The sequence below is a fragment of the Legionella qingyii genome, assembly GCF_003184185.1.
In genome coordinates this window covers 17657-75327 of the sequence record NZ_QHJG01000016.1, presented here as the reverse complement: position 1 = coordinate 75327, position 57671 = coordinate 17657, and the positions used below count along the sequence as shown (strand labels likewise).

The window sequence follows — 57671 nt, the reverse complement described above, 5'->3', positions numbered from 1 at the left end:
TTCAGTTGTTTTTACACAAATATTTGCATATTGGATTGGAGAAAAAATTTCTTCGCTACAATGGTTAGGAGCGCTGCTTGTTACTTTAGGAATATGCTTGTTATATCCCCATTAAAAATTATTTAAAGAGCGTAACGGAAAATAATCTAGCATTGAATTTTTAAAGTATACAAAAGCTTTACAGACTATAAACAGACTTATCCACAGAAAATGTGAATAACTCAATGAAATAATATGCATTAAAAATTGGAAAAAGGCTGATGCAGCAAAGGGTATGTTAAATTGATTGAATTCGAATTGACATTAAATTGAATAAATATCCACAGGATTTTCTTGGTAAAAAAGAAATTGGTCGTTGCTATCTTAACAAATAAAAAGTAAAAAAACAGTCTTGACTCAAATTATTTTTCTTCTTAATTAGAGTCTGTTGACACTTCATTTGATTCCGCCCATTTTCCGCTCTTTATGCGCGTAGTTTGTACGGAATCTAATGAGGAAATTGTCAACATAGCTATATTTCTCTCATTGATGAAATTGTTCCCTAAAAAAATATGTTGGGAAGAAGGAGCATCGACCTGCAGTTACATTTGTGGTAAAATTATAAACAGTTTTTATAATTTCAGACAGCTCGATTCGTATTTAAACTATGCCTACATTAACGACAATCAGTATTTATATTTATTGTACATTCTTTTTAGCAAGCGCCATTATTGAATCGATTTCATTTTATGCACTTGCCCCGTCAGGACAAGTAATTGTATCCAGTCGAAAAAAACTTCCTTTTATGACTGATTTAAACAGTATTATTAAGGTATTTTTATTTACATTCGTCATTATCTATATCACTCCATGGGAAATGCAATACAAAACCTATTTATATAGTAATACCCAGGAACTGATTTTTATTTATCACGTACTCATGATTTTTTTTGTTGTCGCATTTGTACCCATCATAAAATACTTACAAAGCGATATAAGAAATGAACGTTTACCCAAATGGTATCTCAAAAATATATTAATTGGTGATTACATCCATCTATGGGGTATTTTATTGGCATGTTATGCATCCATTCCTAATTTTCAATGAATCTTACGAAGCATAACCCGGGATTAAATTGATATTTAGCTCCAGGATTACGGCTTTACCTTCACTCAGACTACAACTACACTCGGCTATGAGACAGAGAAAAAGAGGCAAGCTCCATTTTCTTATCTTTGGCAACAGGAGGGTCAGGAAAAAAATTAATGCTATGAACACTGTGTTCAGCATAAGGTGATGAGGCCTCTCGTAATTCCAATTGCTTTCGAGGTTTAATTTTTAGCAACCCCATCCCACCATTTCTTTGTAATGGTGTCTCATAATTAAAGCGTAACTCCAGATGCTCTTCTGCCGTAAGTTCAAATTTATAGGTAGCAAGCATACGAAATAAAGCCATTATTTCTGTCATTGCAATTCGAAGCCCAGGACAACGGCGCGCCCCTGTTTTAAATGGTAATAATTGCCCTTCTTTTTCCATTGTCTTTGGTACATAAGATGAAGGAGTTTCAGCAAAATAATGGGCATTATAAAAGTTGCCAGTACCGTTTTTAGGCCCCCACCGCTCGGGAAAAATATCGTTAGCGCTTATTGTTTTTTTGCCAAAAACGCTTTGCCCTTCACTGGAAAGCTTAATATCTGGAAAATAGTGTGCATGTGTATGTACTCCTTGCATAGGAATGAATACAAGTGCTCCTGCAGGCAAAGTAAGTGAGGCCCCCTCCACATCAAGTTCGATTATTTCGTGAACTATTTCTGGCACAATAGGCGCTGGTGGTGCTAATCGTAACGCTTCCAATAGAACAGCTTCGGCATAGGATACACCCTTTTCAATTTGGGCATCCCAAGGAGAATGTAATTCGAAAGACTCCCCTGCTGAAATTTTTTGCTGAATTTCCTGTTTTATTATGGTGTAAATACGTTTATCTTGAAGCGCAATTCTCAAGGCGGTAATTAATGCAGTGGCAGTAGCATCAAAACCTAATAATGGAATGAATAAACTTTCATTAACAACATCCCGCACCAGGGTAGACAGTAATGTAGTGTCCACGTGTTCTACTGAATACTTTATTAATAACTCACATTGTACTGCCGTTAATTCTTGCTCTGAATTTATCCCGAGTTGTTCCAATTGACTTTTTATATCCGAATTAGTTAATACTCGGACTCTAAGTAAATAATTAAGCCAACTCTGCTGTTCCATTAATTGTTTTGTAATTTCATCCGATGAGAAAATAACTTGGCAACCTAGCTTAAATGTTTTATCCCTTAAAAATTGAAGATTTTTTTTCTCATCATCCTGAATAGGATCCAGACTAAAAAGACAAGCGATTAACTCTTTTGTTAAACTTGGATGATAAAACTTTTCGAATGGCTTTATAATTGCTGCCCCAAAATAAGTTGTGAGTAAAACTCTTCTGGACAGTTTATCCATAACTTCACTGAGCGAACTTCCATGCTGACCTTGCTCCAACTCATATTCCTTAAAAAAATCAGCAACCATGTTTGCCACATGTGGTCTATTTGATTCATTACGCGAAAGAATTGATTGGCGAATTCTAGAATGAGTATCCGAACCTAGAATCGAAGACATGAGATTACCAGAACCGAGTATCACGGCCAGACGTTGAAAAAACGGTCTTTGTCCAAATTTCTTTTCATTCGTTTTCGAGTAAAGTTGTTGAATTGCTGAGTTATTTGACAATATAAACACGGGAGTCAAATCAGGCAATTTAAAATAGGCGATACCTGAACCTTGCTCATCAAGTGAGCGAGAACCCAGTTCTGCTATAAACGTCATAAACCGTGTTTGTAATTGTGTTTTTGCAGAAGGATTGGCTCTTAAGAGAGTAATATCCTTTATTAATGAAAGATAACTGATCGCTGAAGGATAGGTAATTCTTGCAGATGTACCATTTTGGTGTAGTTGATAAACTTTCAGGACCAAACCAACGCCTATAATAAATAAAACATAAAAAAGCATAGAGCCCCGCTTCTAGAGTTAAATTATATTCATTTGATGAATTTTTGAACTTTTCTATTATACAGGAACTCCTGGATGCCAGCCTTGCTTTTTATCCAGGGGGTTTTGGAAAAAATGAAATTTTAATTGACGTGCTAAATCACTAGAGGAACAATTTTATAAGGAACCAATTCACAGTATTTTTTCCAATCATGACCATACTTGGAAGAACATCGCTTATCATCACGAAATGCTCTATCAAATAACAGAACAGTTAGAAAGCAAAGATAAAAGTACGGTGCAAAATTATCAAATAAAGCGGGTACAGACCAAAAAAATGTACCTGCAAGCTCTGGGATATAATGGAAATGTCTCGCTATGCCCCACCATCCCGAAGCAAGTAATATGGTTTGTTTTTTATCACCTTCAGTAGTCTCATAACGTGCCAACACCGTAACAGGTTTTTTCCCCCAAATTTTACATTCACCTTGCGTAGCTCGCGCAATCAGCCTTTGTTTGTCAGCAAGATAATTAATAATAATACTCGCTAAGCCCAAGCCTAAAATGAGGGTTGCCCATACAAAAGATAAATGAATCGGATGGAGCACAAGATACATACTTGGAGAAGTATAAACGCACGGAACCCATACCATGCAACCCCAACAAATATAAAAACCGGCTCGATCATGCATGATATCTAAAGAGCGTAAATACCCTTTTTCCCACATATAAAATTTACTCAGATAAACGAATTGTAATATCACAGAAATTAACATTGAATTGGATAAACCGCCTAATTCCGCTTGCTTGGCGCAATAAGAAATTAGGAAGAGGCCCCAACTCATCATACCAAAACGGCATGTAATAAATTTTTTAATACTCCATCCAAGGACTTGAGGATAAAGCTCTGTTCCCCAATAGTAATCAAACAAAATATTATCGGTTATACCTGAATCTGTAGATGAAGGAAAAAATCGTCCTTTAAGATACAAAAATACACACAAGATAAGGCTAAACAAATTCAATGCGCCAAACAGAGCTCCGAGATTGTCATAAAGAATAGAGGCTGAGAATAAATTCAAGCCAAACGATGCAATGCAAAAGCTTGTCATTGTTACAATAAATGCCAAAACACCATTATCTTTATAAACAGGGATATTCCCTTTGGGAGTAATAGGGCCTTCAAATTTTTTTCCTGGCAAAATACGCATCAAAGCCAGCTCAAATACTGTAAAAATTAAAATAATTTTCCAGGCAATGGAAGACCCCCAAAAGTAAGGTTTCCATATGGTAGATACAGTTTGATAAAAACCATTTTGAATTATTAAATCCCACAGAGCAGACAAGGATCCCTGAAGTTGAGTATTGGTATACCACATCAACATCACGAAAACGGGACATGAAAGAATGAGAAATAAGGGGCCTAAGGTATTCCTGATATTGAAATTCATAATGCTTCCTTACATATTTAAAAGACTAACGAGGATCATAATACAGGAATTTTTAGTATTTAGTATCACTTTAATTTAGTGACAAAGAGAAAATTAAAACGATGAAATAGTATTTATAATTTATCCAATAAAAATAGAAACCTATCTATTTGCTTTAGTTACTACTTTAATATTTAATTTAATATATACCCTTTCATAGAGGTAACATCATGCCTCAATATCATATTGAACGAATGACACGCGAAGAGGTTGCAATTGCTATAGAATGGGCGCAAAAAGAAGGATGGAACCCAGGATTAAATGATGCAGAATGTTTTTATCAAACTGACCCACAGGGTTTTTTTGCTGGCAAATTAAATGGTCAAATTATTGCAGTTGGTTCAGCTGTAGTTTATGACGAGCATTTTGCTTTTTGTGGACTTTATATCGTAGATAAAAGATACCGAACTCAGGGCTATGGGATGGAGTTAACATCTGCCCGTCTTGCATATGTGGATGGTCGCAATGCGGGTATTGATGGGGTGCTTGATATGGTCAATAACTATGCTCATATTGGTTATCAGTTTGCGCACAGCAATGCCCGGTATTCTCTGGAGCATATCCGCTTAACCCCTCAACATGATCCTCATTTGGTTGATCTAAAAACTGTACCTTTTGAGCAGTTGATTCAATATGACAATCATTTTTTTCCTGCCCCAAGACCAAAATTTCTTTCAGCATGGATTAAACAAAATACTGCTTTAGCACTCGGTTTTGTTCAAGATAAACAATTAAAGGGTTATGGAGTAATCAGAAAATGTGTTGAGGGTTATAAAATTGGTCCGCTATTCGCAAACACACCTACTATTGCTGAAAAGCTGTTTGAACAATTAGTCGAATATGCTCAAGGAGAAACTGTCTTTTTGGATATTCCCGAGAATAATCCCTTTGCGGTTAATTTGGTTAACAAATATAAGATGGTCAAAGTGTTTGCAACAGCAAGAATGTATTTAAAAGGAATACCTAAACTGTCTAACGAAGGTATTTATGGTATTACTACGTTCGAACTAGGATAAACATGCGTGATTTATTAGGTTATGGCCCTGAAGAAACAAGTCTTTCTTGGCCTAATAAAGCAAAAATTGCCATCAACTTTGTAATTAATTACGAAGAAGGAGCGGAATTAAGCCCTGTAAATGGCGATGCGCAAGCAGAAACTAGTGGTGCAGATTTCCCTTTTATGCCCAAAGCCAAAGGACAACGAAATCTGAGTATGGAATCGTTTTATGAATATGGTAGTCGTGTAGGTATATGGCGCTTACTGCGTTTATTTGATCATTATAAAATCCCCCTTACTTTTTTTGTTACTGGACAAGCATTAATACTTAACCCTTCATTTGCCGATTATCTGGCAAGACAGAATCATGAAGTGGCAGGACATGGATGGCGCTGGATAAATTACACTAATGTCCCAAGAAGAATTGAAAAAAAACATATTCTTTTATGTATTGAAACACTAGAAAAACTAACTGGGCACCAACCCAAAGGATGGTACACTGGGCGGCGAAGTGAAAATACTCGAGAATTATTACTTGAGCACGGAGGGTTTCTCTATGACTCGGACAGCTATGCCGATGAATTACCTTATTATATTGAACAGCATTTGGTAATTCCCTACTCACTTGATTGCAATGATTTCAGATTTACCATAACACCAGGTTTTTCAGAGGCTGATCAATTTTACGCACGATTAATAAATACATTTCATTATCTTTATCAGGAAAAACGCCTGGCAATTTTGACTGTAGGCTTACATCCCCGCCTGAGTGGAAAGCCGGATCGTTGTCTTATGCTAAAACAATTTTTAGATCATGTAACCCAATATCAAGATGTTTGGATAGCTAGACGAATTGATATCGCTCAATATTGGCTGAACGCCTCCCCTGTAAATAACTAGTTCAAATTTATCTTGTATGTTTTTCAGTCAGGTTAAAGCGAAGACGCAACCCGGGAATGATTAATTATGGTTTCCGGGGTTTCTCGAAACACTCGAGCTATAATTTTAACTTAAATAAAATTGAAAATAGATAATCCCTGAATCAGCACAAAACTTTGCTGTGCAACTTCTAAATTGTACAATTCCTGTTTGAACTCCGTTGCAGCAGCTAAAGGGTCTACTTCTTGCAAGCGCTTTAAAATAATTTTACTTTGCTCAATTAAATCAGAGTTTGCTGTTTCAGCATGTTCTAGCTGATTTAAACGTGATCCGAGATTTGCTCGGGCATCCAAGATAGTACTCAAAGCGCTATCTATTTGTGCCAATATTTGATTATTCACAGTCGTAGCGGCTGCCTTTTCTGTGGCTGTTGAGTAAGGTTGATTTAAGTTATCAATCATGTCTTGTATGGTAGCAAATACTGATTCATTTTGAGATGGTGAAATTAAAAACGCATCACCGGCATTCGGCATTCCTGAAATAGCCATTTCCATTCCATTAAAACTAACAGTCATCCCTTCTTGGTATAAAGGTGCGTCATCAGGTAACCCTGTAGGAGGAATTACATTACCACTTGATGCCCCACTTACCATAACGACCAAATTTCCCTGTGAGTTCAATGCAAAACTCATTGTGTAATTATCAGGTACATAAGCTGAAGGAGTAGATACTGAACCAGTATTTATTGAAGCAGTTCCTGTATTAGGTGTTCCTGTTTGCTTTATTGAAAAACTGCCATTTCCATTGGGTATACGCATAAAAAGATCGTCCCCAGGGTCATTAATAGCAATTTGCAGGCTGCTTGCAACAAGCTGATAGCGTTGAGTACTATCACCATTGTATACATATTGCCCTGAAGCATTGATTGAAAAAGGCGCAGTAGAAGTCTGTCCGCCGCTGAACATATAATCGCCATTAATATCTTTTGTATTGGCATAATCAAGCAATTCTTTCAAAATGATATTTGCCTCAATTGCCAATGCTTTACGATCCTGCTCAGATAATGTCGCATTACCGGCTTTAACCTGAATTTCTCGCAACCGTTGTAAGCTAATGGTGCAATCATTTAAGATAGATTCTTCCATGCTCAGCGCACTATCAGCGCTTTCACGGTTTTTTTGCAAAAGTTCTGTAGTACTTATCCGTTGATTCATTAGCTCAATCTGTGCGAACGCAATAGGATCGTCAGATGAATAACGAACCTTTAAAAAATTTTCGTCCAGTTGCTGTTGAAGCTTCGCTACTCGCTCTTGTTTAAGCAATAAACTGTTCAAACTGTTCTGATAAATTTGATTCGTCGAAATACGCATTTATCACCTCATTATTTGAAAAAGTAGTTCCATCATTTGATTGGCAATTTCCATTAGCTTTCCTGCCGCTTCGTAAGCCTGTTTGAATTGCAGTAAATTTTCCGCCTCTTCATCCAGATTGACTCCACTGATACTTTCTTGATAATCCACAGATTGTTTATATAAAACCTGAAACGCATCAGCACGATTTTTAGCCTCATTGGTTTGGCTTCCTGTATCAGAAAGTAAATCAGAATAAACATCAAAAATCGTTTCATTGCCATTAGAAAAAATATTTTGTTGCTGAACTCCAGCTAAAAGTAAACCGTTCCGATTATCACCATACCCGCCTTGATTGAACTGAGCAGTAAACTGATCGCCAGCATTTGGAGCACCTGATAATTTAATAGAGTAAGACGGATTGACGCTATCAGGAATCTGAATCACATTGTCTGTATTAGGCACGAACGCGATTGGGCCAGTTGTAATCCCGTCTGTAACGTTAATCAAATTGAATTGCGTTGGGGAAATAAAATCTATGGTATATTGTTTTGTGACCTCATTAGTATTTATAACGGAGCCTAAATCAATTTTTCCTTGCCCTGTATTGTTTATAGAGGCACTGGTTTGTACCGGTGCTGCAAGCGCTAATTGACGGGGATCACTCATCAATAAAGAAAAATTCTCGGCAGCCCCACGTGTTGGCATAATTGTAAACGTATCGTTATCTACCAAATTAGCAATATTATCGACGGTAATGGTCATGCCATCGACGACGATTTGTCCTGCAGGGGGAGCTGGTGGGTTACTGCTCCAATTTAATGTTACTGCTGAACCATCAGAATCACGAATAAGTGCTATCTGATTTGTTGCTGCATCAGTGACAACCAATTGGTAATCACTTATTTTGGTTTGTGAGATATCAGTAATATTCACTGATAATACTCCGGATCCAGCATTTGTTGCGGCAGGAACCGAACGATTTAATTGCAAAGCCTGGCTGTTGTAGTCCGTAAAAATATTCTGTCCCAATTGATTATTCAAATCCATACCCAAGCGATTTTGAGCATTGAATGTCTGTGCCAATCCAATCGCCATTTGCCCTATTATTTGACTGGACTTAGATAAGATATTTCGTTCATAATTCAATAAGCCACCTAATGTCCCACTGACCAATTGATTTGTAATATCTGTTTTTCCTGCACCTGAATCCAACGAGATATGAGTCCCTTGCGCTGTGAGTTGGTCATAACTCACAGACAAAGCTCTTTGAGTCGTTCCGATCACCAACATTTGGCCACTACCAATACCCACATTCACCATCCCACTATCCTGTTCAATTACAGTTAAATCGGAAAACCCAGATAATTCTTTAAGTAATTCATCTCTTTGATCTAACAATTCGGGTGAATTGGGTGAGTTCATTATTTGTTCATTTACTGCCGCAAGGTTGGCGGTTAGTTGATTGATTTTACCTGCTATTTCCTTGATCTGTGCTGTAGAGCTTTCTTGATATTGATCAATATTTTGTTGTAAAAACAAAAACTGGCTTGCTAACAATTGGCTTTGACTCATGGCAACATTGCGTGAAGCCACACTGTCTGGTGCATTATTTAATTGACCTAACGAGTCAAAAAAAGACTGTAAAGATGAAGATAGGCTGCTGCCATCTTGAGAAAACAATTTATTAATTTGCAGGGCTTGCTGATAAAAAGTATCGTATTGGGATTTAATGCTTAATGTACTTCTTACTTGAGCATTAGCAAATTGATCGACATTGCGATAAACGTTATTAACAGCTACCCCTGTACCAATAAATGAGCCCGCAAAACTCCGTGATGGGGTTGGAGTAAATTGAATACTTTGTCTTGAATAACCCCGAGTTTTGACATTTGCAATATTATTCCCAGTAACGCTCAATGCGTTTTGAAAAGCATTCATTCCTGAATAAGCAATACTTAGTATTGACATGGTTACTCACTCCCTCACTGCTATTAAGTTAAGGAAAAAACTGTCGTTCCCGCGAAGGCGGAAACCCATTTCTAGTAGAGCGTGGCGCCAATTTAAGGATAGATTCCCGCCTTCGCGGGAATGACAAAATTCCTTAACTTCATGGCCTTGACTCACTCCCTGACCAATATTCAAATGTCTTACAAATTAATCATCATCTCTGTCAGCAACAATGTTTTTTCAAACTTGTTCCGATAATTCACAGCGCTGGATCGCCTGGTTTAATTCTTCACCATGATAAATTGATAAAATCTTCTCACCATACTTAGGATCAGTGGCATACCCTGCTTTATGTAATTCATGGACGTAAAGCTCCGGGTTTCCAGTACTGGCCAACGCATTTTGATATCGCTCATTGTCTTTGATTAAAGAAATATAGTCATTAAAACTATGTTCAGTTGATGAATATTTCCTAAATGATGCGTTTACCTTAATTGGAGTATCTGCAATATATTCTGTGGTTTTAACATTCACAGAATCAAGTTCATCATTACCCGACTTAATGTTAAATAAATTGTTACTGCTGCTGCCATCAATATCCTTAGTAACAAATTTTCCCCATCCTGTTTCCAATGCCGCTTGTGCCATTAAAACTTTAGGATCTAAACCAATAAGCGATGCGGCTTGCTTGGCTTGGGGCCAAATTGATTTGACGAACTCATCAATTGTAGTTGTTGGTCTATCCTGCTGTTTTTGATTGGCTGGAGTAACAGGTAACGAAGTAGAGTTCACCGTTTTAGCCGGTGTCAATTTTGCTGGTTGCTCCGTTTCAGGCAAATTATGCTCCATTTGTCTTGCCAGCATGTCAGCCAAACCAATACTCTTAGAATTTGCAATAGTACTCGCATATTGAGCATCCAACATATCCTGAAAGGTTTCCCGATCTTTACCTCTAAATGGACTAGATTCTTCAAGAAAATGCTGTCCCATCCGCATGCTTTTCAACATAGACTGTAAAAATATTCCTTCAAATTGCTTCGCTGCCTCAGGTAACGCTTCTTTTGCATTATTTTGCGCTTGCACTTTGAGTTCATTTAATGCATTAAAATCACTGGTTGCAATTCCATGTACAGTCATATTTATCCTTTATCTTGATGAGCAGATTCTTCGTCTTCAGGACTTAAGAACAGACCAAACTCTTGCATAAGCCCTGAAATGTCCCACTCTTATATCACGATTATAGTAGCATTTAACGCACCGGCTTGTTGTAGTGCTTCAAGTATCGCAATCACATCAGATGGTGTTGCGCCTACAGCATTTATACCTCTTACAATATCCTTTAATGTCACACCTGGTGGCAAGACAAAAGCATGATTATTTTTCTGCTCAATAGATACTTGTGATTGTTGTGTTGAAACTGTTCGTCCATTTGCAAAAGCATTGGGTTGGCTTATCACTGGAGTTTCCGTCACACTAACCACCAAATTACCATGTGACACTGCGGCAGATTTCACAATGACATTAGACGAAATAACTACCGTTCCTGTACGTGCATTAATAATAATTTTAGCGATTGCCTCAGCAGGTTTGAATTCTATATTCTCCAGCACTGAAACATAATCTACACGTTGGGACATTTTTTTAGGTGCTGTAACCACTATTGATGCAGCATCCAACGCTCTGGCAGTCCCTGGTCCCATCATTTCATTAATGGCATCGCTCATACGTTTTGCAGTTGTAAAATCAGGGGAATGTAAATTAAAGGTCAATTCTTTTGTAAAATAAAAAGGATTAGGAATATCCGCCTCAATTGTTGCACCATTAGGAATTCGTCCCCCGCTGGGAACATTTACAGTAACACTTGTACCATCACTACCTGCGGCACTAACACCAGAAACAATCACATTTCCCTGAGCTACTGCATAAACTCGTCCATCGGCCCCTTTTAATGGGGTCATTAACAAAGTTCCACCTAATAAACTTTTCGAGTCACCAATCGACGAAATATTGACATCCATAGCTTGTCCCTTTTTCATAAAAGAAGACAAGCTCGCGGTCACCATGACTGCTGCCATATTTTTTGAGTTAAGTTTGGTTCCTGCTTGTATGTTGACACCTAATTGGGTAAGCATGTTGGCAAACGTATCTTCAGTATATCGAGTCCCGGTTTTATCTCCTGTACCATTTAAGCCAACAACCAAACCATAACCGATCAACTGGTTTGTGCGAACACCGGCAAGGGTTGCAATATCTTTAATACGTTCTGCATAAACGTGATTTGATATCAGATTTATTATCAACATCCATGTAATTATCAGCAATCGCCGCATTACAATTCCTTAAATTAAGCACTCTTATAAATGCAAATCCTATCTTCTTTTTTAATCTAACCGGGTAAAACAAGGTTGATCATCTGAAGATTTTCATTCTGAACTTCAACTCATTCAGATGACCAACTAGATTAGGTTGGGAACAATGGTCCCCACATAATTCGTGCCAGCCATCCTTGGGCATTAGTATTATTTACTTGTCCTGTACCTCCGTACGCAATACGAGCATTGGCCAAACGATCTGAAGTGATGGAATTGTCAGCACGGACATCCTGAGGTCGAATAATTCCGGATACACGTACATATTCTTCACCTTGATCGATTTTAACCCATTTTTCACCTTGAACTACCATATTACCATTTGCCAACACTTCTGATACGGTAACAGAAATGCTTCCAGCCAACTTATTATTCTGTACAGCTTGCGCAGAACCATTGAATTGTCGCTGATTGTTTAGATCAAAGTCCATACTGTAGCCATTACCAAAAGAGATTGGCTTTCCTAAAAAGAGTTTATTTTTAATTACGTTTGTATCAGTTTTCATTTGTTGCAATGTCGCATTTTTTGATGCATTAGTACTTTCAACCAAGAATACTGTAATGATATCGCCAGGATGTCTCGCTCTTGGTGTTTCAAAAAGAGGTAAAGCTGTTTCAGCACTATAAATGGCACCCGATTCTTTCCTCAACTCCTTTGGATCAGGAGTTGTAGGATATGTAGGTGCATACTCAGGGTCTTTCCCTCGTTGGGGTGGATTTAAAAGTTCGCACCCACTCAAAAGAATGGCAACTGAGCTTACAACAAGCAAATTAAATAATTTCATCAATGAAATCTTCTTAAACAGTTTGATTTAAGTATTGCAGCATGTTATCCACTGTCTGAATACCCTTTGCTGTAATTTCATAGCTTCTTTGAGCTTGAATCATATTGACTAGCTCTTCAACTACATTCACATTAGATGCTTCCAGAGAACCTTGCAATAAGGTACCAACCCCTGATGTTCCAGGATTATTCAGTGTTGCTGCGCCACTTGAGGCTGTTTCGATAAAAAGGTTTTGTCCTATAGGTTGAAGTCCAGTCGGGTTGGTAAAATTAGCTAATTGGATGTTTCCAAGTACTGTTGGCGTGTTGCTTCCAACCACTGTAGCGCTCACCACGCCGTCAGCACTAATGGTAACTCCTAATGTTTGGTTAGGAATATTTATCGCAGGTTGCAGCGGATATCCATTCATATCAACAAGTTGACCCGTGCTATCCACTGTAAAAGTGCCATCACGAGTGTACGCTTGTGTACCATCTGGCATTAAAATCGTAAAAAATCCTTGCCCTTGAATCATCAAATCATAAGGGTTATGCGTATTTTGCACACTTCCTTGCTCGAATATTTTTTCTGTGGCTGCTAAATGAACCCCGGAACCTGAATTTATTCCTGTAGGAATTAAAGAGTTCTCCGAAGATTGAGCCCCAGCTTGACTTGAGTTTTGATAAAGTAAATCTTGAAATATTGCCCTATCTTTCTTAAATCCAGTAGTGTTGACGTTTGCTAAATTGTTAGCAATCGTAGCAATATTTTTTTCTTGTGCTTCCAAGCCTGATTTACTGACCCATAATGCTGGTTCCATGGAGATCCCTCCGCAATTATTCTTATTTATCGACTAAAATGGTAATCATACCTGCAATACTTGTGCCAATTTCTGGAGATTATCTTCAACTGTAGATATCACTTTCATATGAGAATCATACTCACGCCCAGAAGAAATCATTTCTACCATTTGGTCAATGGCATTAACATTTGAGCCTTCAATAGCCCCGCTTTTAACTTTTACACTCCCATTAGCAGCTGTTGGAGCACCACCATTTTTTAATTGGAATAAGCCTTCTGAGTTTTTAATAATATTATTTTTATCCAGTGTTACTAACTTAATCCTATCTAATATGACGGCACTTCTAGGATCGCCACCAAGCGGCACAACGGTAATCGTCCCATCCGTTCCAATATTGATTGATTGGGCTGGAGGAATAGAAATGGGACCGCCATTACCCAAAACAGGATGCCCAGATGCCGTAGTCAATAAACCATTAACATCCAAGCGTAAGTTTCCTGCTTTAGTATATGCCTCTTTACCTTGACCATTGCCAACTGCAAACCAGCCATTGCCTTCAATCGCTACATCTAAATTACGCCCTGTTGTCATAATCTCACCAGGGCTTAAATCAACTGCACTCGGATTTTGTATTGCAAAGGCTGGTCCATCATTAGATCCATTCATATTTGCATACAAAGTTTGTGCTTGATACATATCGGCTTTAAAACCAGGAGTATTCACATTCGCCAAATTATTGGCGATTATCTCCTGACGTTTGAAACCGATTCGTCCACCACCTGCAGCATTATATAAGATAGGATCCATGAGTTATCTCCTAACGTATATTAATAATTGTTTGGGTTATTGTATCACCCGCACGAATTGACTGTGCATTAGCCTGGAAATCACGTTGAGCACTTATTAAATCAACCAGTTCACTGGTTAAATCCACATTAGATTGCTCCAACATGCCTGATCTAATCTGCCCTAGTCCTCCAGTTGTAGCAACACCAATTAAAGGCTGACCTGAAGTTGAAGTTTCACCCCAACATACATTTCCCATATTTTGCAGACCCGTAGGATCAGCAAAATTAGCTAATTGAATTTGTCCCATCGCCATGGACTGACCGTTGGTATAAATTCCTAAAATAAGTCCTGTATCGTCAATACTTAGGCTAGCCAAACTTCCTGTTGTATAACCATTTGGGGCGCTTGATTGAACCGAAAATGGGCTGCCGAACTGTGTGCTGTCTGATAAATCAATATTTAAACTTAAAGGATTGGCACCATTATTCAAGTTCAGTGATAACGGAATCAGGTTGTTACCAATAGGCACACCCCCTGGGCTAGCGACTCCAGCAAAAGATCCATCTGAATTAAAATTCACCTCGTACAAGTTCGTTGTATTATCTGTTCCTGCATTAGTTGGAACATTTTGGTTATCAATTTGAAAAGCAACATACCATTGATTCTCTGTACCCGCAGGAGTTGAAGCATTAGGTTGCCCCGCTGCTGCTGCCGAATCTGCTTTGATAAAAAACATACTGAGCACATGAGAATTCCCCAAACTATCATATATAGTCATTGCGGTGGGGTTATTATAAGAACTGCTAAGCGGTGAAGCGCCACCAACCCAATCAATAGCAGGAGGAGTACTTTGTGAGTTTAAATTAACACCAGTCGTCACCATAGTTGTGGCCTGTGGAGTTATATTCTCTGTACTTATTTGTAAATTCCCTGATGTTCCAGTAATATTTCCTTGGCCATCAGCAAGTAGCCCGGTAAGATATTGTCCATTGGCATTGGTAATATAATTTTGGTTATCCAATTTAAACTGACCGGCACGGGTATATAGAGCTCCGCCGCCAGGATTGTTTAAAATAAAAAATCCGGAGCCATTTACTGCAAGATCTAAACTATTTGTGCTATTCGTTAAATTTCCTGATGCAAATGATTGCTGAACTTCAGTCAACATTACGCCACCACCGATGGAAGTGCTACCGGAACCAAAGCTCCCATAACCACCAAAAGCATAAATATCACCAAAATTAGCACGAGAACCTTTAAATCCTATAGTTGAAGAGTTTGCAATATTATTACCTATAACATCCAAGTTACTGGTTGCTGCCTGAAGTCCACTTAGTGCTGCGTCAAAAGTCATTTTAGCCTCCTGCTTTTAAACTGAAATTTGTCTTACTTGATCCAATGATATTGGTCCAATTCCTGCTACATTTAATTTTAATCCTTCTCCATTTTGACCAAGGCTTACACTATCAACATTTGCAGAGGTCATGGTTTTTAATGATACTTCTTGCCCTCCATAAACTGCATGTACCTCAATTTTATATTTACCTTCTTTGACTCGATTATTGTCGCTTCCTGTACCATCCCAATTGAACTGAAAAAATCCTGGTGCAGGTTGGCCTAAAGGAATCGTTTTTATAAGCTCACCCGACTCTGAATAAATAGATGCATTCAAATTACTGAGACCCGGTGGAATATCAACTGCAGCCTTTGAATCTCCTTCCGCCCCCAGTTGGAGCGCGTTACTATTTACCAAAACTTTACGACCAACTAAAGCGGAAGCTTGTAAAGCCTGATTTGATTGTAAAGAAGTTGCCATTTGTTGCAGCGATTCTTGCATTTTAGCAACTCCATCATTCGTACTAAACTGAGCTAATTGTGAGAGAAACTCACCATTTACCTGCGGTTGCATGGGATCCTGATTTTGAATTTGAGCCACCATTAAACGCAAGAAATCCTGTTGTCCCAGGCTTTGTTTTGCTGTCGCATCAATTTGATTAAATGATGCATTAGATGCGTTAGTTCCATTAACTGAATTTGTTGACATTCCCTTTCCTCCCTTACTCACCTAGCCTTAAGGTCCTTTGTAATAGTTGTTTTGTTGTATTGAGCAATTCAATATCCATTTGATATGACCTTGATGCAGAAATCACGTTCGCCATTTCTTCAACATAATTCACATTCGGTGTATAAACAAATCCATTTTGATCTGCTTGAGGGTTATCAGGTGCATAATGCTTTATAGGATCTAAATTGCTTTCATAAGTTCCTTTAAGTTGAACTCCCCCAGATATTTGTTCTCCCATCCATTGATTTGCATGTTCTTGTACTGCTTTGAATATAGGATATTTCGCTTTATACACTTCGTCAGCACTACCCGTTTCTACGTTAGCATTACTCATATTCTCAGCACTCGTTGTCAAACGAGCTGTTTCAGCTGTCAACGCCGAACCTGCAATATTAAAAATTGCACTTAATGTCATTGCTATTCTCCTTTCAGCGCAAGCATCATGGATTTGATTTTACTATCAAGAAAACTCAAACTGGCTTGATAATTAAGCGAATTCCGTGCAAATTCGGTGGTTTCCAAATCTTTATCCACGGTATTTCCATCTAGAGACATTTGAGAAGTAACCCGATATTTCAAACTCGCTGAAAAATCCGCATTTGTATCGATATGATTCGGAGAAGTAACCTCCATCTTTTGCGCACCGCCAGCCATACTGGCTGCCAAAAATTCATTGAAATCGACATCTTGAGCTTTATAATTGGGTGTATTAACGTTGGCTAAGTTATTCGCCAACTGCGAGGCTCTATGATCGCGTGCGACTAAAGCTTTAGCATGTATTCCAAAATATGAATCCAAATCTAACGCCATATGTCCTCCTTTTAAAGTCAGTACAACAAGAAATGCAAACATTGTGCCAATTTCAAATAAGTGAGAAAATAAGCGAGTTATAACTTGGTAAGGCTTAACCATGTCAAAAAACCATTCTCTTCCTGAAAACGCTATAGAACAAGTAAAACATTATCTGTTACAGTTACAAAATACAATTTGTTCACGACTTGAAAATCTTGATGGTCAAGCCCAATTTATCGAAGACTCCTGGAATCGTCCCTCAGGTGGTGGCGGAATTACTCGTGTTTTAACAAAAGGTTTGGTTTTTGCGAAAGCAGGTGTCAATTTCTCACATGTATCGGGAGCCCATCTCCCTGCTTCAGCCAGCGCACATCGCCCCGAATTAGCAGGCAGAAATTTTAATGCCCTCGGCGTATCATTAGTCATTCATCCAGATAACCCCTACGTACCTACATCGCATGCGAATGTCCGCTTTTTTCTTGCAGAGAAAGATGGGGCGGAGCCAGTTTGGTGGTTTGGTGGTGGATTTGATTTAACACCCTATTACGGATTTGAAGAAGATTGCATACATTGGCATCAAACTGCCTTGCGTGCCTGCGAGCCCTTTGGTCAAACGGTTTACCCTAAATTCAAACAATGGTGTGATGAGTATTTTTTTATTAAACATCGAAACGAAGCGCGTGGAATTGGCGGCTTATTTTTTGATGATTATAACGAAATAAGTTTTGATCATAGTTTTGCCCTGATGCAAAGCATAGGCGATCACTATATTGAGGCTTATGCTCCAATCGTATCACGTCGCAAATCCCATCCTTTTGGTGAACGAGAAAAAGCCTTTCAGAATTACCGAAGAGGACGATATGTAGAATTCAATCTAGTCTATGACCGTGGTACTTTATTCGGATTGCAGTCGAATGGCAGAACGGAATCAATTTTAATGTCATTACCGCCCGAAGTTACTTGGGAATATAATTGGCAACCTGATACAAATAGCGCAGAAGCAAAACTTTACACTGATTTTCTGCCTCCGCGTGATTGGTTAACATCAGAATTAGTTTGTAGCTAGATACTAAGTAGCTTAGGGTGCAGCGCAGCAGAACCTTGGGAGCCAAATCTGAATGAATAGTTCCAACCCCTGTTCCGCTGAGCCGCCCCACGGCTTCACTTTAACTTATTACTTTGCTGGCAGAACCACTCTCTTTAAATAAATCCGGGCTAACAACGCAACCACAGCATTTAATAAACTCAAAATTAAAAAAATTTGGGGAATTTCAGCACTAAAATGCAACAAACCAATGACCATAAGTGTCCCTGCAACCATAAACAAAGAATTATATATATTATTGGTGGCAATAACTCGAGCTCTGCCATGAGGCGGGCTCGCAACCTGTAAATAGGTATATAGGGGAACTAAAAATAAGCCGGAACTAAAAGCCAACATAAATAAATCAAAAGCAATACGCCAATGGGCAAAGCATGTAAAAAAATTACTTAATGAAAAGAGTAAGCCTTGTTCTGTTTCAGGAGTAGCCCAATACAAATCCATTGAAAAACAAGTAAAGGCGAACATGGCCCAGGGGACCATAGTCAGGTTAATTCTCCCTTGAAAAATAAAGTTCACCGTCACTGAACCACATGCAATTCCTACTGAAAATAAAGCAAGAAATAATGCGAAAACAGCATTATTTGCCCCTAAAACATAATTCGTATAATCAGGTAGCTTGGTTAGGATTACTGTTCCTAATAACCAAAACCAAGATAAAATCAAAATAGATAATAAAATACCGAAATGCTCTGTCACCTGCTTCAGCATCTTATAAGTCACTCGCCAAATCTGAGCATCAATTTTTATCTTTTCAGATGGAGATGGGGCTCTAGGTATAAACATACTTGAAGTTAATCCAGCAAGTGCAATAAGTACCGTCAAAAAAATAGCCAGGTATGGTTTTGGGCTGTTCATTCCTATGGATAAAGAACCCATAGTAGTTCCTAATAAAATGGCGATAAAAGTACTTGCATCAACTAATCCGGTCGCCCCTAATAAATCCTTTTGGGGTAAATGATCCGGTAAAATGGCATATTTTATAGGCCCAAAAAATGTTGAATGTACTCCTAGACCAGTCAAAGTGAACATCATCAGAAAAATATTGCCCCAATATAAAGCAAAGCTACCGATAATCATTAAAAATACTTCTAATATTTTGATTACCCGAGTCACTAAAGCTTTATCATATTTATCTGCCAATTGCCCGGAAGTAGCTGAAAGAAGAAAGAAAGGTGCTATGAATAAAGTACCTGCTATTGCCTGGTAGAATTCGGATTGAGCTTGGTCATGTGTTAAATGATAACTAATCAAAGTAAGCATTGCCAACTTGAAGGCATTATCGTTGAACGCACCAAAAAATTGAGTCAGAAAGAAAGGCAAAAATCTACGTTCTCTTAAAAGGTAAAAAGCACCAGTGCCCATGGGCAAAACTCCATTGATAAATATACATAACCGTTCATGTATCACAGAAAGTGAATACTACACTGAACGGTTAGATAATTCTGCATATAATATCAATAAAAAACGTGTAAATCTGATCGGTTTGGTTTTAACATTGAAGGAAGAAGATGATTATACTTTAATATCAACTCTTCAAGGTTATCATGAGTCTCTGCCTCACGAACGAGCTGAGACAAGCCTGTCCCTGAAATCTTATTATCTGATAAATCTACATATTTTAAATTATTATTTGATTTTAATGCTTGTGAAATATACTCAGCCCCGACATCACCAATTTTGTTGCTTCTTATAATAAGGTGAGTCAAAGATTGTGATTTAGTAATCATGGCGGCAATTTCTTTGGCGCATTCTTCATTCAAGTTATTGTATGATATGTCCAAAATTTTTAATGAGGGATGTTTCAACACAAAATGATGCACAGCATTCATTCCTGCCAAGCTAAAATCATTACAGCTTAATACCAACTCGTATAAATCTGTATTCGTTTCCAATGCTGCTAATAAACACTGCACTCCAGTATCACGTAACCAGTTTAATGATAAATCCAAAACGTTCAGCTTTTTCTTTTTTAGAAAGGAGAAAAAGTGAGCAGGAACTTTCTCCCCTATCCAATTATCTACAAATCTGATTGTATTCAGTTTTTTATTGGGTAATGAATCAAATAAATAAGCGAGGTGCTCCGTATCAATATGGTTCGCATAAAAGGAAACCTCACTTACTTTAGAGGATAATTTCAGGATGTCATGGAGTGCACTATAATCTTTATCATCCAAAGTGGAATGCCCAATACTAATTTTTTTTATTGATTTGCATTGTCTTGAGCCTTTGGATTGCAAATAGTTTTTAAGGCGAGGAAGCGCTAAATGGTGTTGTAGCTGAAAAAGTTCTATCGCTTCTAATGTTCCATGCTCATGTTTTAGTCGAATCGTCATATCACATCCCCTGTAAATTGATTTCTCATTAAGTGTAGATGATATTTTTCTACTGGATATAACGACGTATAAGATTTTAATTATTTAATTCGATACTCCCATAAAACGTGGTTCATTTTTATGGGAATATCTGCTCTTTTGGAATAATTAAATTTGCGCTACCAAACGGGTCAATACATTTCCAGGACCCACCTCAATAAAAACCGTTTCACCTTGATTTTTGAGATAACGGATCGTTTCAGTCCACCGAACAGGATGAGAAATTTGCCTTACCAAATTGTCTTTAATCATAGTGTCGCTATAGGGCTCTGCTGTGACATTAGCAATCACTTGAGTCTGAAGTGGAGAGAACTCAAACGGTGCAATAAATTTTGCAAATTCATTAGCAGCTGCTTGCATATAACGAGAATGGAATGCGCCACTGACTTTTAATGGGACACACATCAATGCTTCCTTGGCAAGCAATTCATTAGCCTTGGCAATGTCCTCAGCAAGTCCGGAAAGAACAATTTGTTTGGGTGAATTAAAATTGGCAAAATCTATAGAATCCAATCCATTGGCTCTCAGTAAAAATTTAATTCGCTCTTCTGGTAAATTAATTACAGCCAACATTCCCCCACCACTTGCTTGGGCCATCAATTCACCACGTTTTTGCACCAGTTTTAATCCTGTAACAAAATCAAAAGCACCTGCAGCAAATAAAGCAGCATACTCGCCTAAACTATGTCCTATAAAATATTGTGGTGCAGGCTCTTCAGCAGTTCTGGCCAAAAAAGATAGTGCTTCAATAACATATAATGCGGGTTGAGTATATTCGGTCTTACTCAGTTGTTGTTTGGGGTCATCCAAGCATAATTCCTTAATGGAATACCCCAAAATCTCATCAGCCTGTTTTATTTGCTCAGGGAAATGAGAAAATAATTCGATCCCCATCCCTTTCGCTTGAGATCCTTGCCCAGGAAACATATAGATTGTCATAGATACTCCTTTTCCAATACGAACACTCTAAATAAATCACTCATGATAAATAGAACTGCAAATAATGTCATTAAGTAAATTAAATAAAGGAAATAATGTAATCATTCCATTAAGTGATGGACATTAATCTGGATTATTTTTTATCCTAAATAGATAGTGTTTCGCCAAAGAATTGACTGGATCAATTTTAGGGTGAAGAAAATCCCCATACCTATCCCGAATCATTCCGAGTTTTTCCATAACGCGTTGTGAACGTAAATTTTCAGGCACAGTAAAAGCAACTACTTCCTTTAATTTTAGTGTATTAAATGCATAATTCAGAACAGCTTGAGCCCCCTCAGTTGCATAGCCCTTACCCCAAAATGAGAATGCCAAACGCCAACCGATTTCCACACATGGTGTAAAATGTGCTTCCCAGGCGGGACTGTTTAAGCCAATAAAACCCATAAATTCCTGCGTACTTTTTTCTTCTACAGCCCATAAGGTATAATTTTTTTCAGCGAGCTGTGCATTCATTCGCTCGATAAATGAAGCAACCATATCCATCGTCCAAAAATTAGCAATGTACTCCATTACCTTGGGATCTTGGTTCATAGAAAAAAATGGAGCAATATCATCATCGCTCCATGCTCTTAATAAAAGTCTTGGTGTCTCAATAGTGTTCATGGCAAGTAAATTGTCCCTTCCAAGTAAAGATGGCTTGTTCCATAAAGAAAGACTCGTCCTTCTTTTACTTCACACTCCAATTTGCCCTGACGGTTACCCCCTTGCAGGGCATTAATATGTGATTTGCTCAATTGTTGACACCAATACGGGGCAATAACGCAATGTGCAGAGCCAGTTACAGGATCTTCTGGAACATTACATCCTGGATAAAAACATCGTGAATAAACATCTGTATTATTTCCTGGTGCAGTTAAAATGAGGCCTCTGTAATCCAAACGAGCTACTGCATCCAAATCGGGTTCAGCCATTTTTACGTCATTTTCATTCTCATAAACAAACATTAAATCAAACTGACTTTTCAAGACTTTGTGCGGTTTTTTTAAATTTAATTGCTGTAACTCTGGTGACAGTTCAATTGGATGATATGGCAACGCTGGGAAGTCCATCATCATGCCATTTTCATTTTTACGAACAATAAGTACCCCACTTTTGCAATTAAATTTTATTTCCGATCCTTTAAAATTTAATTGCTCAAAAATAACATGAGCACTGGCAAGGGTTGCATGGCCACATAAAGCAACCTCTTCATTTGGCGTGAACCATCTTATGTAATATCCATCGCCTTCAGGAACAAAAAAAGCTGTTTCTGATAAATTATTTTCTGAAGCAATACTTTGCATTTCTTTATCAGTTAACCAACTATCTAAAGGGCAAACTGCTGCAGGATTACCTTCAAAAAGAGAGGATGCAAATGCATCTACCTGATACATGGACAAACGTTTCATACAAATCCCTTAAAGTAAAAAATAAACAAACGATAGGGATATATGAAGATGTTTTTGAAGAATTCAAGATCTATATTATTGTTTTTATAATATTTAGCCAAAAGATATCATTGACTAACTGCCACATCCCTAAATTTTCGGGCTCAAGCTCAATAAAAAGCCATTACCAGAACAAAAATTTCCGGATTGTAGCCATAATCAAAAAGTTCATTGCATGAGAAGTAAACCCAGGTTACGGCAAATCCTTAGCCTAGGTTAAACTTAACACGCAGCGATAGCTGAGAATATATTATGCGTTACTTTACTGTTCGGAAATCAGTGTAACGTCTTGTGCTTTTAACCCTTTAGGTCCTTTATCAAGCACAAAGGATACTGGATCATTTTCATGGAGGGTTTTAAATCCTACACCTTGGATATCTTTATAATGAACAAAAATATCGTCACCACTTTCATTAATGATAAATCCAAATCCTTTTTTCTCATTGAACCATTTTACATGGCCCGTTTCTCTTTGCGACATTAGCTATCCCCTTTGTCTTAAGCTTTACTATCCAACTATTTCAGATGTTTATTTTTAGCGCAAAAATATTTACTATTAAAACGCTGAGTTATAATAAACATTCACTATACGTAAGAATTGTTTCCTTACATATAGATTAGCATAGCAGTTTTTTATTGATTGTTAAGAATTTTTTTAAAAAAAACAACATCTTTATCTTACTTTTTTCTATTGGAAATACACAATGAATCAGATGAAATCAGCTTTTATAAAATTAGCACTTGATTGCCAAGTATTAAAATTTGGTGAGTTTACTTTAAAATCTGGCCGTATTAGTCCTTATTTTTTTAATGCAGGCTTATTTTATCAAGGAGACGCTTTAAGGAAATTAGGACATTTTTATGCAAAGACTTTACTTGAGCATAAAGTCCAATTTGAACATTTATTTGGGCCCGCTTATAAAGGCCTACCTCTTGCTACCGCAACAGCTATAGCTTTAGCTGAGTTAGGAAAAGAATCTACCGTTACTTTTAACCGTAAAGAAGTAAAAGATCATGGTGAAGGAGGCCAATTAATTGGTGCCCCCTTGTCCGGAAAAACAATTATTGTCGATGATGTTATTACTGCAGGTACCGCTTTTAGAGAATCACAGGCTTTGATTAAGCAACATGGTGGCCAATTAACTGGAGTCATTATCGCTCTGGATCGATGCGAACGTGGGCTAACCAAGGAATCAGCATTATCTGAAATTAAAGCACAGGGCATTGATGTGTATTCAATTATCACTTTATTTGATTTAATCGATTACTTAAAGAGTACAAATCAAAACGAACAAGTTAAAAAACTTGAGGCTTATCAATCTTTGTATGGTTGTTAAGCCAGATCCGCTCCATTCTAAACGCATAGCCGAAGCTTCATAGCCTGGATGCCTCACCTCTATCCTTCTCCCAATGCTGGGAGAGGGGATTTTTTTAACTTATAGACCCAGACTACTATTTTTTTAGATCAATATTAATCGTTTATCTACTTTTCTCCATTGACAGAATTAAAAATAGTCTTTACTATTGTATTAATGTTATAACGCGCTAATACATTAATATGAAAACACATACTACACTAAAACATTCTGCACTACCTGATTTAATGCATGCCATCAGCATGCTTGAGAACAAAGATGAAGCATTGCAATTTTTTACCGATTTATGCACTCCAGCAGAGCTCGAAGCAATGGCAGATCGTTGGCAAGTTGTTCCTTTATTGAGACAAGGTATTCCCTACCGCACGATTCATGAGCAAACGGGAGTTAGCGTGACCACAATAACTCGTGTAGCACGCTGTTTAAGTTTTGGTACTGGCGGTTATGAACTAATCGCCAAAAGATCGGAGTTATCGTGAAAAATCGTTTACGTTTGGCATTACAGAAAAAGGGTCGTTTATCAGAGGAGTCTTTGAATCTTTTACAACGATGTGGGTTAAAGTTTCGTATAAAGCCCAATAGTCTGCTTACACATGTTGATAACTTTCCCATTGATTTACTTTTTGTACGCGATGATGACATCCCGGTTTTAGTATTTGATGGTTTATGTGATGGAGGTATCGTTGGTGAAAACGTCTTATTAGAAGCCTCACTTGCCAACCCACACAAAGGATACAAAATAACAGCAACGTTGGGTACTTGCACGTGTCGCTTATCTATTGCTGTTCCTGAGTCTATGGACTATCAAGGCCCAGGAAGTCTGGATGGCAAACGTATTGCTACCAGCTATCCTAATTTACTGAATCAATATTTACGTGATAAAAAAATATGTGCTGAAAGTCTTGTATTATCGGGCTCAATTGAGGTTGCCCCGCGAATGGGTATGGCTGATGCAATTTGTGATCTGGTTTCAAGTGGCCAAACTTTGGAGGATAACAAACTCAATGAGGTCGATACAGTACTTTCAAGCCAGGCCGTATTGATCCAAAGCGCGCTACAGTCTTCCAACATGTTTCAAGACTTATTTGACATGCTTGCGCGAAGAATTCAGGCAGTACAACAAGCTCAGGAACGGAAATATATTGTTTTTCATGCCCCCAAATCTGCTCTCGAAGCAATTGCAGAAAAACTACCTGGAGCTGAATCGCCCACAATTCTACCTTTACCAGGAAATATGGATAAAGTAGCCGTTCACGTTGTTTCCAGTGAGCGAGTATTTTGGAACACCTTAGAAACCATTCAAACTCTAGGTGCCAGTTCTATATTGGTTTTACCCATAGAAAAAATGTTGGAGTAGTATGATGTTATCGATTAAAAATTGGCAAACCCTATCCCAAGCTGAAAAAAAACTCTATTTAACTCGACCCATGCAAACTTCATCAGTAAAAAGCAAGGTACACGAGATTATCAAACAAGTACGAACATTTGGAGATCAAGCCTTATTTGCATTTACAGAACAGTTCGATGGGGCTTGTTTGAAAAGCCTGGAAATCTCTAGGAACAAAATTGAAAACGCATACATTAGTAGACAATCACTTACTGCCATGAATGAGGCAATCAAAACCATTACCACTTACCATCAGGCGCTTTTACCGGAAAACAAAAATATATGTACCGCAAAAGGAGTGAATATTTATAGCACCTATAGACCAATACAACGCGTCGGTTTGTATGTACCTGGTGGCAACAAAACTCCTTTGGTTTCTTCATTGTTAATGCAAGCCATACCCGCGCAGGTTGCTGGATGTCCTACAAAAATATTATGTACTCCACCTGATGCATCAGGTTCCATTAATGAACATTTACTTGTAGCCGCACGATTATGTGGCATAGACACCATTTATGCACTCGGGGGAGCTCAAGCAATTGCGGCTATGGCTTATGGGACTGAAACGGTTACTAAAGTCGATAAGATTTTTGGACCAGGAAACAGTTATGTTACAGAAGCAAAAACTCTGGTTGCCTCAGATCCGTATGGTGCGGCTATCGATATGCCTGCAGGGCCTTCCGAAGTGATGATTCTTGCAGACAATCAAGCAAATCCAGCATTTGTTGCTGCGGATCTGCTCGCCCAAGCGGAACATGGAGTCGACTCTCAGGTAATTTTGATTTGCGACACAATTCAGTTTGCAGAAGAGGTAAATCAACACCTGCACGCTCAATTTACTCGCTTATCAAGAGCTCAAATAATCAAACAATCACTGGCAAACAGCTTGATTATTGCATGTGCAGATCAAACGGAACAATTAAATATGGTCAACATCTATGCGCCTGAACATTTAATTATAAATCGCGAGGATGCAAAAGATTTACTAGATAAAATATATAGTGTAGGCACTGTATTTCTTGGTTCCTGGGCTGCTGAAACTCTTGGTGATTATGTAACCGGATCAAATCATGTGCTACCGACAAATGGTTATGCCAAAAATCATAATGGCCTGAGTACACTCGATTTCCTAACTCGCTTTAATGTGCAATCGATTAGCGAAGAAGGAATTAAAAATTTAGGACCTGCGGCAATTGCATTAGCACAAATTGAAGGTTTGGATGCGCATGCACAGGCCGTAGCCATTAGGTTGAACTCATTGGAGAATTAAATGTCTGTACTTAATTTAATACGCCCTGAATTATTAAACAACCAATCTTATGTTCATAATGGAGCTCCTAAATATCGATTACATGCAAATGAGCTTCCTTGGTCTGCATTAAGCACGGATATTGATTTAAATTTTTATCCAGAAAAGCATCAGCAAGACCAGTTACAAGAACAATTAGCAAAACGTTATCAAGTGGATGCAAATCAAATTGTATTAACTCGAGGATCAGATGATGGAATTGATTTAATTACTCGTTTATTTTTAAGCGCAGGTCAGGATGCATGTATGCAATTCTCTCCTACCTTTTCCATGTATGCATTTTATGTATATTTACAACATGCGCAACTTATTGAATGTCCAATAGATTCTCGAAACAATTTCGAACTGTCATTAGCAGACATCAAAAATAGTTGGCAAAAAAATTGTAAACTCATTTTTTTGTGTAATCCTAATAATCCTACGGCGAACCTAATCGATCTGGATTTTATTGCAACTCTTTGCGATGAATATAAGAATCGTTCCATTATTGTTGTTGATGAGGCGTATATTGAATTTGCAGAAGCCCAAAGTGCAACTTCCCTAATTTCCCAATTCGATAATTTAATTGTTTTACGTACTCTTTCTAAGGCTTATGGCTTAGCTAATCTTCGTTTAGGAATAATTTTAGCGCAAGCAAATATAATCCAGGCCTTTAATAAAATTATGCCTCCCTTCCCTCTTTCCAGCGTAGTGATTGATTTAGCGCTACGCGCATTGGAAAAGCCTGAATGGTTTGCCCAGGCTATTAGCGCAATTAAAGAGTCTCGATCAAAGTTAGTGCAGGAGTTGCAAACTTGTCCTGCAATTGAAAAAGTTTATCCAACTGAAACAAACTTCATTCTTGTTCAAACCGAGTATGCGATTGAATTAACTTCTTGGCTCGCCAATCAAGGCATAGCAATTAAAAGCTTTTTACCTAATTCATTGCTACATAAGCATTTACGAATCACCGTTGGTGATGAGTCGCAAAATCAGCTTTTGCTGCGTACTTTATCTTCTTTTCAAAATAATGTTTCAGGATGTTAAAATGCAAAAAATCTTATTTATTGATCGTGATGGAACCTTAATTGAAGAACCTTTTGATTTTCAAGTAGATTCTTTGGATAAAATCAAACTCACACCCCATGTTATTCCTTCATTACTGCAATTACAAAAAGAAGGATACCGCTTTATTATGGTGAGCAATCAAAATGGAATTGGAACCCATTCCTTTCCTGAAGATGATTTTATAATCTGTCATGAATTTACTCTTGATCTTTTCTCTTCACAGGGAATATTTTTTGAGGAAATTTTTATTTGTCCTCACATGCCCGAAGATAATTGCTTGTGTCGAAAACCCAAAACAGGCTTGGTGGAACAATTCCTAAAAGAAAGAGCATTTAATAAAACATGTTCCTGGGTTATTGGAGACAGAGAAACTGATCGACAATTTGCAGATAGTCTGGGTATTAAATTTCTGCCAATTTCTCAAAAACATGGATGGGAGCAAGTTACCCAAACAATACTCAATCAAAAACGTAGTGCAGTGATTCAAAGAAAAACAAAAGAAACCGATATCAACCTGACGTTAATTTTGGATATGGACCAAAATAGTGAAATAAAAACACCTGTGCCATTTTTTAACCACATGCTGGAGCAAGTAGCCAAACATGGTGGATTTAATCTTGAATTATGTGCCAATGGAGATGTGGAAGTTGATGATCATCATCTGATTGAAGATACCGCAATTGCTTTAGGAGAAGGTCTGAAAAAAGCGCTTGGTGACAAATGGGGTATTAACCGTTATGGCTTCACCTTACCGATGGATGAAGCTTTAGCATCTATCGCAATTGATATCAGTGGAAGAGGTTTTTGCGAGTTCAAAGGCCAATTTACCCGGGAGTTTGTTGGCGGTATGGCAACCGAAATGGTACCCCATTTCTTTAATTCATTAGCCACCGCTCTTGGTGCAACGATTCACATCGAAGTTAAAGGTCAAAATCATCACCATATGATTGAAGCCTGTTTCAAATCATTAGGTAGAGCGTTAGGGCAAGCCTGCATGAAAACAAACAATACCCTACCATCGACCAAGGGGGTATTATGATTGCCATTATTGATGTTAGTGGCACAAATCTAACCTCCTTAGCAAATGCATTAAAAAGGTTGGGATTTGATTATCAATTAACACACGATGCAAAGGTAATTAATAAAGCAAGCCACGTGATACTACCAGGGGTAGGTACTGCCGCTTATGGAATGAATGCATTGCGCCAGTATGACTTGATTGATGTAATAACCTCACTAGAACAACCACTGTTGGGGATTTGTCTCGGTATGCAATTATTGTTTGAACACAGCGAAGAAAATAATGTTCGTTGTCTAGGAATAGTTCCCGGAACAATACAACGTCTGCCTCGCCAGGAAAATTACCCTGTGCCTCACATGGGTTGGAATCAGTTGCAATGGTGCACAGAGACATTTTTACAACAAGGGTTAATTGAACAAGATTATGTTTATTTTGTTCATAGTTATGCACTTGGTGAGAGCAAGTATGCTTTGGCTTATTGTGAATACAGTGAACCATTCACCGCAATAATTCAAAAAAATAATATTTGGGGAATGCAATTTCATCCGGAGAAATCTGCAGAAACCGGAATGCGTTTACTAAACAATTTTTGTAGCTATTCAGGTTAGCTTAGACGAATCGTCAACCAGATCTAACTAACTGACTTAAAATATATGGAGGCTGTATGATCCTTATCCCTGCAATTGATATCCAAGCAGGTCGTTGTGTGCGATTACGCCAAGGACAATTTGATCAAGTAACACAATTCGATACACTACCTATAGACCGTGCCACCTACTTCGCCCAATTGGGCGCGAAACGTTTGCATGTCGTTGATTTGGATGGTGCACAAACAGGAACGATGCAACACCTGCCTTTAATCAGTGCCATGCAAAACACAGGAATCCCGGTGCAAGCCGGTGGCGGGATTCGTTCTTTAGAGCAAGCAACATTATGTTTTTCAGCAGGAATATCAAATCTAGTCTTAGGCAGCGTTGCCATTACTAATCCTGAATTGACTGCACAAATTATTAAAGAGATAAATCCACAACACATTATCCTGGCTTTAGATATTCGAATGCAAAAAAAGATACCTATACCGGCTATTCATGGTTGGCAAACAACATCAAATAGTAATTTATGGGATGTCGTTTCTAATTATCTACAACTCAATGTGAAACAAATACTTTGTACTGATATTGCTTGTGATGGAATGATGCAAGGACCAAATTTTGAGTTATATAAAGAGGCTGTGGAACGTTTTCCACAAATTGAATGGCAAGCCTCAGGAGGTATCCGTAATGCAGATGATATTAATCGATTGGATGCATTAGGAGTTAACGCAGCGATTCTGGGATTAAGCCTCTATCAAGGCACTCTGGACCTGAGCGCAATGTTATCGTAAAAAGTTTTTGTGCCTGGGTTCAGCGTCCTCAAACCCTGGTTTTTAGTTAAATAGAAAAATTATGAACGCGAGTACAATATGTTAACCAAACGAATTATTCCATGTCTTGACGTACGCGATAATCAAGTCGTCAAAGGAGTTAAATTTCGCTACCATCGTGTTGTTGGAAATATCCTTGAACTTGCAGCTAAGTATTCTGCATCGGGCGCGGATGAGCTTGTATTCTATGACATTACTGCAAGTTCAGAGCAACGCTTGGTTTGCCCGGATTGGGTAAATCAAGTGGCAGGAACAATCAATATTCCTTTCACCGTAGCGGGTGGAATTCGTTCTCTTAATCAGGCAAAATCGGTATTAAATTCTGGTGCCGACAAAATATCCATTAATAGCCCAGCGTTAGAAAACCCTGACTTAATCAGTGAGTTAAGCCGTAATTTTGGAAGCCAATGCGTTGTAATAGGAATCGATAGCCAATGGATAGATAATGATTATTATGTCTATCAATATACTGGAGATGAGCAAAAAACGCTTAATTCGAGACGCAAAACAAAAGAATGGATCAAGGAGGTACAAGATCGAGGTGCAGGAGAAATTGTACTCAACTGCATGCAATCAGATGGGGTACGCGAAGGTTACGACTTACATCAGTTAAAATTGATGCGACCTCTATGTCAGGTACCATTAATTGCCTCAGGAGGCGCTGGAGCAATTAATCATTTTACTGAAGTGTTCCTGGAATCTCGAGTAGATGGAGCTTTAGCTGCCAGTATTTTTCATGACAAAATTTTGACGATACACGAAATAAAATTAGCACTTAAAAAACAAAAGATTGAGGTACGACTATGATTCATATGGAAATTAATTCTTTAGATTGGAAAAAAATGAATGGCTTATTACCAGCCATCATCCAAAATGCTGAAAATGGTAATGTCCTAATGTTAGGTTATATGAACCAGGAGGCTTTGATCGCTACCCTCACTACCGGCCAATTAAATCTGTATAGCCGCAGCCGAAAACGATTGTGGCGTAAGGGGGAAACCTCAGGTAACAGCATGTCGGTACAACACATCAGTGTTGATTGCGACAATGATAGCCTTTTAATTCAGGTTTTGCCTAAAGGTCCTGCATGTCATTTAGGGTACACAAGTTGCTTTCAACTCGCACATGACACCAATCTTGGATTTATCCATGAGTTAATTGAGCTGATTAATGAGCGGGCGGATGCAAAAAATGAAAACAGCTATACAGCAAAATTATTAGATTCTGGACTCTCTAGGTGTGCTCAAAAGGTAGGGGAAGAAGCCGTAGAAACAGTGATTGCGGCTGTAAATAACGACCGCGAAGAATTAGTTAATGAAAGTGCCGACTTAATTTTTCACTTATTGGTTTTATTAAAGGCATGTGAACTGAGTTTTTATGATGTGTTGCAATGCTTACGCGATAGAGACCGATCGATTCATACCTAAATTCCTTCTCCCCAACGGGGAGAAGGTGCCCGCTAGGGCGGATGAGGGGATTCACGCTACGCCGCACATCCCTACATCCCTACCCCTCCCATATTGCTGGGAGAGGCGATTTTATTTTTACATCAATTACACAACAGCCAACAAAACTGCAGTAAGATAATTTCCTTCAGGAAAAGATGCTAATGTAGGATGACAACCTGCTGGACCATAAACACCTAAAATTCGCGCTTGTTTCCCTACAGCTCCAGCTTGAGCACTTACCAAAGAGCAAAACTCCTGAGATGAAAGTGCTGAAGAACAATTACACGTCATTAATAAGGACCCCGTTTTCATGTACTTAAACACTTCACGATGTAAAAATCGATAATAGTTTTTAGCTCGCTCAACATGCTGCTTGGATGGAACCAATTTAGGAGGGTCAAGAACAACTGCATCATAGTCCCCTGCTTTTGTTAAATACTCTCGTGCATCCGCTTCAATCCATTCGATCTGGGACACTCCATTTAATACTGCATTCTTTTTAGCTTGAGCTATTGCTTGAGCAGAACTGTCCACTGCTGTAACCTTTAAAGCCCCTGCTTTAGCAGCATGTAAGGCAAAACCACCACTATAACAGTAGAGATCCAATACATTCTTTCCTTTAGATAGTTGAGCAATACGTTGATGGTTTTCTCGTTGATCAAGAAATAACCCGGTTTTTTGTGCTTGAGCGAACTCAACTTCATAAATAACTCCAGCTTCAAGAACTTGAGTATTATATTGTTTCTCTTGTACAGTAATTTGCTTCCAGCCATCTTGCCCCAAGGGTTTACTTTGAGGCAACCATATAATTTGATCTGCGGGAAACAAATTCTGTAATGCTTCAATAATAATTTCTCGATTGAGCTCAACCCAATAAGCGGAACTGGCAACAACACAAGTTTGATTAAATCGATCGATCGTTAAGCCAGAAAGACCATCTGCTTCGCTATTAAATAAACGATAGGCCGTAGTTTCTTCATTCGGTAGATTTAAACACTCCCTTACTTGCTTCGCTTGGTTTAAGCGATGGCTAATCAAAGTGCGCAAATTACTAATATCAATGGATTCGTTGGTAAGCGCCAAAACCCTGACTCTGTAGAGAGAATGCTCATTATAGACACCTACACCAATAAGTTTCTCATCTGAATTATAAATATCAATCAAATGGCCTGTAACTAATTTCCCATGAGTCCGCGCAATCGCCTTGGGGAATATCCATGGATGACCGCGTAATACAGTATTTTGTTTTGCTGCAAGCAAAATAACTTTTGCATTCATTTTTCTATTTCCCAAAGAACAAAAATCGGCTAATCTACACAAAGAACGCTACACCTGCAATAGTTCGTAAAATTTATAAAACCTAAGAAAGTCGTTCCCACTCCAATTAACTGGTGGAAAAATAAAAATTAGGGACAGTATAGCAAATATGAAAAAACTCTTTATCTCCCTTTTTGCTATTAATTTAGCAATGCATTCTGGTAATTGATATGGAAAATACAAACAAGTTCTCTTATGGTCTCACCCTTGGGGCATTAGGCGTTGTATTTGGTGATATAGGGACCAGTCCATTATATGCCTTAAAAGTAACTCTAAATAATATTGCTATTTCCCAATCACACATTTTAGGCGTGCTATCCCTTATTTTTTGGTGTTTGATACTTGTTATTTCATTCAAATACTTGATTTTGATTCTACGGGCAGATAATGATGGCGAGGGAGGAATTCTCGCCCTTTTGGCACTAATGAAGTATAAAAGTACAAAATATACACCTTTGTTTTACATCGTCGCAATTTTTGGAGCTGGTTTGCTTTTAGGTGATGGAATGCTAACACCAGCCATATCGGTAATAAGTGCTGTAGAAGGCCTTAGCACCCTTTCAGATACTTTTACTCCCTTTATTCTTCCTATCGCTATAATTATTTTGATTCTTCTTTTCACATTACAAGCAAGGGGAACGGGAAGTATTGGAAATCTGTTCGGACCAATTATTCTTGTCTGGTTCATAACTATCGCAATTCTAGGTATCATACAAATTGCTAAAGCCCCTATTGTGCTTACTGCAATTAATCCTTACTATGCCTTTGATTTGATACGTGATACAGGATTAAAAGGATATTTATTATTAGGCGGCATCTTCCTCGTTGTCACCGGAGGTGAAGCGCTTTATGCAGATATAGGACATTTTGGAAAAAATCCGATTCGAGCAGGTTGGTTTGCCGTTGTTCTTCCCTGTTTAATATTAAATTATTTTGGCCAAGGGGCTAACTTACTTTTAAATCCCCATGCCATTAGCAACCCTTTTTACATGATTGCACCGGAATGGTTTTATATCCCCTTGATTATTCTCGCTACCATTGCAACAATAATCGCTTCACAAGCTGTGATTTCAGCTACCTTTTCTTTGACAAAACAAGCGGTTTTGCTCAGTTTATGCCCTCGTATACCTATAGTACAAACGTCCAGGGAGTTTTCAGGGCAGATTTATGTGCCACAAATTAACTTTATTTTGTTTATTGGGACCTTAACTTTTTGTTTTGCTTTCCAAACATCAGATCGGCTTGCTCATGCATACGGCATTGCTGTGAATGCAGACATGCTTCTAATTGATGCGATGGTTGCTTATGCCGCATTATCAATTTGGAAATGGTCAAAATATAAGGTTATCCCTATATTTGGATTATTTCTTATTATAGATTTTGCATTTCTCGGTTCAAATTTACATAAATTTTTGACAGGTGGTTGGGTCCCTGTCACATTCGCGCTGATAATAGCAACCATTATGTATACCTGGAAATTTGGCTTAGAATACTTGCGTGAAAACTATTACATGAATAAGGATGATATTTCCAAGATTCTCAGGCAATTAGAGTATAAAAGCTTGAATCAACTTACTGATTTGACTGCAGTATTTATCACTGATGTTTATGATAGAAGCGGAGGAAGCTTTCTTCATTTTCTTAAGTTAAGCCGCGCCGTTCCCGAACGCGTACTTATTGTAAATTATGTAGTAGAAAACATCCCATATATACATTACAGTCAACGCTATGAAATTACCTGCTTGCACGAGAAAGTATTCAATCTTACTTTGCATTATGGATTTATGGAAACCATTTCGATACCCAGAGCTTTAGAACGTGCTTCGAACAAAAACCTTTTTCCCTTTAAGTTAAATGTTGACCGCGCTACTTATATGGTAGAAATTCCAAATATTACTGCATCAAAATCAAAAAAATCATTAACATTTTATTGGCAAGAAAAGTTGTTTGCTTTTCTAATACGCAATTATTCGGCTAATTTAAATATCGACTTTTATAAACTACCGTATAATAGGACGATGGCAATCGGTACCTATTTTATTATGTAATCTCAGGAGTTCTTTATGTGGTTTAACAATGCACTGATCTATCAATATGAGCTGGATGAAGCTAGCGATTTAACAGCCTCCCTAGCTGAAAATATTCTAAAACCTTGCCCGCCCCACGCCCGTTTTATTTATGGCTGGCTTCCTGCTTTTGCAGACGAAATGGTTCAGGAAGTTGCCGGAAGTTCACTGATTTGTATGGGGAAGGAGGAACGTTTACTGCCACGTGGGGTGATCAACAAAATGCTTGCTGAAAGAGTGCATGCGCTTGAAACCCAACAAGGCCGCACCGTTAAACGTGCAGAAAAGGCACAAATGGCCGAAGATATTGAGTTTGAATTATTGCCCAAATCGTTTTGCGTCCAAAAAAAAATGCTTGCCATCCTGGATAGTGCGAGCAACAGAATAATAGTTAATGCTTCCAGTGCTAATCAAGCATTACAGCTTACCTCTCTTTTACGTAAGTCAGTGGCAGGGATTACAATTGAACCACTAACTCATACAGAAAATCTGGCTTTACGATTCGCAGAATGGATTCATTCGCCAAGTACACTTCCTAATCATTTTCAATTAGCATCTGATTGCCTACTTTTTTCTCTTGATGATGAAAAAAAACGTGTGCATTGTAAAGGTTATGAGCTTCCAGCTGAGGAAATTATAACTTTATTATCACAAGGCATGGCAACTGCAGAAATTTCTTTAATCTGGAAGGAACGAATTCAATTTACCTTAACCCATGATTTTACATTCAAAAAGCTTAAAAGCCTCGATTACCTTCTTGATGATTTTAACGAAATTAAGCAACTTGATGAAGAATATCAACAACGTGATGCAGCACTTACTTTATTATCAGGTGAGTTACGTGAGTTGACTAATGATCTTTTAGCCGCACTCGCAGCGAAATCAAAAGAACCCGAGTTAGCAGAGATTCTATAAATTTAAAATAAAAGAGAGCCTAAAGCGGCTCTCTTTTTATTGCCCATTTTACTTACCATTGAACTTTGTAAAAAGACGGACTATCCATAAAAATTTCTCTCATCTTCATTTGCTATTCCATAGCCGTAATATAAAGAAACTCCCTTTCACACACCATAATAATTAAATATACAAGATGCTTTTATTTCATCATCAATAAATCAGGTGATTTTTTCCATTTTGTCTGTATGATAAGTTGCCTTATAAACAGTTAAGGCTTCTTCAGCAGCCTTATTAAAACCTAATGCCATATTTGCATCATGCATAACGACTAATGCTTGTTTTACACTTGGAGCCTGTGGGTAATTTTTAACGACATAACTTGCTCTATTAATTGCTGCAACATACATCTGACGCTTAAAGTAGAACGTTGCCACATTCGCCTCATGTTGTGCAAACATATTGCGTAAATAAATCATGCGTTGTAATGCATTAGCCTTATATTTACTATCTGGAAACTTTTGAATCAACGTACCAAAATCGGAATATGCTTGAGTTTGCGTTCCGGGATCTCTCCAGGACTCATCTAAAGGTAAGAATTTTGCAAAAACTCCTCGGCTTTGTTGGAAGTTAGCCATCCCACGCATGTAATAAGCATAATCTACATTTTTGGCTCGTGGATAAAGATGGATAAATCGCTCCGCCGTCGCAGCAGCAGAAGGATAATCTTCATTTTTATAATATGCATAGATTAATTCCTTCTGCGAACTTTCAGTGTAATCGCTAAAGGGATACATTGTTTCAATTGCTTCAAGATGCTTTATTGCTGTTGCATATTCTTTTTTTCGTAAGTCCTTCTGGGCCACTGTATAAAGCTGCTCAGCCGTCATTCCTTTGTAAGGATTATTATCTTCATCATCTTTACCCCACCATGTCTTACATGCAGATAAAGAGACAATAAGACCGATAAGGAACAACATTTGAATTTGTTTCATAAACTACACCTATCTAAATATATATCTGTTGCATCCACAACAACAGCCACAAAAATTTGAAACATTATACCTAGGACGATTGAATTTGCGAACATTCTTATGTTTTTTTTAAAAATTGAGAGAAATAAAAACAGCATCAACAAAAAATATTCAGCGATCACTTAAAATATAAAAAAATGTTTGCAAAACCAAGATCATTAGAGTAGTATCCTCGCTTGGAGAGATGGCAGAGCGGTCGAATGCGGCGGTCTTGAAAACCGTTGAAGGGCAACCTTCCCAGGGTTCGAATCCCTGTCTCTCCGCCAAATTTTAAATTCCTCTACTACTGATACCCAATTCATAAATCAAAACAAAGTGCTGGTTTTGGTATTGAATTTAATTTCAAAATATAAGTTCCCATAATAAAAATATGTTCAATATTATATAAGTCGTTGATATAGTAGAACCTTCTATCATCAGTGGAGAACCATATGTTAAGGAATAGCGCAAAGCGTTTTGGTAGTATGACAAAACTGTTGCATTGGTTAATTTTTATTTTAATTGCTGCCCAATATTATTTAGTCTGGTCCATTAGTGATAACTCACCGCTAGCCTCTCTTTATATCATGTTACATAAGTCTATAGGGATGACCATCTTAATATTGGGAATCCTGTTTTTCATTTGGCATATGATAAATGTGAAGCCTCTTCCACCAGAAACTCAACCCCGATGGCAATACATTACTTCTAAAGCGGTCCATCATACTCTTTTCATCCTTATCATCCTCATGCCTATTATTGGTTACCTGTTATCATGTGCTAATGGAAAGCCTATTAACTTTTTTGGTTGGTTTACCATACCCTGCCTTATCTCAGCGAATGATCATCTTGGTGGGATTATGTTTTCAACACATGAAATGCTTGCTTTTATTATTTTATTTTTAGTGGGAATTCATGTTCTGGCGGCTTTATACCATCATTTCATATGCAAAGATTTTGTATTGAAGCGCATGCTTCCATTTACATCTAAAGACTAGTTTTAGACAACCACGGGATTGTAAAACTGAGGATTTGATCAGGTAAAGACGAAAACTTTACCCGATCAACTATCCACTTAGAAATACTGAGGAGGAGCTGAAGGCTCTAAATCATAATATGAAGGTGGGGGTGTTTGTTGCGAATAAAAGGTTTGAGTATTGATATAGGTTAGTTGGGAGATTCTGCAATCAAAACACAAATCGCCTACTTCAACAATCTTCAACTCACCTTTACGCAAATGCCTTAACTTTGTAAGTAATTCATTGACTTCACTTCCATTTTCGTCAAAATAACGCTTGAAAAAAGAAGGTATTGGCTTCTCATTACCTAACGATTTCGCCATTTCTGCCCGCAGTGCAACCATAGCACATTTTACTGCAATAGGATCAATACCCTTTTTTTGTAAAGACTCTTCTTCTGCAGCAGTTAATTGAAATCGTAGGGGATCTTCTGGATCCATAGACTCTTTATTCGCTGATGCATTTATGGAGTCATACATCATACTCATTGCCCAACATCCGATACCAGCACCTATGATAGTAAGCAATACCGCTCCAAGAATTACTACGCCAACAGGATTAAATCCTGCCGCTACAGCAAGAGCGATGAGTGGTGCTGCTGCGAAATTAAGCGTTAAAAGAGTTGAACCAGCACCAAATGCGAGAGAAGTGGCTAACATTAATGCGCCTTTCAACCATCCTTCGCCATAACAAAATCGCTCAATACTGTTTGCAAACTCATCGAGCATGTAGGCTAAAGCAATAAATGCCAAGACAGCTGCAGCCGCTGCTATAACGATAATAACTAATGCGGCGATTAACTTACTTAAATCATCTTTTGATGATGAATCATGCTTATGATGGTTAGAAGGAAAGCAACAACTTGTATCATGATGAAAATGAGAATGACGATGAGAATCGAGTATTGAGCTCAAAATCAACCAATCAATGAGCCTTGAATCGTGGCAATTATAATTGTTATACTCATTTATCACATATTTTACCTCAGGGTTAAATTGAGGTATTTGAGGATTAAATTTGTGTTGTTTTTGGGAAACCTGTTCTCTAAAGAGAGGTAAAGCATAAAATATTTTATTAAAAGCCTTATAGGCTTTATCTTTTTCTTCTCGGTCTAGAAGAAATAGAGAGCTTGTACTCAACGGCGACTCTATAGAAAATTGCACCGCCAGAAACATCTCATTGTACATCTCATAAATATTTAGATAACGACCAACACAATTTTTATAATGACTTAGTATATGAGCATATAGTTGTTTCAATTTAAGATCGGTAAACTTCGTACTTAAATCAGACATAGAGACTCCTTTTATTGGGTTACATCGCCAAACTTTGCTACTCAGCCTACTTAAAGAGAACCTCTAAAGTAAGATACTACTTAGCACGTTTGTCTATAGATCTTAATGCTTCACAATTTGTGCGCGACTAATTAAACTCTTTTCATACAAGTCATAATCCATCATGCCATAGCTTGCTTCAATTTGTTGAATTAAGCTATCTTGCTGCTCCCTGTCTAATGTACTCAATTTCCCATCATGAATCTGCTTTAATCTCACTACTACATAATCACCATTTTGCATAACAAGACCATTGCGACTTTCTGGTCGCAATAAATTGAATGCCGTATCATTAATATCAGTATCAACCTTATCATTATCACGAGTTGACATAACTTCTGATTTCCATGATAAATTATTTGAGCTGATCAGTTCTTGCTGCTGTTTATCTTCAACTGGACTTAATAAATTCATTCCAATTTCTTTGGCTTTAGCTTCAGCACCTTTCTTAACTAATATTTTATTAATTTGATCACGAACAGATTCCAAAGGCTGTTGTGATTCATCCCAATGATGATTAACCCTTACAACTACAACCGAGTCATTATCAATTTGTATTGGTTCACTATTATTACTTAAGTCGAGAACATCATGACTGAATGCGGCATTTATTACCTGTTTATTTTTTGTAATAGTATCGGCACCACCCTCTCTTGAAAAAGGCTGAGTTGTTTCGATTTTCAAATCTAATGCCTCTGCTACTGGTTGAAGAGAATCTGGAGTTTGATAGCTTAAATCTGATAATTGCTCCAAAGCTTGGGTATATTTGTTTTGAGCTGCTTCAGCGATAAGTTGTTCTTTAATCGATTGATCTACTTCAGAAAAGGATTTTGTTGAAACAGGTTTATAAGCAATTACTTTAAAAATTTCATAACCATGTTTTGTTCTTTCAGGAGACGAAATCTGTCCCGGCTTGGTTAAATTAGATAAAATTCGATTATAATCATTCTGTCCAGCAGAGATCCAGGGAAGTACACCCTTATCTGCAATGGAAAGTTTGTCATCCGAAAGCGTTGAAACAAAATGTTCAAATTGCTCTGGATTTTTTTGCAATAGTTGATAAGTATCATTCGCTTTTTTCTGAATTTTTTCCAAATCAGCTTGGCTGGCATCATTTGGAACAGCAAATAAAATATGGGCCACTTGCCAACTAGCAGGTATTAAATAGCTATTTTGGTTTTCTTCATAATAACGTTTTGCATCATCATCTGAAATTTTAATTTTGCTCTTGATATCATGCATCGATAATGAAACATAATCCAGGCTGACTTTTTCTGGGGTCATGAATTCTTTTTTGTGTTTTTTATAATAACTAGATATTTCTTCTGGAGAAACCTGGATATCCTTTTCAAAAAGTGCCACTGGAACGGTTAGATAATCATAGTCTCTGCTTTGCATGTATAGACTTACAAACCGATCAATTTCATCAGGTAAAGCAAAAGAGCTTCCCATAAAAGCAAATCGTTGCTGGTTTAACAACATCCCCTGTTTTACTTCGTTTTGAAAACTTGATTGAGTAAATAAAGCAGCATTTAACGCTTGCTGATATTTTTGAGCTGAGAAATGACCGTCTTCCTGGAACTGCGGGATACCTAAAATTGCTGCATTTGCCTGATTCGAGCTGACATCAAATCCATTTTTGCGAGCAGCTTGCACCATAACTTCATTAGTAATCATTTGATTTAAAACTTGATTCTGCAGCTTTTTCTCATCAGCAGCAGTCATCTGTTCAATATCTTGCATGGAGCGAGCACGTCTGTAATTGGTCTCAAATGTTTGCATTGTTAAAGGCTGGCCATTGACGACAACCTTTGAATTTGTCGTTTGACGTGATTGTAGATAATAATCCACACCAAAAAGTGTAAACGTAATACCGATTAAAATAACTACTAACCAAGCTACAACACCCTGTATACGTTCATTTAACTTTTGTAACATGTCCCGAGATCCATATATTAATTAAGGCTTTATATAATTCAGCGCGGGTCGATTATACCCCAGACTGAAAAAAATCAAAACAAAAACAACAGTACACTTATTTTGCAAAATTCCTCTTTCCTGAATCAGCCATAGAATTATGGTGAAGTGGGTATGGTATTTCTTTTTATAACTTCACCCAATCTTTCTCTAAATATAAAGAATCTGAAATAAAGGAAATAATTTTGAAAAAACAAACATTCCAGATAAAAAAAACGCGCCTTTCGGCGCGTTAATCTGGCGGAGTGGACGGGGCTCGAACCCGCGACCCCCGGCGTGACAGGCCGGTATTCTGACCAACTGAACTACCACTCCATTTCTTGGTGGGTGCTGTAGGGATCGAACCTACGACCCTCGCCTTGTAAGGGCGATGCTCTCCCAGCTGAGCTAAGCACCCAGAAACCTTATGCTTCTTGAACTGCCTCTTTCAAGTTTTTACCCGCTTTAAACTTGGCTACTCGTGACGCTTTAATTTGAATAACTTTGCCAGTCTGTGGGTTTCTACCTGTACGTGCTGAACGATTGCCTGTTGAAAAAGAACCGAAACCAGGTATTACTACTTGATCACCACTTCTTAAAGCATCAGTAATAGTACTAGTAAAAGTCTCGAGAACTCTGCTTGCGTCAGCTTTTGTCAAACCCGAACCACTTGCTATAGCATCAACTAATTCGCTCTTATTCATTGCTTCCCCTATACAGTTAATCTTCCATACTTCTAAGTTAATTTATTTGAACTCACCAAATTAACCGGTCAAGTAGTTACTTCCTTGCAATGCCCGCTAGTGGCGGGCTACGAAACGAAATATACATCTAATTAATGGGTATGTAAATCATTATTTTTAATTTTTTTTGATTTTTTACCTACTAAAGCCTCAGGCTGTACATTTTTTGGCTTTTCTACCCAAGGAGTGCGTTGTAAAGCCAGCTCTAACACCTGTTCTATGGTCTTAACAGGATGAATTGATAGCTTACGTAAAACATTATCTGGAATCTCTTCCAGGTCTTTTACATTTTCCTCAGGAATAATGACATGTTTAATTCCGCCTCGATGAGCAGCCAATAACTTCTCTTTAAGACCTCCAATTGGCAATACCTGCCCTCTCAGCGTTATTTCTCCCGTCATTGCTACATCCGCTTTAACAGGAATCTGTGTTACTACAGAAACTAACACCGTACACATACCTATACCCGCACTAGGACCATCTTTGGGTGTAGCACCTTCAGGGACATGGACATGGAAGTCATTCTTATCATAAAAATCATCAGCTAAGCCAAATTTTTTAGCTCGACTCCGTACAACAGTCATCGCTGCATGGATGGATTCCTGCATGACCTCACCTAATTGACCGGTATGCGTCACTTTTCCTTTGCCAGGCATCATTGAAGCTTCTATCGTTAGCAACTCACCTCCGACACTCGTCCATGCCAAACCTGTAACCTGTCCAACTTGATCAAACTCTTCGGCTAAACCATATCTGAATTTTTTCACACCTAAATATTTTTCAATATTACTGGTGGTTACAGTCATTTTTTTAACTTTTTTATTAGATAAAATTTCTTTCACGACCTTTCTACAAACACTAGCAATATCTCGTTCTAAATTACGAACGCCTGCCTCACGTGTATAGTGACGAATAACCTCGCGAATCGCTCCTTCACTAATATGTATTTCCTGGTTACTTAAACCATTCAAGGCGACTTGTTTCGGAACAAGATATTTTTCGGCAATACTTACTTTTTCATCTTCTGTGTATCCTGCAAGTCGAATCACTTCCATTCTATCTAATAATGGAGCAGGAATTTCAAGCGAGTTTGCTGTTGCAATGAACATGACGTCGCTTAAATCATAATCTACTTCGAGATAATGATCGTTAAACGTATGGTTTTGCTCTGGATCTAATACCTCAAGCAAAGCTGCAGCTGGATCACCACGGAAATCCATCGCCATCTTATCCACCTCATCCAACATAATGAGTGGATTCTTTACTCCAGCCTTACACAATTTCTGAATAATTTTTCCTGGCATTGATCCAATATAAGTTCTTCGATGACCACGAATCTCTGCTTCATCTCTAACACCACCCAAAGCGATGCGAATAAACGTACGACCTGTAGCATTCGCAATAGATTGTCCTAATGACGTTTTACCTACTCCTGGAGGTCCAACAAGACAAAGTATAGGACCTTTTAAACGTTTCACACGTTGCTGAACAGCCAAGTATTCAATGATGCGTTCTTTAACTAGCTCTAGGCCATAATGTTCTTTATCTAATAATTTTTCTGCCTTAGGCAAATCAAATTGAATTTTAGTTCTCTTCTTCCAGGGTACTGAAAGCATCCAATCAAGATAATTGCGGATAACAGTCGCTTCAGCAGACATTGGCGACATCATTTTCAACTTATGAAGTTCTGCTAGCGATTTTTCTTTTGCTTCCTTGGGCATACCGGCTTTATTAATAGAATTTTCTAATTGTTCAATTTCATTCCCTTCTTCGCCCAATTCACCTAATTCTTTTTGAATCGCTTTCATTTGTTCATTGAGATAATATTCTCGCTGACTTTTCTCCATTTGTCGCTTAACCCGCCCTCTCACGCGCTTTTCGACGTGCAGCAAGTCAATTTCGTTTTCTATAGCCGACATTAAACGCTCAAGACGAGTACCAACATCCATTGTTTCCAATAATTCTTGTTTATCGTCAACTTTCAAGGTTAAATGAGCAGCAATGGTGTCTGCTAACCGTCCAGGTTCTTCTATACCAGCAAGAGGAGATAAAACCTCAGGTGGAATTTTTTTGTTTAGTTTAATGTATTGCTCAAATTGCGACATCAAGGAGCGCATTAAAATACCAATATCCGGTTCCTGAACTGCGGCATTTTTATCCTCCAGCAATTCAAGATCAGCTTCTAGATATCCTTTAGTCTGATTATATTCTTTCGCTTTGGCACGTTTCTCACCTTCAACCAATACTTTCACTGTTCCATCAGGTAGTTTTAACAACTGAAGAACACTGGATAATGTGCCTACATGAAAAATATCTTCAGCGCCAGGATCATCATTTGATGATTTTTTCTGTGCTACTAAAAAGATTTGCTTACTATCAACCATAGCCGCTTCCAGGGCTTTAATTGATTTTCCTCGACCAACAAATAGAGGAATAACCATATGAGGGTAGACCACTACGTCTCTTAATGGTAATACAGGTATGCTAGACAGTTTTTCTGTCTCATTCGAAGTCTCTTTAATTTCAGTGGACATAATGAACCCTTATTCAATCGGAAAACTTTAATATTTATTTGACAGCTAATTATAATTTAAAAGGAAGGGAGAGTTATTGCAAGAAATCAAAGCGTTATAATTAAGAAAGTTCTTTAAAGAACTTCTCTCCCCTATTAAGTATAGGAGAGAGATAGAGGAAAATCCTACTCTTGGCCACCTGCCGCACTCTTCATCCCATCTTGTTCATAAATAAGGATGGGTTTAGATGAGCTAGTCACCGCACTTTCATCAACCACAACCTTAATTACTCCTTCAAGAGAAGGTAATTCATACATGGTGTCTAAAAGAATATTTTCAAGTATGGCACGTAAACCTCGTGCACCCATTTTTCTTTCCAGGGCTTTTTTAGCAATAGCGTTCAATGCTTCTTCTCTAAATTCAAGTTCCACTTCTTCCATTTTGAATAAAGACTGGAATTGCTTAGTTAAAGCATTCTTAGGATTAGTTAAAATATCAATAAGAGCTGACTCATCCAACTCCTGTAACGTGGCAACTACAGGCAATCGGCCAACGAACTCTGGTATCAATCCATATTTAATCAAATCATCAGATTCCAATTGGTTCAATACCTTTGATAGTTCATCTTTGTTTTCCTTTTTGTTTTTTAGCTGAGCAGAAAATCCAATACCTGACTTATCACTACGTTCTCGTATCACCTTTTCCAATCCAGCAAACGCACCACCGCAAATAAATAAAATATTAGAAGTATCTACTTGTAAGAATTCTTGTTGTGGGTGCTTACGGCCACCTTGTGGTGGGACTGAAGCAATTGTGCCTTCAATCAATTTTAAAAGTGCTTGCTGAACTCCCTCACCAGAAACATCACGGGTAATTGAAGGATTATCCGATTTGCGTGATATCTTATCAATTTCATCAATGTACACGATACCATGTTGTGCTTTATCTACATCATAATCACACTTTTGTAGAAGCTTCTGGATAATATTCTCTACGTCTTCGCCTACATAACCTGCTTCAGTAAGTGTAGTTGCATCAGCCATTGCAAACGGAACATTCAAAATACGAGCTAATGTTTGCGCTAAAAGTGTTTTTCCACTGCCAGTTGGACCGATAAGTAAAATATTACTTTTGCCAAGTTCAACCCCGTCTTCACTTTTATGTTGTAATCGCTTGTAATGATTATATACAGCTACGGATAAGACTTTTTTTGCATGTGATTGCCCAATAACGTACTCATCTAAGAAGTTTGAAATTTCTTTAGGTGATGGCAAGCGTACTTCTGCTTCTTCATGAGATTCATGTGTTTCTTCACGAATAATATCGTTGCATAATTCAACACATTCATCACATACAAACACAGAAGGACCAGCAATCAATTTTTTTACTTCATGTTGGCTCTTTCCACAAAAAGAACAATACAAAACTTTATCGCCACTTCCGTTACCGGATTTACTCATAACCAAACCCCTTCTTACAACGATTATCGGAAAAATAGATAATATATGTAAAATATTAGTCAATCAGAAAAAGATATGCCACTGTTATTCACTGTAACTATTTTTTAAAAACAAAACGAAATACGAAGAAGTAATAATGAATCAATCTAAAAGGACCCCTAATCGCATTCCTAGCCTGGGTGCAGCGAAGCGGAACCCGCTAAATCTGAACCCTAACCCAGGTTCCGCTTCGCTACATCCGGGCCATGACACATTATAGTTCAGTATTTAAATTTAATGTAAATAATTACTCTGCTTTAGTTACTGACTCACGATCATAAAGTACTTGATCTACCAAACCATATTCAACAGCTTGTGTCGCACTCATAAAATTATCACGCTCTGTATCACGCATAATTTGGTCAGGAGTCTTTTTAGTGTGCTTTGCCATAATGGTATTTAATCGTTCTCTTACAGCTAAAGTTTCACGAGCGTGAATTTCAATGTCAGTTGCCTGGCCTCGATAACCACCTAAAGGTTGATGAATCATTACTCGTGAGTTTGGTAAACAGAATCTCTTACCATCAGCGCCAGCACAAAGTAACAAGGCAGCAGCACTTGCTGCTTGCCCTATACACAAAGTACTTACATCAGGTTTAATAAACTGGATAGTATCGTAAATTGCTAAACCAGCAGTTACTACCCCTCCAGGTGAATTAATGTAGAGAGAAATATCTTTTTCAGGATTTTCAGACTCAAGAAACAACAATTGAGCAACCACTAAATTAGCCATATGATCTTCAACTTCACCCAATAGAAAGATAATACGTTCTTTCAATAATCTTGAGTAAATATCATATGAACGCTCACCACGTGAAGTTTGTTCAATAACCATTGGGACTAATCCACTGGCATTGCGAATTATGTTATCTGAATAGCCCGACATATAATTACTCTCCTTTTTTCTCAGTCGCTTCAGTTGCTTCGGTTTCTGGTTTAGGATTCATCACTGAATCATAATCCTTATTCTTATATTTAACTTTTGCATCCTCAGCAATTTTATCTGCAACCATCTCTTCCATAACAAGTGCTTCGATCTCAGCCATATGCTCTTTACTGCTTTGATACCAAGCACGTAACTCATCAGGATTTTCATAAGCACTGGCAAAGCGTTCAATCACTGCATTAACTTTATCTTTATCGGCTACGATTTGGTGTTTCTTAACATATTCTGAAAAGAGTAAACCAAGATGAACTCGACGTTTTGCTTGCTCGACAAACAGTTCACGAGGAAAATCAGGAATCTGTTCATTATCATGATGCTCATGTCCAAAAAGACGATGATACATATCATGTTTCAAATGTTCGATTTCTTTGTCAATTAAAGCCTTTGGTAATTCAATAGTATTAACTTCCATTAATTTATCAAACAATTTTTCCCTATTCATCATACTAACACGACGCTCTAATTCACGAGCCATATTTTCTTTAATATCTTTTTTCAGTGCATCTATGCCGCCTTCTTTGATATTAAATTTCTCTGCGAATTCATCATTGAGCTCAGGAAGTTTTCCTTCCATTACATTATGAATAGTAATTTTGAATACAGCCTCTTTACCAGCTAATTCTTTATGACCATAGTCTTCGGGGAACGTTACTTTGATATCAAATGGTTTTTCTTTCTTATTACCTACAATTCCATCTTCAAAGCCAGGAATCATTGAACCAGAACCAATAACTAATTCGTGGCCTTTGGCACTGCCACCATCAAAAAGTTTATCATCGAGAAAACCTTCGAAATCAATAAGCACTTTATCGCCTTTCTTGACAGCCCGAGATACATCATGCCATTCTTTATTTTGCTCACGAAGCTTTTCCAACATGCTTTCAACATCTTTATCGGTTACTTCAGAACGCGCTAATTCAACTACGGCTTGATTTAATTCAATGATCTCAAATACAGGCATTACTTCAAATATCGCAGAATATTTGAAGTCTTTACCTTTCTCAAGCTGCTCAGGCTCAACAGATGGATAGCCAGCTGGAACCAATTCATTTTTTTGTAATGCTTCAAATAGTGTGGATTGCACCATATCACGAGCGACTTCTTCACGAACACTGTGAGAATAACGACTGACTACAAAATGCATAGGTACTTTGCCAGGACGAAAGCCATCAACTTTAACTTTACGAGCAAGATTCTTGAGACGTAAGCTCACTTCTTCCTCAACTTTCTCCGCAGGTACAGAAACTGTTACCTTACGCTCCAAACCTTCTAGGGTCTCAACAGAAACTTGCATTAACTTCACCTCATTGGAATTTATAATGATAATGGTGCGAAAGGAGAGACTCGAACTCTCACGGGTCGCCCCGCTGGAACCTAAATCCAGTGCGTCTACCAATTCCGCCACTTTCGCAAATCAGGTTGGATTATCAATCAGTAATTCGGTCTTGTAAAGACTCAGATAAAATCTTTAGCGATAAACCATTTGTTTCTTTCTCAAATGGGGTGAACGATGGGACTCGAACCCACGACAACCGGGATCACAACCCGGGGCTCTACCAACTGAGCTACGCTCACCATATAAAATTTTTTTACCAGAAATTCTTATATGATAAATAAAATCTGGGCTGGCACGCCCGGCAGGATTCGAACCTGCTACCCTCGGCTTAGAAGGCCGATGCTCTATCCAGATGAGCTACGGGCGCAAATTTGGTCGGGGTGGAGGGATTCGAACCCCCGACATCCTGCTCCCAAAGCAGGCGCGCTACCAGACTGCGCTACACCCCGTATAACCCGTCCCAAGGACAGAGCGCAGATATTACTAGGTGCTTTCACAAAGGTCAATATCTTAAATCATTTATTTTTAATTAATTTTACTTTTTGACAATACACATTTATTTTGTTTGCACATCTAGATTATTTTTCAGCCATGTAGGCCGGCATGAATACAACCACTTAAGTTTACCCTACTCGTATCTTCATCACTTTTCAGCTAGCATTGATAATTATAATTAATCTTCCAATGTACTTATGAAATTTAAACTTCTTCCTATCTTCGACAATATAAACTATCTCCATAAAAATCATGAACACGTCGTATTGCCTGATCGGCGTTTCCAAAATGATTTTAATTACGCGTTGAATTTTTTAAAAAGCTACACTGGCAGCCAAGGAACATTTAATAGTTATCGCAGGGAAACCGAACGTTTGTTGCAATGGTCCTGGTTAATTAAAAACGCGACCTTAAATGAATTGAAACGTGACGATATAGAGCAATACATTCATTTTTGCCAAAACCCAGTCAAATCGTGGATAAGCTTAAAAAAGGTTCCTCGTTTTATTGAAAAAGACGGGCATCGCATTCCAAATGAAGAGTGGAGACCCTTCGTAGTGACACTAAGTAAATCCGCAATTAAAAATGGCCATAAACCTGAAATTGAGCAATTCAATTTATCTCAAGGCGCTATTCAGGAAATATTTGCTATTTTAAGTACATTATTTAATTTCTTAATTGCCGAGGAATACCTAGTTTCTAATCCTGTTGCCCTTATTCGCCAAAAAAGCAAATTTATTCGTAAGAGACAACATAATGCTCCCATACGCCGTCTTAGTTTGGTGCAATGGAGTGCCGTTTTGGACGCAGCTGAATCTCTCGCTGAAGAATCACCTATGAAACATGAACGTACTCGTTTCATGCTCAGCATGTTATTTGGTATGTATCTTCGTATCTCTGAACTAGCAGCAAGTGAGCGCTGGATCCCCAGCATGAATGATTTCTCAAAAGACAGCAACGGCCACTGGTGGTTTACAACTGTGGGCAAAGGAAATAAAGAACGACAAATCGCAGTGAGTGATGCGATGTTAGATAGCTTAATGCGATGGCGTTGTTTTCTGGGACTACCCCCTCTTCCTTCTCCAGCGGATAATAGCCCGCTTATTCCTAAAATTCGCGGCAATGGCCCCATGAGTGATACAGCACCGATACGTCGAATTATTCAACGCTGCTTTGACTTAGCTGGTGAGCAACTTCGAATAAAAGGTCATATAGAAGATGCAGACAATTTGACTGCTGCCACTGTCCACTGGCTCAGGCATACGGGAATTTCAGAAGATGTTAAAATTCGCCCGCGCGAGCATGTACGTGATGATGCCGGTCACAGCTCCAGTGCAACAACAGATCGCTATATTGACATTGAAAAACAAGCACGTCATCAATCCGCCAGGAAAAAAACTATAGAGCCCGAACCAAGTTAAATGGATTTATGTTAGAATTGAGTTAATATCGTAGTCTGGGCACCCATGCTACGTTTTTTTAATTTTTCTGCAACCAACTCTATTTATGGCTAAAGATTTATCATGCTTACTCTTCGTCAAATTACTCTAAGTCGCGGCAATAAAGTTTTACTGGACAAAGTCAATGTCACTTTATATGAAAAACAAAAAATAGGCCTTATTGGTCATAATGGGTGTGGAAAATCCACATTATTTGACTTTTTATTAGGAAAATTGACTCCCGATACAGGTGAGTTTTTAATTAATCCCCAACTTAGTATCAGCCATTTATCTCAGCAATTACCCGACAGCGATGAAAAAGCATTAGATTTTGTCTTAGGTGGCGATGATGGTTATATGAAATTGATCCAACGTTTACGAGAGGCAGAAATAACAGGTAACGATGCGGAAGTATTAGCTTGTCATGAAGAATTAAGCCATAGTGGTGGCTACAGTAAACCCGCTCAAGCCGCAACGATTATGTCTGGGCTTGGTTTTAGTGGTACGCAGCAACAGGCAGCAGTAAATAGCTTCTCTGGAGGCTGGCGAATGCGTTTAAGCCTTGCACGTTGCTTAATGAAACCGGCTGATTTGCTTTTACTGGATGAACCTACAAACCATCTAGATATGGAAGCAATTTTTTGGCTAGAGCGTTTTTTAAAACAAAGCCCCAGTACCATTATTCTTATTTCCCATGACCGAGAATTTCTTGATGCCTTTGTTACTCATATTTTACATATTGAAAAACAAAGTCTATCGCTTTATAGCGACAATTACAGCTGTTTTGAAAAAACACATGCACAACAACTGGCATTACAACAAGCCATGTATGAGAAACAACAAACTAAAATCAATCATATGATGTCATTTGTAAATCGCTTTAGAGCAAAAGCAACTAAGGCAAAACAAGCTCAAGGCCGTCTTAAAGCTATAGAAAGAATGGAAATTATCGCAGCAGCCCAAGTAGATTCTCCTTTTTCTTTCGAATTCTTTCCATGTCCTCGCGCAGGAAATCCATTGATACAATGCAATATGGTTGACGCAGGATATCAATCGGAAAAAGCGATATTAAAGAGAATCAATCTTTCACTCAATCCAGGTGACAGAATCGCTTTACTTGGCCCAAATGGCGAAGGAAAATCTACATTAATCAAGACGTTAACCGGTTCTTTAACTCCTTTGAATGGCACAATTCATCGTTCAGCTCATTTAAAGATTGGCTATTATGCACAACACCAACTAGAACAGCTTGATTGTAATTTAAGTCCAATAGAAACAATCCAAGCTCTATCACCAGAAGCACGGGAGCAGAGCATTCGTGATTTTTTAGGCGGCTTCAATTTTATTGGTGATATGGCTGTTCAACCTATCACTCATTTTTCCGGCGGTGAAAAAGCACGCTTGGCTTTAGCCAAACTTGTTTGGCTCAAACCCAATCTACTTCTGCTTGATGAGCCGACAAACCATTTGGATCTTGGGATGCGCTCTGCAATCGAGCTTGCATTGCAAAGCTATGAAGGTGCAATAATTTTGATTTCCCATGATCGTCATATGCTCAAAACCAGTGTTGATAATTTCTATCTTGTCTATCAACAAAAAGTTCAACCTTTTGAAGGTGACTTAGACGATTATTATTCTTGGCTGCAAACTAAAGATTCAATTAAGGAAAATACAATAACTGCTTCTACAAATGATTATAAAGAAAAGAAAACCCTACAAAATCGTCTGAAAAAATTGGAGCAATTGATTGAACAATATCAGAGTGAAATTACCAAGTTGGATAACCAACTTGGTAATGCCAGTCTTTATGAAGACAATACACAACAAAATACACTCAATCAATTGTTACAAAAACGTACCACTGCTCACTCTTCATTAAATCAGGCTGAAGAAGAATGGCTAGAAATTAGTAGTAGCCTGGATGATTTAGTGTAGCGTTAGAAGCAGTTAGTAGTATCAAGGAATTAGTTTAGAGCATTCTGAATAATACGTCATCCCGAACGTCAGTGAGTGATCTCGAATGTGTGGTTTGCTCATTTACAAAATGGGAGGGCTAACGTTGTTGCTTATGAGGCTCAATAAATCTGTTTTTCATATATTTGTTCTATTTCGAGGTCACTCCCTGCTTAAAGTCTACTATTCACAGGAATCAGACTTTTTAAATGCTATTTGCTGAGTAAGCCCCCTCTCCTAATACACTTTGTCTGATTTTATTAACTCTAAAGATCATTGCTTTTTATGAAAACTCATTTTAAATAAATTCAACCTAATGATTGTTTCTGAACACTATATTCAATTAAGAGTCATTATGCGTTATTATTAGCGCATATTGATTATAGATAAACCAATCAAAGAGAGTTGTATGAACAAAATCTTAAATTTAAAACAATCTTCACAAACTTTGATAGGTGATTGTTATGGCTATAGCTTATTTTGGGCTAAAGGAAAATTAGTGCTCCCTAAAGATGCTGAGAAAAGCAAAAGGGAAATTCCACTAACTTTGGATATTGATAATGCTCAATGGTCCCAATTTATACCAAATAAAAAAAGTGCATGGACCATTGATATTTATATGGATTGGAGAAAAGAACAAATACAAAAAGATATACAGGAAATGCTTATTCAAGATAATGATACGGTTATCTTGAAATATTTTGGTCTTATTGGGGGGCATGCACTTGCAATTAAAAAAATTGCTGATGATCGCTATCAATATTTCGATTGTAATGATGGTATTTACGAATTTAGTACTGATGAATTTTCGAAAATTATCAATAAAATTACTAGTGGGCTTTACGGCAAAACATTTTACGCATTCGGAATGGAAAAAATTTCAACTTCGGTTGATTTTGATCCGAACATTATAAAAAATATTTTTGCAGCTACCGTACTTATTTGTGCAAAAATTCTTACCTCTCCAATCGGAATAGGCAGATTGGCTTTTACATTATTTGAAATCATCTCTGAGCAATGTAATCAACTAATCAAAAACTTGTCAGATTTTCTTTTAATTAATCCTATTAACGATAGTCAAAATACTCTTTGTCAATAGATTTCGAAAGCACCGTCAACTTAATTACTCTGTAAACGTTCAAAAACAATAAACAGGTAATTTTTTATAATGAATTAAATTATCACAGTAATTTACTTGTACTAAATAAATGAAGACAGCGTACACAAGCTAAGTTAAAAGTGTTTCGATATCCAAAATTCTTTGTAATAAAACACGGATCTGAGTCTACCTTTCTTTAGTAAGATAGGATAAGACGTGCAAATCACGCTAACTGATGGTAATTCTGTATAGAATTTACTTGTTAAGAACAGGATGGCTAATTTAACAGTCAATATAATTTAAGAATGAACCAAAATAAGTGAATTCTTATTAACTGATCGCATAATTAGTCATTGATTATAACAACTTTTAAAGTTGTCGTGACCTTCAATAATCAAATCAATTAGACCACATCAAAGTTTGATGAGTGTACCGATGCAATGATTTGCTTAATCTCATCTTGTGATTTTTCAATGACCTTTGGTAATTCATTTGCAGGTGACATTTAGTAACCATGCTCCACTTGGGAGCAGTAAGGTTAACTAGCAGTCGTAATAAGGGTGCGACAAGCAACGGAATTAAAAGATACTATAAGCATACAACCTATTAAAAATTAATATTTTCATTTTTCCATCTTATTATTCGCAAGTGTTTTCAAAGAGCATTTTATTGATTTAAATTTGCATTTAATGGATTAATAGAGAACTAAATTTAACGTTAGAGTATCTTTTAATTCCGTTGCTTGTCGCACCCCTAATAAAACCAATAGGTTAATTGAGAAAAATAATCATCCACTCTTGTTTACTGTAAAGCCACTGTAATTGAACTGATCAGTTAGAAAATCTTGTTAGGCGAACCTTGAGTTGGTTCTTGTTCAACATATTCTGAATTTATATGACCTTTATGAGTATCCATTAATTCTTCTTTTTTTTTGAGTTCACCTTCAGGCTTTTTTGCAGGAAAAAATTTAAATTTTTCTTCTGGTGAAGAGAGTGTCGCGATGAGATTATGGGAGGATTCTGACGGTTTTAGATCAGAGGAATGATTTTCAACCTCTTCCATATCTGTAAAATCTGTAGTGATACCTTGTACATGAAGACTCTTATGAATTCCCATTAGTCCTCCATCTTTTGGGCGTTCACTTTTAGGTTTTTCTGCGCGAAGGAGTTTAAATTTTTCTGCTTCAGGAGATGGAGTTATGGAAGTAGCCGAATTGAATCCTGAAGGCGTTGGTTCCGAGAAATGTTTTTTTTCTAGAATTAGCTTATCAAGTTTTTCAATACTGCTATGTTTAGATACATATAGTTTTCTCATCTCGCTAAAAAGTTTTTCTTTTTTAGCAGATGGCACATCTGGCGGATTCATCGGCATCATACCGGGCTCGTAATGGTTAATGCATTTTATAGCAGATATGTCAAAACCATATTTTTTAGCTTCGGTATAGCTGGTAATCCCTTTTGAGGCTCCAGTGGCGCTTATATCCATTCCTTTTTCAGTCATTTTTTCTATCGTCACTGCCACCATAGTTTTGACAGTTTGCCTGTAGTGTTTATCTGCCCCAGGCCTTATTCCGCCAATAGAGGGATAGTCTACCACTAACGGATCAATCTCTTGACTATTTCTATCTATAGGGCCTCTATACTGCTTCAAATTTAAGGTGACGTTGCTTGGAATCAAATCTTGATGTTTTAAAAAATAGGCGTGTAATTGAGTTAAAATATCTTCTCTATCGTCGAAAAAATTAAAATTAATCGGTTCATCAGGATGTTCTAAAGATACTTTATGCATTTGAGCATAAAGGACGGTCAGCTTACTTTCATCATGAACCCAGTTATAAAGAGATTTAAATTTCTTAGGACTGAGTTCTTTGTAATCTTTATTATTTTTAGCCAGATATTTTAATGTCTGATTAAAACAAGTTCCGTCAGGCAGATTGTTATAGATATCACCTAGTAGAAAATTATCAAGAACTCCTCCTAACGCCACAGCAATCTGTTCTAATGCTGGATAACAAGAACCTCTCTCATCTGCTAAAGAGTTAGCAAGATCATCTCGTGGAGCTTGACGATTAGAGCCTATGTAAATAATTTTTTGATTACTTGTGGACTTAATATTATCGAAGAGGATTTTATTGGCGACAATAATATCTTTGACTTTACTTGATAAAAAAAGATAATTGGCTGTACATCCATCAAAATCAAAAGAATACACATCATAAGACACAGCATTTACCTCAAAAAGCGGAACGATAGTTAACAGCTCAAGCAATTATTTCTGCTACAGCATCTAATCATATTATTAAATACATTAAAAGTTGATTTTTGAAATAAATTTGAAACTGTTGATTTTCGATTGCATTGCTTCTTCTGACTGATAGCATAAAAATATTGATTTTTGATTTTCCCCAGTACCAATTCGTTCTATCAATCGCTAGATAAACAGGCTGGGTTTCGGAAAAAATAGATGCTTGCCCTGAATTCAATACTCTATTCCTGCATAGGTTGGTAGGTATATTGCAACTTTTACTCTGTTTGCTTAATCATACCTTAATAAAACAAATGATATTCTCTAGCATACACCGCACCAACTCCAGTCTGGCGCACAGCTCTAATGTTTATTCGCAGGAGAATACCATGCAAAGCAATTTAGAAATTAATACCCGTTATTCTGCTTGGAAAGAAAAATATGTCAAATATCTTGAAGAAAATAATTCAGGACGACATGGCTATCAACATAATTTTTATGCAAACTTACTTATTGAAAATTTTGAGAACATTTTTCCCGATTACTTATCCATTAAAGTAAATGAACAATTTACAGATCTTGTTAATAAATATTCTTTTGAGCTGAGAGTAGCTTATGGTTATGAATGGGACAAGTCAAAAGTAGAAGCCTCAAATCATCCCAAGTTTTTGGAGTTTTTAGATGAGCTTAAAAAAAATGGATTTTTATTTCAACCAGAAATAAAAAAACTGGCTCCTCATCTTGCTCAAGTAAGCAGAACGTCTCGTGATAGTTTTTTTGGAAAACTACCTCAAGACTATCTCGATACTTTGGCAAATTTTCTTGAACCGCAACTTTCTTTTCATGACTCAGCTACGAAAATGAAGGAGGAATTGCACATAGCGCATGCTTTTTATGATACGATTCGCCTTTTTTCATATGAAGAAGATGATATAGCCTTTTCGCAAAGCACCGGTACACACGTCGTCCTAACCACTTATGATTCTTTTAAGAATTGGTTTTCCGAACTTCCCCTGAGAGAAAACATTCCGCTTAATCCTGACTATGGAATGTATAAAGTCAATGAAAACACCCTGGCTATAAATAGTGGGCCAAAAACTCCTGGAATCCAAATTCAAAAAATGGGAGATACTTTTATAGTCTGTAATAACTTAACTGCAGATAATGCAACCAGCAAGATGCCACCTGACGAGTTAAAGTTAGCAAGAAAAAGCCATCTTGTAACGCTATTAACCGCGCTAAAACAGACCTTACAAGCAGAGCCTAAGAAGGTTCAAACAGAAATTAAACAACAAGAACAAGAGTCAGTACCAAAAACCGAAGAAATTTGTTCAATACAATAAACTCTGCTAAAAAAGCCCTCATTTGAGACGCAAAAATTTGTTGTGCATCCTGGCATAAAATCAAATTTTTTGCGTCTATGGCTTCGAAAGTTGCCAGGCAACTGTTACTCTTTTTATAGAAGACTTTGCACAAATATGATTCACTTTAAAAGACCACTTCTTATTGTAAAAAGAAAAATCATCTTATAATCTTTATACATAATTTAGAACTCTTATCTATCTCAAATAATTTATTTGGTAAATTAAAGTTAAACCTTTAACACTCCTCAGCTGAATTAAAATGTGCAGCCCATTTTAGGG

51 protein-coding genes and 7 tRNA genes (1 of these 58 cut by a window edge) are annotated in these 57671 nt (G+C 37.6%); 23 read left to right on the top strand and 35 right to left on the bottom strand.

Going from position 1 to position 57671, the window contains the following annotated elements:
- Both DGG96_RS11020 and DGG96_RS11015 read left to right on the top strand, forming a co-directional pair.
- Positions 1-115 carry the 3' portion of an EamA family transporter gene (locus tag DGG96_RS11020; RefSeq protein WP_233590579.1) on the top strand. Its footprint begins 98 nt before the window's first position, so 115 of the gene's 213 nt are visible here — the last part of the coding sequence; its start codon lies off the left edge, out of view; its stop codon occupies positions 113-115.
- 531 nt (positions 116-646) lie between these two features.
- Entirely contained in the window at positions 647-1087 is a 441-nt protein-coding gene (locus tag DGG96_RS11015) for a hypothetical protein (RefSeq protein WP_110142711.1), read from the top strand.
- 76 nt (positions 1088-1163) lie between these two features.
- Here DGG96_RS11015 and DGG96_RS11010 read toward each other — a convergent pair whose 3' ends face one another.
- Complete coding sequence (locus tag DGG96_RS11010; protein WP_110142710.1) at positions 1164-3020, bottom strand: cytochrome P450; 1857 nt, start codon at positions 3018-3020, stop codon at positions 1164-1166.
- A 134-nt stretch (positions 3021-3154) separates the two neighbouring features.
- Entirely contained in the window at positions 3155-4450 is a 1296-nt protein-coding gene (locus DGG96_RS11005; RefSeq protein WP_110142709.1) for a phosphatidylethanolamine N-methyltransferase family domain-containing protein, read from the bottom strand.
- Between the two features lie 209 nt (positions 4451-4659).
- On the opposite strand from DGG96_RS11005, the gene DGG96_RS11000 reads away from it, so the two are divergent.
- Both DGG96_RS11000 and DGG96_RS10995 read left to right on the top strand, forming a co-directional pair.
- On the top strand, positions 4660-5505 hold the full coding sequence (locus tag DGG96_RS11000) for a GNAT family N-acetyltransferase (RefSeq protein ID WP_110142708.1): 846 nt from the start codon (positions 4660-4662) through the stop codon (positions 5503-5505).
- A gap of 2 nt (positions 5506-5507) precedes the next feature.
- Positions 5508-6386, top strand: coding sequence for a polysaccharide deacetylase family protein (locus tag DGG96_RS10995; RefSeq protein WP_110142707.1), 879 nt, complete (start codon positions 5508-5510; stop codon positions 6384-6386).
- A gap of 110 nt (positions 6387-6496) precedes the next feature.
- On the opposite strand, the gene flgL is transcribed toward DGG96_RS10995, so the two are convergent.
- From flgL to flgB, 11 genes are all read right to left on the bottom strand, one after another.
- Complete coding sequence (flgL, locus tag DGG96_RS10990; RefSeq protein ID WP_110142706.1) at positions 6497-7735, bottom strand: flagellar hook-associated protein FlgL; 1239 nt, start codon at positions 7733-7735, stop codon at positions 6497-6499.
- A gap of 3 nt (positions 7736-7738) precedes the next feature.
- Positions 7739-9685, bottom strand: a complete 1947-nt coding sequence (gene flgK, locus DGG96_RS10985; protein WP_110142705.1) for a flagellar hook-associated protein FlgK — start codon at positions 9683-9685, stop codon at positions 7739-7741.
- A gap of 219 nt (positions 9686-9904) precedes the next feature.
- Positions 9905-10801, bottom strand: a complete 897-nt coding sequence (gene flgJ / locus DGG96_RS10980; RefSeq protein WP_110142704.1) for a flagellar assembly peptidoglycan hydrolase FlgJ — start codon at positions 10799-10801, stop codon at positions 9905-9907.
- Between the two features lie 89 nt (positions 10802-10890).
- Entirely contained in the window at positions 10891-11994 is a 1104-nt protein-coding gene (locus DGG96_RS10975) for a flagellar basal body P-ring protein FlgI (RefSeq protein ID WP_110142703.1), read from the bottom strand.
- A 131-nt stretch (positions 11995-12125) separates the two neighbouring features.
- A complete protein-coding gene (locus DGG96_RS10970; protein ID WP_110142702.1) occupies positions 12126-12818 on the bottom strand; it encodes a flagellar basal body L-ring protein FlgH in 693 nt (230 codons plus the stop codon).
- A gap of 13 nt (positions 12819-12831) precedes the next feature.
- Positions 12832-13617, bottom strand: coding sequence for a flagellar basal-body rod protein FlgG (gene flgG / locus DGG96_RS10965; RefSeq protein ID WP_110142701.1), 786 nt, complete (start codon positions 13615-13617; stop codon positions 12832-12834).
- Between the two features lie 45 nt (positions 13618-13662).
- Positions 13663-14406, bottom strand: coding sequence for a flagellar basal-body rod protein FlgF (gene flgF, locus DGG96_RS10960; protein ID WP_110142700.1), 744 nt, complete (start codon positions 14404-14406; stop codon positions 13663-13665).
- 10 nt (positions 14407-14416) lie between these two features.
- Positions 14417-15742: a flagellar hook protein FlgE gene (gene flgE, locus DGG96_RS10955; protein WP_110142699.1), complete on the bottom strand. Its 1326-nt coding sequence runs from the start codon at positions 15740-15742 to the stop codon at positions 14417-14419.
- Between the two features lie 15 nt (positions 15743-15757).
- Positions 15758-16432 carry a flagellar hook assembly protein FlgD gene (locus DGG96_RS10950; protein WP_110142698.1) on the bottom strand — a complete coding sequence of 225 codons (675 nt, stop codon included), beginning with the start codon at positions 16430-16432 and terminating at the stop codon, positions 15758-15760.
- A 13-nt stretch (positions 16433-16445) separates the two neighbouring features.
- The gene (gene flgC / locus DGG96_RS10945; protein ID WP_110142697.1) at positions 16446-16868 is read right to left on the bottom strand and encodes a flagellar basal body rod protein FlgC; all 423 of its coding nucleotides are present in this window, start codon (positions 16866-16868) and stop codon (positions 16446-16448) included.
- Between the two features lie 2 nt (positions 16869-16870).
- Complete coding sequence (gene flgB / locus DGG96_RS10940; protein WP_110142740.1) at positions 16871-17263, bottom strand: flagellar basal body rod protein FlgB; 393 nt, start codon at positions 17261-17263, stop codon at positions 16871-16873.
- Positions 17264-17363: 100 nt separating this feature from the next.
- Between flgB and hemF the strand changes: the two genes are divergently transcribed.
- Positions 17364-18311, top strand: coding sequence for an oxygen-dependent coproporphyrinogen oxidase (gene hemF / locus DGG96_RS10935; RefSeq protein ID WP_110142696.1), 948 nt, complete (start codon positions 17364-17366; stop codon positions 18309-18311).
- Between the two features lie 108 nt (positions 18312-18419).
- Here hemF and DGG96_RS10930 read toward each other — a convergent pair whose 3' ends face one another.
- The 6 genes from DGG96_RS10930 to DGG96_RS10905 all read right to left on the bottom strand — a co-directional run bounded on the left by DGG96_RS10930 (position 18420) and on the right by DGG96_RS10905 (position 23632).
- Positions 18420-19712 carry an MFS transporter gene (locus tag DGG96_RS10930; RefSeq protein WP_110142695.1) on the bottom strand — a complete coding sequence of 431 codons (1293 nt, stop codon included), beginning with the start codon at positions 19710-19712 and terminating at the stop codon, positions 18420-18422.
- Between the two features lie 92 nt (positions 19713-19804).
- Positions 19805-20683, bottom strand: a complete 879-nt coding sequence (locus tag DGG96_RS10925) for a leucine-rich repeat domain-containing protein (RefSeq protein ID WP_110142694.1) — start codon at positions 20681-20683, stop codon at positions 19805-19807.
- A gap of 147 nt (positions 20684-20830) precedes the next feature.
- The gene (fabD, locus tag DGG96_RS10920) at positions 20831-21661 is read right to left on the bottom strand and encodes an ACP S-malonyltransferase (RefSeq protein ID WP_110142693.1); all 831 of its coding nucleotides are present in this window, start codon (positions 21659-21661) and stop codon (positions 20831-20833) included.
- Between the two features lie 123 nt (positions 21662-21784).
- Entirely contained in the window at positions 21785-22327 is a 543-nt protein-coding gene (locus tag DGG96_RS10915; protein WP_110142692.1) for a GNAT family N-acetyltransferase, read from the bottom strand.
- Positions 22324-23112: a PhzF family phenazine biosynthesis protein gene (locus DGG96_RS10910; RefSeq protein WP_110142691.1), complete on the bottom strand. Its 789-nt coding sequence runs from the start codon at positions 23110-23112 to the stop codon at positions 22324-22326. The genes DGG96_RS10915 and DGG96_RS10910 overlap by 4 nt, the downstream gene beginning before the upstream one ends.
- A 301-nt stretch (positions 23113-23413) precedes the next feature.
- Positions 23414-23632 carry a cold-shock protein gene (locus tag DGG96_RS10905; protein ID WP_110142690.1) on the bottom strand — a complete coding sequence of 73 codons (219 nt, stop codon included), beginning with the start codon at positions 23630-23632 and terminating at the stop codon, positions 23414-23416.
- 223 nt (positions 23633-23855) lie between these two features.
- Here DGG96_RS10905 and pyrE point away from each other — a divergent pair, with 223 nt between their 5' ends.
- From pyrE to hisIE, 10 genes are all read left to right on the top strand, one after another.
- Positions 23856-24488, top strand: coding sequence for an orotate phosphoribosyltransferase (pyrE, locus tag DGG96_RS10900; protein ID WP_110142689.1), 633 nt, complete (start codon positions 23856-23858; stop codon positions 24486-24488).
- Between the two features lie 221 nt (positions 24489-24709).
- Positions 24710-25006 (top strand): YerC/YecD family TrpR-related protein, encoded by a 297-nt coding sequence (locus DGG96_RS10895; protein ID WP_110142688.1) that lies wholly within the window; start codon positions 24710-24712, stop codon positions 25004-25006.
- A complete protein-coding gene (gene hisG, locus DGG96_RS10890) occupies positions 25003-25884 on the top strand; it encodes an ATP phosphoribosyltransferase (protein ID WP_110142687.1) in 882 nt (293 codons plus the stop codon). Before DGG96_RS10895 ends, hisG begins: the two co-directional genes overlap by 4 nt.
- Positions 25885-25888: 4 nt before the next feature.
- A complete protein-coding gene (gene hisD, locus DGG96_RS10885) occupies positions 25889-27184 on the top strand; it encodes a histidinol dehydrogenase (protein ID WP_110142739.1) in 1296 nt (431 codons plus the stop codon).
- The gene (hisC, locus tag DGG96_RS10880) at positions 27185-28249 is read left to right on the top strand and encodes a histidinol-phosphate transaminase (protein ID WP_110142686.1); all 1065 of its coding nucleotides are present in this window, start codon (positions 27185-27187) and stop codon (positions 28247-28249) included. It begins immediately after the preceding gene.
- A 1-nt stretch (position 28250) separates the two neighbouring features.
- Positions 28251-29309 (top strand): bifunctional histidinol-phosphatase/imidazoleglycerol-phosphate dehydratase HisB, encoded by a 1059-nt coding sequence (hisB, locus tag DGG96_RS10875; protein ID WP_110142685.1) that lies wholly within the window; start codon positions 28251-28253, stop codon positions 29307-29309.
- Positions 29306-29899 (top strand): imidazole glycerol phosphate synthase subunit HisH, encoded by a 594-nt coding sequence (gene hisH, locus DGG96_RS10870; protein WP_110142684.1) that lies wholly within the window; start codon positions 29306-29308, stop codon positions 29897-29899. The genes hisB and hisH overlap by 4 nt, the downstream gene beginning before the upstream one ends.
- A 56-nt stretch (positions 29900-29955) precedes the next feature.
- Entirely contained in the window at positions 29956-30675 is a 720-nt protein-coding gene (gene hisA / locus DGG96_RS10865; RefSeq protein ID WP_110142683.1) for a 1-(5-phosphoribosyl)-5-[(5-phosphoribosylamino)methylideneamino]imidazole-4-carboxamide isomerase, read from the top strand.
- A 78-nt stretch (positions 30676-30753) separates the two neighbouring features.
- Positions 30754-31521, top strand: a complete 768-nt coding sequence (gene hisF / locus DGG96_RS10860; protein WP_110142682.1) for an imidazole glycerol phosphate synthase subunit HisF — start codon at positions 30754-30756, stop codon at positions 31519-31521.
- Positions 31518-32141 carry a bifunctional phosphoribosyl-AMP cyclohydrolase/phosphoribosyl-ATP diphosphatase HisIE gene (gene hisIE, locus DGG96_RS10855; RefSeq protein ID WP_110142681.1) on the top strand — a complete coding sequence of 208 codons (624 nt, stop codon included), beginning with the start codon at positions 31518-31520 and terminating at the stop codon, positions 32139-32141. The genes hisF and hisIE overlap by 4 nt, the downstream gene beginning before the upstream one ends.
- 126 nt (positions 32142-32267) lie before the next feature.
- Here the strand turns inward: hisIE and DGG96_RS10850 are convergent, their stop codons facing one another.
- Complete coding sequence (locus tag DGG96_RS10850) at positions 32268-33440, bottom strand: class I SAM-dependent rRNA methyltransferase (protein WP_110142680.1); 1173 nt, start codon at positions 33438-33440, stop codon at positions 32268-32270.
- Positions 33441-33649: 209 nt separating this feature from the next.
- Here DGG96_RS10850 and DGG96_RS10845 point away from each other — a divergent pair, with 209 nt between their 5' ends.
- A complete protein-coding gene (locus tag DGG96_RS10845) occupies positions 33650-35527 on the top strand; it encodes a potassium transporter Kup (RefSeq protein WP_110142679.1) in 1878 nt (625 codons plus the stop codon).
- 15 nt (positions 35528-35542) lie between these two features.
- On the top strand, positions 35543-36460 hold the full coding sequence (locus DGG96_RS10840; RefSeq protein WP_110142678.1) for a recombination-associated protein RdgC: 918 nt from the start codon (positions 35543-35545) through the stop codon (positions 36458-36460).
- Positions 36461-36660: 200 nt separating this feature from the next.
- Here the strand turns inward: DGG96_RS10840 and DGG96_RS10835 are convergent, their stop codons facing one another.
- Positions 36661-37434 (bottom strand): outer membrane protein assembly factor BamD, encoded by a 774-nt coding sequence (locus DGG96_RS10835; RefSeq protein ID WP_110142677.1) that lies wholly within the window; start codon positions 37432-37434, stop codon positions 36661-36663.
- A gap of 217 nt (positions 37435-37651) precedes the next feature.
- Between DGG96_RS10835 and DGG96_RS10830 the strand changes: the two genes are divergently transcribed.
- Together DGG96_RS10830 and DGG96_RS10825 are read left to right on the top strand one after the other, a co-directional pair.
- A tRNA-Ser gene (locus tag DGG96_RS10830) sits at positions 37652-37739 on the top strand.
- Between the two features lie 165 nt (positions 37740-37904).
- Positions 37905-38450, top strand: a complete 546-nt coding sequence (locus tag DGG96_RS10825) for a cytochrome b (protein WP_110142676.1) — start codon at positions 37905-37907, stop codon at positions 38448-38450.
- 77 nt (positions 38451-38527) lie between these two features.
- On the opposite strand, the gene DGG96_RS10820 is transcribed toward DGG96_RS10825, so the two are convergent.
- From DGG96_RS10820 to DGG96_RS10760, 13 genes are all read right to left on the bottom strand, one after another.
- Positions 38528-39766: a hypothetical protein gene (locus DGG96_RS10820; protein WP_110142675.1), complete on the bottom strand. Its 1239-nt coding sequence runs from the start codon at positions 39764-39766 to the stop codon at positions 38528-38530.
- Between the two features lie 102 nt (positions 39767-39868).
- Positions 39869-41743, bottom strand: a complete 1875-nt coding sequence (locus DGG96_RS10815; RefSeq protein ID WP_110142674.1) for a SurA N-terminal domain-containing protein — start codon at positions 41741-41743, stop codon at positions 39869-39871.
- Between the two features lie 277 nt (positions 41744-42020).
- Positions 42021-42097: transfer RNA gene (locus tag DGG96_RS10810), tRNA-Asp, on the bottom strand.
- Positions 42098-42103: 6 nt separating this feature from the next.
- A tRNA-Val gene (locus DGG96_RS10805) sits at positions 42104-42179 on the bottom strand.
- 7 nt (positions 42180-42186) lie between these two features.
- Positions 42187-42465 (bottom strand): HU family DNA-binding protein, encoded by a 279-nt coding sequence (locus DGG96_RS10800; RefSeq protein ID WP_003631985.1) that lies wholly within the window; start codon positions 42463-42465, stop codon positions 42187-42189.
- A gap of 131 nt (positions 42466-42596) precedes the next feature.
- Entirely contained in the window at positions 42597-45038 is a 2442-nt protein-coding gene (gene lon / locus DGG96_RS10795; protein ID WP_110142673.1) for an endopeptidase La, read from the bottom strand.
- Between the two features lie 164 nt (positions 45039-45202).
- Entirely contained in the window at positions 45203-46477 is a 1275-nt protein-coding gene (clpX, locus tag DGG96_RS10790) for an ATP-dependent Clp protease ATP-binding subunit ClpX (RefSeq protein ID WP_110142672.1), read from the bottom strand.
- Between the two features lie 286 nt (positions 46478-46763).
- Positions 46764-47402, bottom strand: coding sequence for an ATP-dependent Clp endopeptidase proteolytic subunit ClpP (gene clpP, locus DGG96_RS10785; protein ID WP_110142671.1), 639 nt, complete (start codon positions 47400-47402; stop codon positions 46764-46766).
- A 4-nt stretch (positions 47403-47406) separates the two neighbouring features.
- Positions 47407-48756, bottom strand: a complete 1350-nt coding sequence (gene tig, locus DGG96_RS10780; RefSeq protein ID WP_110142670.1) for a trigger factor — start codon at positions 48754-48756, stop codon at positions 47407-47409.
- A gap of 32 nt (positions 48757-48788) precedes the next feature.
- Positions 48789-48873, bottom strand: a tRNA-Leu gene (locus DGG96_RS10775).
- An 88-nt stretch (positions 48874-48961) separates the two neighbouring features.
- A tRNA-His gene (locus DGG96_RS10770) sits at positions 48962-49037 on the bottom strand.
- 51 nt (positions 49038-49088) lie between these two features.
- A tRNA-Arg gene (locus DGG96_RS10765) sits at positions 49089-49165 on the bottom strand.
- A 5-nt stretch (positions 49166-49170) separates the two neighbouring features.
- Positions 49171-49247 (bottom strand) — tRNA-Pro (locus DGG96_RS10760).
- A gap of 243 nt (positions 49248-49490) precedes the next feature.
- On the opposite strand from DGG96_RS10760, the gene DGG96_RS10755 reads away from it, so the two are divergent.
- From DGG96_RS10755 to DGG96_RS10745, 3 genes are all read left to right on the top strand, one after another.
- Positions 49491-50714, top strand: a complete 1224-nt coding sequence (locus tag DGG96_RS10755; RefSeq protein ID WP_110142669.1) for a tyrosine-type recombinase/integrase — start codon at positions 49491-49493, stop codon at positions 50712-50714.
- Positions 50715-50816: 102 nt separating this feature from the next.
- The gene (locus DGG96_RS10750) at positions 50817-52667 is read left to right on the top strand and encodes an ABC-F family ATP-binding cassette domain-containing protein (protein ID WP_110142668.1); all 1851 of its coding nucleotides are present in this window, start codon (positions 50817-50819) and stop codon (positions 52665-52667) included.
- A 427-nt stretch (positions 52668-53094) separates the two neighbouring features.
- Complete coding sequence (locus DGG96_RS10745; RefSeq protein ID WP_110142667.1) at positions 53095-53784, top strand: hypothetical protein; 690 nt, start codon at positions 53095-53097, stop codon at positions 53782-53784.
- A gap of 834 nt (positions 53785-54618) precedes the next feature.
- Here DGG96_RS10745 and DGG96_RS10740 read toward each other — a convergent pair.
- Positions 54619-56052, bottom strand: coding sequence for a hypothetical protein (locus DGG96_RS10740; protein ID WP_110142666.1), 1434 nt, complete (start codon positions 56050-56052; stop codon positions 54619-54621).
- Positions 56053-56417: 365 nt separating this feature from the next.
- Between DGG96_RS10740 and DGG96_RS10730 the strand changes: the two genes are divergently transcribed.
- Positions 56418-57371 (top strand): hypothetical protein, encoded by a 954-nt coding sequence (locus DGG96_RS10730; RefSeq protein WP_110142664.1) that lies wholly within the window; start codon positions 56418-56420, stop codon positions 57369-57371.
- Positions 57372-57671 lie beyond the last annotated feature (300 nt).

Bases quoted from the DNA above. Each gene is read 5' to 3' on its own strand.
- fabD (WP_110142693.1), bottom strand. From the start codon at position 21,661: ATGACAATCTATATGTTTCCTGGGCAAGGATCTCAAGCGAAAGGGATG.
- DGG96_RS10750 (WP_110142668.1), top strand. From the start codon at position 50,817: ATGCTTACTCTTCGTCAAATTACTCTAAGTCGCGGCAATAAAGTTTTA.
- flgL (WP_110142706.1), bottom strand. From the start codon at position 7,735: ATGCGTATTTCGACGAATCAAATTTATCAGAACAGTTTGAACAGTTTA.
- DGG96_RS10925 (WP_110142694.1), bottom strand. From the start codon at position 20,683: ATGACGATTCGACTAAAACATGAGCATGGAACATTAGAAGCGATAGAA.
- hisA (WP_110142683.1), top strand. From the start codon at position 29,956: ATGATCCTTATCCCTGCAATTGATATCCAAGCAGGTCGTTGTGTGCGA.
- flgC (WP_110142697.1), bottom strand. From the start codon at position 16,868: ATGACATTAAGTGCAATTTTTAATATTGCAGGTTCGGCGTTGACAGCT.
- DGG96_RS10930 (WP_110142695.1), bottom strand. From the start codon at position 19,712: ATGGGCACTGGTGCTTTTTACCTTTTAAGAGAACGTAGATTTTTGCCT.
- DGG96_RS10800 (WP_003631985.1), bottom strand. From the start codon at position 42,465: ATGAATAAGAGCGAATTAGTTGATGCTATAGCAAGTGGTTCGGGTTTG.
- DGG96_RS10970 (WP_110142702.1), bottom strand. From the start codon at position 12,818: ATGAAATTATTTAATTTGCTTGTTGTAAGCTCAGTTGCCATTCTTTTG.
- DGG96_RS10745 (WP_110142667.1), top strand. From the start codon at position 53,095: ATGAACAAAATCTTAAATTTAAAACAATCTTCACAAACTTTGATAGGT.
- DGG96_RS10915 (WP_110142692.1), bottom strand. From the start codon at position 22,327: ATGAACACTATTGAGACACCAAGACTTTTATTAAGAGCATGGAGCGAT.
- DGG96_RS11000 (WP_110142708.1), top strand. From the start codon at position 4,660: ATGCCTCAATATCATATTGAACGAATGACACGCGAAGAGGTTGCAATT.
- hisIE (WP_110142681.1), top strand. From the start codon at position 31,518: ATGATTCATATGGAAATTAATTCTTTAGATTGGAAAAAAATGAATGGC.
- flgE (WP_110142699.1), bottom strand. From the start codon at position 15,742: ATGACTTTTGACGCAGCACTAAGTGGACTTCAGGCAGCAACCAGTAAC.
- hisH (WP_110142684.1), top strand. From the start codon at position 29,306: ATGATTGCCATTATTGATGTTAGTGGCACAAATCTAACCTCCTTAGCA.
- DGG96_RS10995 (WP_110142707.1), top strand. From the start codon at position 5,508: ATGCGTGATTTATTAGGTTATGGCCCTGAAGAAACAAGTCTTTCTTGG.
- tig (WP_110142670.1), bottom strand. From the start codon at position 48,756: ATGCAAGTTTCTGTTGAGACCCTAGAAGGTTTGGAGCGTAAGGTAACA.
- DGG96_RS11005 (WP_110142709.1), bottom strand. From the start codon at position 4,450: ATGAATTTCAATATCAGGAATACCTTAGGCCCCTTATTTCTCATTCTT.
- DGG96_RS11010 (WP_110142710.1), bottom strand. From the start codon at position 3,020: ATGCTTTTTTATGTTTTATTTATTATAGGCGTTGGTTTGGTCCTGAAA.
- DGG96_RS11015 (WP_110142711.1), top strand. From the start codon at position 647: ATGCCTACATTAACGACAATCAGTATTTATATTTATTGTACATTCTTT.
- DGG96_RS10895 (WP_110142688.1), top strand. From the start codon at position 24,710: ATGAAAACACATACTACACTAAAACATTCTGCACTACCTGATTTAATG.
- hisF (WP_110142682.1), top strand. From the start codon at position 30,754: ATGTTAACCAAACGAATTATTCCATGTCTTGACGTACGCGATAATCAA.
- clpX (WP_110142672.1), bottom strand. From the start codon at position 46,477: ATGAGTAAATCCGGTAACGGAAGTGGCGATAAAGTTTTGTATTGTTCT.
- pyrE (WP_110142689.1), top strand. From the start codon at position 23,856: ATGAATCAGATGAAATCAGCTTTTATAAAATTAGCACTTGATTGCCAA.
- DGG96_RS10730 (WP_110142664.1), top strand. From the start codon at position 56,418: ATGCAAAGCAATTTAGAAATTAATACCCGTTATTCTGCTTGGAAAGAA.
- DGG96_RS10910 (WP_110142691.1), bottom strand. From the start codon at position 23,112: ATGAAACGTTTGTCCATGTATCAGGTAGATGCATTTGCATCCTCTCTT.
- DGG96_RS10850 (WP_110142680.1), bottom strand. From the start codon at position 33,440: ATGAATGCAAAAGTTATTTTGCTTGCAGCAAAACAAAATACTGTATTA.
- DGG96_RS10825 (WP_110142676.1), top strand. From the start codon at position 37,905: ATGTTAAGGAATAGCGCAAAGCGTTTTGGTAGTATGACAAAACTGTTG.
- DGG96_RS10755 (WP_110142669.1), top strand. From the start codon at position 49,491: ATGAAATTTAAACTTCTTCCTATCTTCGACAATATAAACTATCTCCAT.
- DGG96_RS10815 (WP_110142674.1), bottom strand. From the start codon at position 41,743: ATGTTACAAAAGTTAAATGAACGTATACAGGGTGTTGTAGCTTGGTTA.
- hisD (WP_110142739.1), top strand. From the start codon at position 25,889: ATGTTATCGATTAAAAATTGGCAAACCCTATCCCAAGCTGAAAAAAAA.
- lon (WP_110142673.1), bottom strand. From the start codon at position 45,038: ATGTCCACTGAAATTAAAGAGACTTCGAATGAGACAGAAAAACTGTCT.
- hemF (WP_110142696.1), top strand. From the start codon at position 17,364: ATGTCAAAAAACCATTCTCTTCCTGAAAACGCTATAGAACAAGTAAAA.
- flgB (WP_110142740.1), bottom strand. From the start codon at position 17,263: ATGGCGTTAGATTTGGATTCATATTTTGGAATACATGCTAAAGCTTTA.
- DGG96_RS10845 (WP_110142679.1), top strand. From the start codon at position 33,650: ATGGAAAATACAAACAAGTTCTCTTATGGTCTCACCCTTGGGGCATTA.
- flgF (WP_110142700.1), bottom strand. From the start codon at position 14,406: ATGGATCCTATCTTATATAATGCTGCAGGTGGTGGACGAATCGGTTTC.
- DGG96_RS10840 (WP_110142678.1), top strand. From the start codon at position 35,543: ATGTGGTTTAACAATGCACTGATCTATCAATATGAGCTGGATGAAGCT.
- DGG96_RS10950 (WP_110142698.1), bottom strand. From the start codon at position 16,432: ATGTCAACAAATTCAGTTAATGGAACTAACGCATCTAATGCATCATTT.
- DGG96_RS10820 (WP_110142675.1), bottom strand. From the start codon at position 39,766: ATGTCTGATTTAAGTACGAAGTTTACCGATCTTAAATTGAAACAACTA.
- DGG96_RS10975 (WP_110142703.1), bottom strand. From the start codon at position 11,994: ATGCGGCGATTGCTGATAATTACATGGATGTTGATAATAAATCTGATA.
- clpP (WP_110142671.1), bottom strand. From the start codon at position 47,402: ATGTCGGGCTATTCAGATAACATAATTCGCAATGCCAGTGGATTAGTC.
- DGG96_RS10905 (WP_110142690.1), bottom strand. From the start codon at position 23,632: ATGTCGCAAAGAGAAACGGGCCATGTAAAATGGTTCAATGAGAAAAAA.
- flgK (WP_110142705.1), bottom strand. From the start codon at position 9,685: ATGTCAATACTAAGTATTGCTTATTCAGGAATGAATGCTTTTCAAAAC.
- hisB (WP_110142685.1), top strand. From the start codon at position 28,251: ATGCAAAAAATCTTATTTATTGATCGTGATGGAACCTTAATTGAAGAA.
- hisC (WP_110142686.1), top strand. From the start codon at position 27,185: ATGTCTGTACTTAATTTAATACGCCCTGAATTATTAAACAACCAATCT.
- DGG96_RS10835 (WP_110142677.1), bottom strand. From the start codon at position 37,434: ATGAAACAAATTCAAATGTTGTTCCTTATCGGTCTTATTGTCTCTTTA.
- flgJ (WP_110142704.1), bottom strand. From the start codon at position 10,801: ATGACTGTACATGGAATTGCAACCAGTGATTTTAATGCATTAAATGAA.
- flgG (WP_110142701.1), bottom strand. From the start codon at position 13,617: ATGGAACCAGCATTATGGGTCAGTAAATCAGGCTTGGAAGCACAAGAA.